Below are 45,699 nucleotides of genomic sequence, written 5' to 3' on the forward strand. Positions count from 1 at the left end.
GTTCACGTGGCGCAGCAGGTTCAGGTTGAAGGCCGCCGTCACGCCCAGGCCATCGTCGTAGGCCGCGTCGAGGACGGCGCTGTCCTTGATAAGGTCGACGCCGATCAGCAGGCCGCCGTCGGCGCCGGCGTTGACGCGCAGGCCGCGCAAGAAGGCGATGGCCTCATGCAGCTCGAAATTGCCGATCGAGGAGCCGGGATAGAAGAACAGGCGGCGCTTGCCGTGCACGCTGGCCGGCAGCTCGAAGCCGCTGGAAAAGTCCAGCCCCAGCGCCGTCATCTCGATGTGCGGGAAGCGCTGTTGCAGGCGGTTGACGGCATCGACCAGGAAGTCGCGCGAGATGTCGACCGGGACGTATTGGGCCGGTTGCAGCAGCGGGAACAGGCTGGCGGCCTTGGCGCAGTTGCCGGCGCCCAGGTCGACCATGACGCTGCCCGGCCCGATGTCGGCGGCGATGTCGGCGCCGTGGCGGGCGAAGATGGCGGCCTCGGTGCGGGTCGGATAATATTCGGGCAGCTCGCATATGGCCTCGAACAGTTTCGAGCCCAGGCTGTCGTACAGGTATTTGGGAGACGTTTGCGCGTCGGCCGCCAGCAAACCGGCGCTGATTTCAGCGATGACGGCGGCGCTGCCGTGGGCTTCGTGCGGCGCGCAGGCGGCCGGCGCGGGGGCTTCGGACGACACCACGCGGATGGCGGAGGAGCGGGACATATGCATAAAAAAACCCTGTCTTATCGGTGAAGAAAGGTAAAAAAAACGCCGGAATCAGCTGAAAACAGCAGCGCCGCAGCGCCGGCGCCCCGCTGCCAGCAGAGGGTCGCCCCGTCCTGCGGATAACAATTTTGTTATGATAGCTGAATATCCCATCTCAAGCGCCGCGCTGGAATTTCAACGCGGCGCCTGCCTTGGTCGCCGCAAACCACGCAAACTTACAAATAAATCCAATTTAAAGGTCAGGCCCACGATGAAAACTTCCCCTATGCGCACCCTGAAAACGCTGTTGACCGCCGCCGCCACCGCCGGCCTGCTGCTGGCCGCCCACGCGCCGGCCCAGGCCCAGCAGGTGTTCCGCGTGTCGGCCATACCCGACGAGGCGCCGACCGAATTGCAGCGCAAGTTCAAGCCGCTGGGCGAATACCTGGAAAAGAAAATCGGCATGAAGGTCGAATTCACGCCCGTCACCGACTACGCCGCCTCGGTCGAAGCGCTCATCAACCACAAGGTCGACATGGTGTGGTTCGGCGGCTTCACCTTCGTGCAGGCCAATGACCGCAGCCACAACCAGATCACGCCGCTGGTCCAGCGCACCGAGGACGCGGAATTCCACTCCGTCTTCATCACCACCCGCAAGGACATCAACAAGCTCGAAGACTTGAAGGGCAAGACCTTCAGCTTTGGCTCCGAGTCGTCGACCTCGGGCCACCTGATGCCGCGCTCCTTCCTGCTGGCGGCCCACGTCAATCCGGACGCCGACATGAAGCGCATCGCCTTCTCCGGCGCGCATGACGCCACCGTGGCCGCCGTCGCCGGCGGCAAGGTCGATGCCGGCGCGCTCAATATCTCGGTGTGGGACAAGCTGGTCGCCGAGCACAAGGTCGATCCGGCCGTGGTGCGCGTGTTCTACACCACGCCCGGCTACTTCGATTACAACTGGAGCGTGCGCACCGACATGAACGCGGACCTGAAGAAAAAAATCAGCGACGCCTTCCTCGCCCTCGATGCCAAGAACCCGCAGGACAAGGCCATCCTCGACCTGCAACGCACCGTCAAGTTCATCCCGACCAAGGCTGAAAACTATGTCGCCATCGAAGCCGCCGCGCAAAACGCGGGCCTGTTGAAAAAATAATCGATGTCCGTTAATCGCAATTCCATGCCGGCCGGCCAGGCCGCGCCGGCCGCCGCCAGCGCGCGCGCGGAAGCGAGCTACAGCCTGCGCGGCCTGACGGTGCGCCATCTGGCCGCCGCGGCCGACCATGCGCCGGCGTTGCATGACCTCGACCTGCGCATCGAGGCCGGCGAGCAGCTGGCCCTGATCGGCCCTTCCGGCGCCGGCAAGACCACCCTGCTGGCGACGCTGGCCTGCGCCCACCGCCCCGCTTCCGGCGAACTGCGCGTGTTCGGCGCCGATCCGTGGGCGCTGTCCGAAAACGCGCGCCACCACCTGCGCGCGCGCCTGTTCCTGGCGCCGCAAACGCCGCCGCTGCCGCCGCGCCAGCGCGTGGTGACGGCGGTGCTGGCGGCGCGGCTGCCGCACTGGAGCCTGTGGCGCGCCCTGGTGTCGCTGTTCAAACCGGCCGATCCGGCCGCCGCCTACCGGGCGCTGGAGCGCTTCAACCTCGGTGGCAAACTGTATGCGCGGGTCGACCGCCTGTCCGGCGGCGAGCGTCAGCGCTGCGGCCTGGCGCGGCTGATGCTGTCGTCGGCGCAGTCGCTGCTGGTCGACGAGCCGCTGTCGGCGCTCGATCCGGCGCTGTCCGAACTGACCCTGACGGCGCTGCGCGACGAGGCCCGCCAACGCGGCGCGACGCTGGTGTGCAGCCTGCACCAGGTCGATCTGGCGCTGGCCCATTTTCCGCGCATCGTCGCGCTCAAGGATGGGCGCGTGGTGTTCGACCTGCCGCGCGAACAGGTCACGCCGGCGATGATCGCCGCGCTGTACCAGGGCGAGCAGGCGGCGTCGCCGCCGCCGCCGGACGCCATCGCCGCAGCGGTCATCCATGTCGGCGTGTGCCACTGACATGCGCGCCACCCTTGCCGATTTGCCGCCCGCGCTGCGGGCCGATCCCGCCTGGCGCGGCCGCCTGACGCTGACGGCGCTGGCCGCGCTGGTGCTGTGGCCCATGCTGGTGGCCAGCGAATTCAAACCGTGGCTGCTGTTCGACCGGCAAAGCCTGGCCAGCACCGGCCAGTTTTTGGCCGGCTTCGTGCCGCCCGCGCATTCGTCCGATTTCCTCGCGCTGCTGCTGCGCGAAACGTGGCAGACCGTCGCCATCGCCACCGCCGGGCTGACGCTGGCCCTGATCGGCGCGATTCCCGCCACGCTGATCGTCACCGAGCGGCTGTCGATTTCGCGCCTCGGCACCGGCCGCATGCGCGCCGTCGCCGCCGCCGTGCGCCAGTGCGTGCGCTGGCTGCTGGTGCTGTTGCGCAGCGTGCCGGAACTGGTGTGGGCGCTGCTGCTGGTGCGTATCATCGGCCTCGGTCCGGCCGCCGGCGTGCTGGCCATCGCCCTCGCCTACTGCGGCATGCTGGGCAAGGTCTACGCCGAAATTCTCGAATCGTCCGACGCCCACGCCAGCGACACGCTGCTGGCCAACGGCGCCAGCCGCCTCACGGCGCTGCTCTACGGCGCGCTGCCGGAGGCGGCGTCGGAGCTGGTGTCGTACACGGCCTATCGCTGGGAGTGCGCGATCCGCGGCTCGGTGGTGATGGGCTTCGTCGGCGCCGGCGGCCTCGGTCAGCGCATGGATGAATCGCTGCGCAATATGGACGGCGGCGAAGTATCGAGCATGCTGATCGTGTTCGTGCTGCTGGTGCTGGTGGCCGATTTTGTATCGAAGATGCTGAGAAAGCGGCTCGCATGATGAGCACTACCATCATCCCTACCACCACCGCCGCCGGCATGCCGCCGCCCCCGGCCCGCTCGTGGGGCACGCTGGTGCTGTTCGCCCTGCTGCTGTTGCTGGTGGTCGCCAGTTTCGCCACGCTGCCGCTACCGTGGAGAGATTTCTTCACGCTCGAATCGATCAAGAACATGGCCGAATTCCTGGCCGGTTTCGCGCCGCCCGATTTGTCGACGCCCTTCCTCGTCAAGACCGGCATCGCCGCCGCCGAGACGCTGGCCATGTCGGCGCTCGGCACCATCATCGCCGTCGCCGTCGGCCTCGCGCTGGCCCTGCCGGGCGCCGGACGCTGGGGCCGCGCGCCGCGCGCCGTGGTGCGCGGCGTGCTCAATGTGCTGCGCTCGATCCCGGAGCTGGTGTGGGCGTCGGTGACGCTGATCGCCGTCGGCCTGGGACCGTTCGGCGGCACGCTGGCGCTGGCCGCGCACACCTCCGGCGTGCTGGGACGGCTGTTCTCGGACTCGCTGGAAAACGCCGCGCCGCTGCCCGAGCAAAGCCTGCGCACCAACGGCGCCCCGGCGCTGGCGGCCTTCTTTTACGCCACGCTGCCGCAAACGCTGCCGCAGATGATGTCGTACACGCTGTACCGCTGGGAGAACAATATCCGCGCCGCCGCCATCCTCGGCGTGGTCGGCGCCGGTGGACTGGGGCAGATGCTGAAATATCATCTGTCGCTGTTCCAGATGCAGCAGGCCGCCACCGTCATCGTCGCCATGCTGCTGATGGTGGCGCTGGTGGACGCGATCAGCTTCGGCCTGCGCCGCCTGCTGACGCGCTAAGCCGCCGGGCCGCCCACGGGCGCGGCGGCGATTACTTTATAAACGTTATAAACCATATAAACGTTATAAATCATAAATCATCACCGAAAGCCGCCATGCTCGAACTGCGCCACCTGTCCAAATCCTATGCCAGCGGCCATCCGGTGCTGGCCGGCCTGTCGTGGACCTTCAAGGCCGGCGAATTCGTCGCCGTCATGGGCGACTCGGGCGTCGGCAAGTCGACGCTGCTGAACCTGATCGCCGGCCTCGACACGCCGGACCCCGGCGCCGAGGCGCCCATCCTGGTCGACGGCGTGGCCATGTCCGGCCTCGACGACGACGCCGCCACCCGGCTGCGGCGCCAGCGCATGGGCTTCATCTTCCAGGCCTTCCACGTGCTGCCCCATCTGACGCTGCTGCAAAACGTGGCCTTGCCGCTGCTGCTGAACGGCCTGCCCCAGCACCGCGCCGGCGAGATGCTGGCCGCCGTCGGCCTGGGCGGCCGCGGCGCCGATTTCCCGCACCAGTTGTCCGGCGGCGAGATGCAGCGCGTGGCCATCGCCCGCGCGCTGGTGCACCGGCCGGCGCTGGTGCTGGCCGACGAACCGACCGGCAACCTCGACCCGGACACCGCGCACGACATCCTGACGCTGCTGCGCGCCGAGATCAAAGCCACGGGCGCCTGCGCCATTATGGTGACCCATTCGACGGCCTCTGCCGAAATGGCCGACAAGACCCTGATCTTAAGTAAGAGTGGGTTGAAAGAAACAACAATAGTCAACCCGTTTGCGCAAAGAACAAGGTAATTTTTTTATCAAACTCGCCTAAGATTTTGCCAAAGTAGTATTATTAAAAATAACTTGCTTGGTTATTAATAGTATTGATGTGCGCACCATAACAGTGCAATGCTGTATGGCAGCGCAGACCAGCCGGGAGACGCCACCCATCCACCGTTTTTGAGCAAAAAGGAGGAGCAAAATGAACGTCAGGCAAAAGAAGCTGGAACTGATTGAAGCCATGAATCGAGCTCGGGCTTTGGAACCATCCAGCTTTGTTCCCAATAAGCTGCTCGATACCCTCATCGAAAAGATGAACCTGAAAAATGATGCCGAATTGTGCCGCGTGCTGGAGGTACAACCGCCCATCATCAGCAAGATCCGACACCGCAAGCTGGCTGTCGGCGCGACGATTTTACTGAGGATGCATGAAAAATCCGACCTCAGCATCAAGGAATTGAAAGACTTGTCGACCGCTTCCATGCACTGAGCAGCACAGCTGACCTTGCCATGCCAGGCGCCGGGCATGCGGTATCCGGCGCCCCTTAGTCCCTTGTTTTGCCTGCCACGCCTTGCCGGCCACGCCGGCGCCCGGTGGTGCATTGTTGCAACAAAATAATTGCTTCATTTCCATCGATATTCACTATACTTGAAGCGCAGCCATCGCCGGCCGACTCCACACGCGCCGCCGCCTCATGCCAGCCCGCCCCGCAGCGGTCCGCAGTCAGCTGCGCCGCCCCGCTCTCTTTTGTCCCGCTACAGGCACGCAAAGGAACACATCATGAAATGGTTTTATGATCTGAAGATCGCCACCAAGCTGCTGCTGTCGTTTGTCATGGTGCTCGGTCTGATGCTCGCCATCGGCGTCGTCTCCATCTTCAACATGGGCACCATCAACGCCTCGACGGTCGACCTGGCCGACAACTGGCTGCCCAGCGTGCGCGCGGTGATGGTCGTCAAATACGATCTGCAGGCGCTGCGGCGCGCCGAGCTGGCGTATTACGTGGCCACCACGCCGGAGGAAAAGGCCGGCTACAACAAGCGCGTGGACGAGGCGCTGGCCCAGTTAAAGACCGACGATGCGACCTATATCACGCTGATCTCGGAGCCCGAGGAAAAGCGCGTCCACCCCGAATTCCTGCAAGTGTTCGAGCGCTATCTGGTGCTCCACAACAAATACATGGCGACCATCGCCCAGGACAACCGCGACGAGGCCAAGGCCCTGCTGCTGGGCGATTCGGCCGCGCTGGTCAATCAGATGAGCGCCCAGATCGACACGCTGGCCAAGGTCAACCTCGACGGCGCCGAACTGTCCAGCCACAGCGCCGCCGCCATCTACGGCAACTCGCGCATGTGGACCGTGATCCTGCTGGTGGCCGGCATCGTGGTCGGCCTGGCGCTGGCGATGGCGGTGGCGCGCATCATTTCGCAGCCGCTGCGCAGCGCCGTCAGCGTCGCCATGCAAGTGGCCAACGGCGACTTGACGGCCGACATCCGGGTCGACTCGAAAGATGAAACGGGCCAGCTGATGCAGGCGCTGCGCGAAATGAACGGCAACCTGCTGCGCATCGTCGGCCAGGTCCGCACCAGCACCGACGAAATCGCCACCGCCTGCGACGAAATCGCCACCGGCAACCTGGACCTGTCGGCCCGCACCGAACAGCAAGCGAGCTCGCTCGAAGAAACCGCGTCGTCGATGGAGGAACTGACGTCCACCGTCAAGCACAACGCCGACAACGCGCACCAGGCCAACCAGCTGGCGGCCACCGCGTCGGACGTGGCGGCCAAGGGCGGCGATGTGGTCAGCCAGGTGGTGACGACGATGGAATCGATCCACGATTCGTCGCGCAAGATCGCCGACATCATCGGCGTCATCGACGGCATCGCCTTCCAGACCAATATCCTGGCGCTGAACGCGGCGGTCGAAGCGGCGCGCGCCGGCGAGCAGGGACGCGGCTTCGCCGTCGTCGCCTCGGAAGTGCGCAACCTGGCGCAGCGCTCGGCCAGCGCGGCCAAGGAAATCAAGCTGTTGATCGACGACTCGGTCGGCCAGGTCAGCATCGGCAACAAGCTGGTGGGACAGGCCGGCAGCACCATGAGCGAGATCGTGGAAAGTGTGCGGCGGGTCAGCGACATCATGGCTGAAATCAGCTCGGCCACGCGCGAGCAGACCCAGGGCATCGAGCAAATCAACAACGCCGTTTCGCAGATGGACGCCGTCACGCAGCAGAACGCGGCGCTGGTGGAACAGGCGGCCGCCGCCGCCGGCAGCCTGCAACAGCAGGCCGCGCATTTGAGCGAAGCGGTGCAGGTGTTCAAGTTGAGCAACCAGCCGGCGCTGGCCGCGCCGCGCCGCGGCACGCAGCAGCAAGCGCGCCAGATGGCCCGCAGCCCCAGCCCGCGATTGCGGATTGAAGCTTGAGAAATCCGTGGCGGGGGACGGGGGACGGTGGACTTTGACGGCGGCGGACTTCGGGCCGCGAGCTTCATCGGCGCCATAAAAAATGCCGGCTTCAGGCCGGCATTGCCGCTTCACTACTGCGTCGCTACCGTCGCATCAAAGCTCACGTCTCGCTCCACTGCCGCATCAGATTGTGATAACAGCCCACCAGTTTGCGCCGCGCGAGGTCGTCGGCCTTGGTCTGGTTCAGGATCTGGATCGCGCTGTCCATATCGAACAGCATGCTGCGCTGCTGGTCATCGCGGATCAGACTCTGTATCCAGAAAAAGCAGGCCAACCGCACGCCGCGCGTCACCGGCGTCACCCGATGCAAACTGGTGGCCGGATACAGCACCATGTCGCCGGCCGCCAGCTTGACCGCGTGCGCGCCATAGGTGTCTTCCACCGTCAGCTCGCCGCCGTCGTACTCGTCCGGCTGCGCCAAAAACAGCGTGGCCGATAAATCGGTGCGCAGCTTGTTGCCGGTGTGCGGATGGATACGCACGCTGCCATCGACATGCGCGCCGAAGGCCATGCCCTCGCCGTAGCGGTTGAACATCGGCGGATACACCACGTTCGGCAGCGCCGCGCTGATGAACAGCGGGTGGCGTTCCAGCGCCGACAGAATAATATCCTGGCAGCGGTGCGCCACTTCCGAGCGCTCGTCGATCTGCTGGTTGAACTTGACCGGCGCGCCCTGGTAGCCGGCCGTGACGCGGCCGTCCACCCAGGCGTCGCGGCCCTGATCGAGCAGCGCGCGCACAGCGGCCAGTTGCTGTGCATCGAGCACATTCGGAACCTTCACCAGCATAAAACGCGCGCTCCTGATTACATATGGTAGTTGAACGACAGCATGGCCGAACGACCGATGCCGGGCACCGAACGGCCGCCGTCGGACGGGATCAGCGCATCGTAATACATCTTGTCGGCCAGGTTGAAGACGTTCAGGCGGATGTCGTACTTGGGCTGCTTGTAGGCGATGGTAGCGTCCCAGCGCGCATAACCGGAAACCTGCACCGCATTGGTGTTGGCCGCGTAGCGCTGCGACATCATCACCGGACCGCCGCCGATTTCCCAGTTGTGGCTCAGTTCATAGGTGGTCCAGGCGCTCAGCGTGTGCTTGGGCGTGTTGGCCGGGGTCTTGCCCTGGGTGCCGTCGGCCGCCGAGGCGCCGGTGATCTGCGCGTCCAGGTAGCTGTAGCTGATGGCCACTTGCAAAGCCTTGGTCACGTGGCCGGTGGCGCCGGCGCGGAAACCGTTCACGCGCACCGTGCCTTCGAGTTCGTAGATGCCGGGGCTAATCAGGCTGCGCGCATTCTCTTTCGTGATCTGGAACACGGCCGCGCTCAGGTCCAGCGTGTCGTGCGCCACGTCCCACTTGCCGCCCAATTCATACGAGCGGTTCTTTTCCGGATCGAGGTTCTGCTGGCCGGTGGTGCCGGTCAGCTGTTCCAGCGACGGATTGAACGAGGTGCCGTACGACAGGTAGTAAGACTGCTCGTAGTTCGGCTGCCAGATGCCGCCGAGGCGCACGCTGGTGAAGCCGAGCGACTGCTGGGCGTAAGGCAGCGCGGTGCTGCCGGCGATGGTCTTCGAGTTGAAGGTGTTGGTGATGCTGGCGTTGTAGCGGTCATAACGCAGGCCGCCGGCCAGTTTGAATTCCGGCGTCAGCGCCATCGTGTCGTTCAGGTAGACCGCCGCCGTGTTGGCCGAACCGCCCGCCAGATTCGCGGCCATGCTGGGCGCGTAGGTCGGCGCCAGGCCGTTGCGCGGATTGAGCACCGGCACGCAGGAGATGTAACCGGAGGTGGTGCCGGCCGCGTTCAAGGGCTTGCCGTTGCAGCTGCCGTTGCGGTAGTAAGCCTGGTTGCCGTAGCTGTCGTGGCCCAGTTCCAGGCCGGCCAGCAGTTCGTGCTTGATGCTGCCGGTGGTCAGCTTGTCGAGGAATTCGGTCTGGTTGTAGATCGAGGTGTCGCTGATGTTGCGGTCATGGCTCTGGATGCGTTCATACAGGCTGCTCAGCGGCAGGTTCGACACGCCGGCCACCGGCAGCGCCACGAAGGCGCCGGCGGCATTGATGGTGCCCAGCGTTTGCGGCGAGCTTTCAACGGCCTGGGTGCGCACGTGGTTGAACTGGATCTGGTCGCGCAGCGTCGCATCCGGCGTCAGCTTGTGGACGACAGTCGCGTTCAGCGCGCCGATATAGGATTCGGTCTGGTCGTTGGTGTAGCCGTAGGCCTGGTCGCGGCGCACGTTGACCGGGTGGCCGTTGAGCGGGCCGAGGCCGTAGTCGGGCTGGTCGCGGTTGCGCTGCAACAGCGCCGACAGGGTGATCTCGGTCGGCGTGCCGATGCCGAACTTGATCGACGGGGCGATGCCGAAATCTTCCAGGTTGGACTGGTCGCGGGTGGTGGCGGCGCCGTCCTGGAGCATCGCTTCGACGCGCACGGCCGAGGTGTCGGACAGGGCGCGGTTGACGTCGGTGGTGGCGCGCACCAGGCCGTTGCTGGTGACGGCGGTGCCGATTTCGGTGACGTCCTTCAGCTGCGGTTTCTTGGTGACCTGGTTGATGGCGCCGCCCGTTGAACCGCGGCCGAACAACATCGACGATGGGCCCATCAGCACTTCGACCGAGTCGAGCGCGAAGGTGTCGCGGTAGTATTGGGCGCGGTCGCGGAAGCCGTCGAGGTAGACGTCGGTGCGGGCCGAGAAGCCGTTCAGGTTGATGTTGTTGCCGATCTGACCGCCCTCGGCGCCACCCAGCGTGACGCCGGAGACGTTGCGCAGCGCGTCGGCCATCGAGATCGCGCCCTGCGACTGCATCAGCGCCTTGTTGACGACTGTGACCGACTGCGCCACGTCATGCAGGTCGGCCGGCAGCTTGCTCAGCGAAATCGCGCCCGGCGCGAAACTGTTGCGGTCGGCGTTGACGAGCACGGCCGGCAGCGTGGTCTGGTCGGCGGCGGTGGAGGCAGCGGCGACGGTGGTGGCCGGCGCGGCATCGACGGCATCGGCGGCGAAGGTGGTGAACGGAGCGGCAAAGATGGTCAACAGTGCGGCGGCAATCGGGGTACGACGATTCATGTTCAGTTCTTTCTGCTGGCGGGGGCTGGGCCATCACGGGGACAGGCGCGGCGATTGAGTAAAACGTAATTGTAATCTTAATGAGAATGATTTTCAATTAGATTTTCCATCAAAACAATATTTCCGCTGGCTGAAACAACACGCCGCGAGCGCCATAAGCCGCGATCCGCTACCGCCCCCATTCAGGCGCCCCCGTTTTACGCGCCGGCGGCATCGCGCAAGTCGTCGCGCAACCGCTGCAAACTATGCGTGAACAGCGCCGGCTTGTCGCAGGCGCGCGACAGCACCAGCGCGCCCTGTATGCCGCCGACCACCTGCTGCGCCAGCGCGGCGGCCGTCGCCGCATCGCGGCCGCCGCGTTCCAGCGCCGCCGCCAGCGCCTTCATCCACTCGACAAAATAGTGTTTGATGGCGACGGCGAAGCGATCGCGTTCGCCGCCCAGCGCGAACACGCCCAGCAAGCAGATCTTGCGGCCCGACTGAAAATAGCGGCCGACTACGCGGAACATCTGGTCCAGGCCGTGCTGCACGTCGTCGCCCTCGCCGTCCCGCAGCGGCGCATACACCTGCTCATGAAACCACAGGCTGATCTCGTCGAGCACGGCGGCGGCCATCTCCTCCTTCCCGCCGGGGAAAAAGTGGTAGATGCTGCCCTTGCCCAGCCCCGTGCCTACGCAGATGCGGGCCAGGCTGGCGCCCTCGTAACCGTGGGCGCGGAATACTTCGGCCAGCAGCGGCAGCACATCGGCGCGTTCGGCGATGGTTCTGGACATGGTTATCCTTGCTGGTGAAATTAAAAACCGAAATCGCTCAAGCCGGCATGATCGGCCGGACGCGGTGCGTTCATATCCCAGAAAAACTTGCGGTCGGCGGCGGCGATAGGCGCTTCGTTGATGCTGGCCAGGCGGCGCTGCATCAAACCGTCGGCGGCGAATTCCCAGTTCTCGTTGCCATAGGCGCGATACCACTGGCCCGAATCGTCGCGGTATTCGTAGGCGAAGCGCACGGCGATGCGATTGCCTTCATGCGCCCACAGCTCCTTGATTAGCCGGTATTCCAGTTCGCGCGTCCATTTGCGCGTCAGCAGGCCGACGATGGCCGCGCGGCCCTGCACGAATTCGGCGCGGTTGCGCCAGACGCAATCTTCGGTATAGGCCAGCGCGACCTTCTCGGGATTGCGCGTGTTCCAGCCATCTTCGGCCAGGCGGACTTTTTCGGTCGCGGTGGCGCGGGTGAACGGTGGCAGCGGCGGACGGCTCATGTTGATTCCTTGTTCGGCGGATTGGTGGATTGGTGGATTGGTGGCGACAGTCTGTACCGATTCGCATAGACTGTACCGATCGGTACAATCACTATAAGCCCTCCCGCCACTCGCCGCAAATTGAATTTTGCTATCACGAAGCACCGGCGCGCACGCTCGGTGATATCATCGGCCAAAAATACGATTGGAGACACGCTTGGATAAAACGGAACGAGGCCGGGGTCGGATCGCGCCCTATCAGCACGCGGCGGCCGGATGGGGCGCGCTGAAACAGGTGGCCATCAACCTGGTACGTGAAAAAGTCAGCGGCGGCAATTACAAAACGCTGCTGAAGCAAAACCAGCCGGACGGCTTCGATTGCCCCGGTTGCGCGTGGCCGGACCGCGAGCATGCGTCGACCTTTGAATTCTGCGAGAACGGCGTCAAGGCCGTCGCCGCCGAGGCGACCAGCAAGCGCGCCCGCCCCGAGCTGTTCGCGCAGCATACCGTGACCGCATTGATGGCGCAGTCGGACTACGAGCTGGAACAGCACGGCCGCCTGACCGACCCGATGGTCTACGACGCGGCCAGCGACAAGTATCTGCCCATCGCGTGGGACGAGGCCTTCGCGCTGATCGCGCGCCACCTGCACGCCTTGGCCGATCCGAACGAAGCGGCGTTCTACACGTCCGGCCGCACCAGCAACGAGGCGGCGTTTTTGTTCCAGCTGTTCGTGCGCGCCTACGGCACCAACAACTTCCCCGACTGCTCCAATATGTGCCACGAACCGACCAGCCGCGGCCTGCCGGGCACCGTCGGCGTCGGCAAGGGCACGGTCACGCTGGAAGATTTCGAGCATGCGGACGTGCTGCTGATCTTCGGCCAGAATCCGGCCACCAACCACCCGCGCATGCTGGGCGAACTGCGCGATTGCGCGCGGCGCGGCGCCACCATCGTCTCGATCAATCCGCTGCGCGAGCGCGGGCTGGAACGCTTCACCAGTCCCTCGCATCCGATTGAAATGCTGACCAATTCCAGCACCGCCATCAGCTCCGTGTTCGTGCAGCCGAAATTGAGCGGCGACTTCGCGCTGATCAAGGCGCTGGCCAAGCGCGTCGTCGAACTCGATGACGCGGCGATACTGGCCGGCGCGGCGCGCGTGCTCGATGTCGCCTTCATCGAAGACCACACCAGCGGCTATAAGGCCTTCGCCGCCGACTTGCGCGCGCAACCGTGGCCGGTGCTGGTGGAGGAATCGGGCGTGGCGCGCGAGGAAATCGAAAAGCTGACGCAAATTTACGTCAAGGGCGAACGCGTGATCTGCACCTGGGGCATGGGCCTGACGCAGCACAAGGGCGCGGTGCAAACGATACAGATGCTGTCGAATCTGATGATGATGCGCGGGAATATCGGCCGCCTCGGTGCGGGACTGTGCCCGGTGCGCGGCCACTCGAATGTGCAGGGCGACCGCACCGTCGGCATCGAGGAAAGGCCGACCAAGGCCTTCCTCGACCGGCTGCAAAAAGTGTTCGGTTTCACGCCGCCGCGCGCGCACGGCTACGACGTGGTCGACACGGTGAAGGCGATGCTGGAGCGGCGCGTGAAAGTCTTCTTCGGCATGGGCGGCAATTTTGCGATGGCCACGCCGGACACGCCGATCACCTTCGACGCGCTGCGCTCCTGCGATTTGACGGTGCACGTGGCGACCAAACTCAATCGCAGCCATCTGGTGCACGGCAAGGCCGCGCTGCTGCTGCCGACGCTGGGCCGCACCGAGATCGATGTGCAGGACGGCGGCGCGCAAGGGGTGACGGTGGAGGATTCCATGAGCATGGTCCATCTGTCGTACGGCAGGAACCAGCCGGCGTCGGCCAGCCTGCTGTCGGAGACGGCCATCGTCGCGCGCATGGCAGAAGCGACGCTGGGCCACGCGCTGATAGACTGGAACTGGTACGCGGCCGATTACGCGCGCATCCGCGATGCGATCGCCAAGGTGTTCGACGACTTTTACGACTTCAACGCACGGGTGGCCAAGCCGGGCGGCTTTCATCTGAGGGTGGCGGCGCGCGAGCGTGTATGGAAAACCGGCACCGGCAAGGCGCAATTCGTCGTCGGCGCCGTCGACACGGACACGCCCATCCATCGCGCCAGGGCGAAATACGGCGAGCGGCTGATGACGATGATGACGACCCGCTCGCACGACCAGTACAACACCACCATCTACGGCATGGACGACCGCTATCGCGGTGTGTTCGGCATGCGCCGCGTGGTGTTCGCGAACAGGGACGACCTGGCGATGCTGGGCATGCGGGCCGGCGAGTGGGTCGACATCGTCAGCGTGTGGGACGATGACGTCGAGCGCCGCGCCGATGGCTTCATGCTGGTCGAATACGACATCCCGCGCGGCTGCCTCGGCGCCTATTATCCGGAGACCAATCCGCTGGTGCCGCTGGCCAGCGTGGCCGACGGCGCCGGCACGCCGACGTCGAAGTCGATACCGGTGCTGCTGCGGCCCTCCGGAGTGTCCCGAAAAGAGCGCTGATCGTCCCCAAAGTGACGTAGCCAGGAATTCCCTTTATTGCTGAATAATCCGATACTCAATTATCGAAATCAGCAAGGGCCACGGCCCCAGGAGAATTCATCATGATGACGCAAAACCGGAAAACCTCTTTTCTGTTCGGGGATAACGTGCCCTACATCGAGCAGCTCTACGAGTCGTTCCTGGCCGATGCCGGCTCGGTATCCGAGGAGTGGCGCGGCTATTTCGAAGCGCTGCAATCGGCGCCGGCGGTCGACGGCAGCGCGCGCAGCGACGTCCCGCACGCGGCGGTCATCGATAAATTCGTCGCCATGGCAAAGCACGCGCGGCCGGCTGCGAACGAAGGCGCCGCGCTGGCGTTCGCAAAAAAACAGGTGGCGGTGCAAGCGCTCGTCGCCGCGTACCGCATGGTCGGAACGCGCCAGGCGCTGCTCGATCCGCTGCAATGGAGTCCCACCCCGCCGCTGCCCGAGCTGACGCCGGCCTACTATGGCCTGACGCAGAACGATCTGGCGACCCGCTTCAGCACGGCCGACACCTACTTCTGGGACGCCGACTCGGCGCCGCTGAAGGACATCGTCACCGCGCTGAAAGAGACATATTGCGGCACGCTGGGCGCGGAATATATGTATCTGGCCGACGCCGGCCAGCGTCAATGGTGGCAGATGCGGCTCGAATCGGCGCGCGCAAAACCGGCGCTGACGCCACCGCAACGCAAGCGCATCCTGGAGCGATTGACGGCTGCGGAAGGACTGGAAAAATATCTGCACACGCGCTACGTCGGCCAGAAGCGCTTCTCGCTTGAAGGCGGCGAAGCGCTGATCGTGCTGCTCGATGAAATGCTGCGCGCCGGGGCCGCCCACGGCATCAAGACCGCCATGCTGGGAATGGCACACCGGGGCCGCCTGAACGTGCTGGTGAACACCGTCGGCAAGCCGGCACGGATGCTGTTCGATGAATTCGAGGGCAAGACGGCCAGGCTGCTGCCGGCCGGCGACGTCAAGTACCACAAGGGTTACACCGGCACCATGGAGACCGACGACGGCGCGGTGGAAATCATCCTCGCCTTCAATGCCTCGCATCTGGAAATCGTCAATCCCGTCGTGCAGGGTATCGCGCGCGGCAAGGCGGAACAGATGGACGTGCTGGAAGAAGGCGCCGTGCTGCCCGTCGAAATCCACGGCGACGTGGCGATCTCCGGCCAGGGCATCGTGATGGAGACGATGAACCTCAGTTATACCAAGGGCCACGGCACCGGCGGCACCATCCACATCGTCATCAACAACCAGATCGGCTTCACGACCTCGGACCCGAGCGAGACCCGCTCCACCCACTACTGCACCGATATCGCGAAGCTGATCGAGGCGCCGGTCTTGCACGTCAATGCCGACGATCCGGAAGCCGTGGTCGAAGCGGTGCGGCTCGCCGTCGAATACCGCGCAACCTACAAGTGCAGCGTGGTCATTGACCTGGTCTGCTTCCGCCGCCACGGACATCAGGAGCAGGACACGCCGGGCATCACGCAGCCGATGATGTACCGCTCGATCGCAAGCCATCCCGGCGCCCGCAGCATCTACGCGCGCAGGCTGGCCGAAGCCGGCGTGGTGAGCGGCGAACAAGCCGACGACTACGTCAACGCCTACCGCGATGCGCTGGCCGGCGCAGGCGCGGCGGTGGAAAAGAGCGCCGCCGCGCTGCCATCGCAGGTGGCCGCAGCCAGCAAGGCCGGTCCGTACGCCGCCCCCGCCCTCGCCGTCATCGAGCAGCTGGCGCACCGCATTTCCGAAGTCCCGGACGGCTACGCGCTGCATCCGCTGGTGAGCAAAGTCGTCGCCGGCCGGCGCGAGATGGCGGACGGTTTGCGTCCGCTCGACTGGGGCATGGGCGAACACCTGGCTTTTGCGTCGCTGCTGGCGGCGGGCATTCACGTTCGCCTCAGCGGCCAGGACTCCGAGCGCGGCACCTTCAGCCACCGCCACGCGGTGCTGAATAATCAAGACCGCCAGGTGCGCGGCGAAGGCAAATATGTCCCGCTCAATCACGTCAGCGCCGATCAGGGCCGGTTCACCGTCAACAATTCGATCCTGTCCGAATCGGCCGTGCTGGCGTTCGAGTATGGCTACTCGGCGGTCCGCGACGATGCGCTGGTCATGTGGGAAGCGCAGTTTGGCGATTTCGCCAACGGTGCGCAGGTGATCGTCGATAACTTCATCGTCGCGGCGGCGGCCAAGTGGGGGCAGAGCAATGGCATCACCATGCTGCTGCCGCACGGCCAGGAAGGCACGGGGCCCGAGCATGCGTCGGCGCGGCTGGAGCGCTATCTGCAGCTCTGCGCGCAGGAAAATATCCAGGTCTGCCAACCGACCTTGCCCGCGCAGTTCTTCCATCTGCTGCGCCGGCAAGCGACGGCGGCCGACCGCAAACCGTTGATCGTGATGACGCCCAAATCGCTGCTGCGCCATCCCGAGGCCGGCAGCGCGCTGGCGGACCTGGCCGGCGGCCGGTTCCGGGAAGTGCTGGGCGACGAGACCATCGAACAATCCCGCACGCAGGAAGTGGAGCGCGCCATCGTCTGCTCCGGCAAGGTCTACTTCGATCTGGTGGAATATCGCCGCGCCCACGGCTTGCACAACGCCGCGCTGATACGCGTCGAGCAGCTCTATCCCTTCCCGGCCGCACAACTGGAGGCTGAACTGGCGCGCTATCGAAACGTGGAGAAAGTCGTGTGGTGCCAGGAGGAGCCGCGCAATCAGGGCGCCTGGAAAGTGCTGGAAGAAGACCTCGCGGCGGTCGTGCCGAAACTGGCGGTGCTGCGTGATTCGTCCCGCGATGCGTCGCCGTCAACCGCGCCGGGCTATCCGTCCCTGCATCTGGAGCAGCAGGCGAATCTGGTGAAGCGCGCCTTTGCCATCTAAGCCATCGCCACCAGGGAGATCGACATGAGCATGCAGAAACCGAACAACATCAACCAGCTACTCGGCCAGCTGTTGGACCTTCAGGAACGGTGGGAGGAATTCCCCGACGCGTTTAACTGGCCGGCCCTGAAAGCGCTGGCCGCCGCCGGCGCCGATGCGTACAACGAGGGCAACGGGCCGTCGTTCCAGATCCTGTCGCTGGACGGCATGCGGCACGACGAATTCCATCTGCGTTTTCTGGAGTATTCGCTGGCGGCCGGCTTCGATCCGTTCAAGCTGGTGCAGGCCAGTTCCGGCCACGGCCTGATGCCGGTGTTCGGCCACGAGTCGCTCGCCGAGGCGGCGACAGGCAATCCGTGGTCGGCGAAGATGCTGGCGCTTGTGAAGGCACGGGAACCCGCCCGATAAGGTCAGGTGTATTCGACGTAGCCGTCCTGGCGGCAGAAGCTGACCAGCTTCATGCCCGCCTGTGCGGCGATGTCGATCGCCAGCGAACTTGGCGCCGAGATCGTGGCCAGCATCGGGATGTTCATGCGCGCCGCCTTGCGCGCCAGCTCGTAGCTGCCCCGGCTCGACATGAACACGAAGCCGTCACGCATGTCGACGCCGCGCAGCGCCAGATGGCCGATCAGTTTATCGAGGCCGTTGTGGCGCCCCACATCCTCGAACACACTGACGATGGCGCCGTCGAGCGCGCACCACGCGGCCGCATGAACGCCACCGGTGGCGCGCATCAGCGCCTGATGCTGCGTCAGCTCGCGCGCCGCGCGGGCGATGGCCGACGCAAGGTCCGGCGGCAGCGCCGGCGCGACGATGGGCTCCGGGTCGAGATCGAGCAGCGCCAGGCTTTCGATGCCGCACACGCCGCAGCCGCTGCGGCCCGACAGCGTGCGCCGCTTGTCCTTCAACTTCAGGAACGCCGGCTGGGCGATGGTCAGCTCCACTTCGGCACTGGCGCGCGCCGGCCGCACGTCGATATCGTAGATGTCGGCGCGGCTTTGCACCACGCCCTCGGTCAGCGCGAAGCCGACCGCGAACGCTTCCAGATCGCGCGGCGTGGCCATCATCACCGCGTGCGAAATCCCGTTGAACACTAGCGCCACCGGCATCTCCTCGGCGACGCAATCGACCGCGCGCGCCTGCGTGCCGGCGCGGTGCCGCACCACCTCGCGCTGCTGATATCCGACTCGCTCGATGTCCGCTTCATCCTGCATGCCATGCCCCCATTCGTCCCGATATCGGATGATACATCGGAGCGGCGCAGAAGCGCGAACGGTGCGTGCCGATACCGTTCGCGCCCTGGCAGTGGCGGTTTTAAGCGCACGTGTCAGGCCGCGATCGCGTCCGGGCCGACGCCGTAATGGCGGGCGTAGCGCGTGTCGAGATTGGCCAGCGGCAGCAGCAGGAACAAGTCGGCGCTTTCAAAATCCGGGTCCCAGGCGGGATCGCCGCAGACCCACGCGCCCGAGCGCAGATAGCCTTTCACCAGCGGCGGAATCTGCGGCTTCTGCGCCGCTTCCAGCTGGTGGATAGGAAACGGCAAGTGCGGCGTGACGCGGTATTCGGACGGCGCCATGTGCTGGCTGATCGACTGGTACACGGCCACCGCGTTGTGGCCGCCGTCGGCCAGGCTGATGCTGGCGCAGCCGACCAGGTAGTCGCAACGCTCGCGGCGCATGTACTCGGCCAGGCCGGACCACAGCAGCATGATGACACTGCCGCCGCGATAATCGGGATGGATGCAGGCGCGGCCCGCTTCGGCCATGCGGCCGCGCAGATTGTTCAGGCGACTGAGGTCGAATTCGTTTTCGGAGTAGACGCGGCCGATCTTGCGGGCGCGTGTGGCGCTCAGCAGGCGATAGGTGCCCACCACTTTGAGGGTATCGGAGTCGCGCACGATCAGGTGGTCGCAGTGCTCGTCGAATTCATCGCTGTCCAAGCCGTCTTCGCGCACCAGCGACGACAGACCCATGGTTTCGATGAATACCTTGTAACGCAGGCGTTGCACCTCGCGCAATTCTTCCGGGGTGCTGGCCATGCTCAGCACCAGTTTCGCCTTGGCGGCGCGGACCTCAGCTTGTACGATCGAATGTTGCATGCTTCATCCTTTCAGTGGGGAGACGAAGCAGAGCGTAACGATCTAATACTTCAAGGAAATGACAACTTTGTGTCATTTCGATGACTTGTTGCTAATTTTTCACAGCCCGCGCGGGCCGCCGCGCAGCGCCCGGAACGGGCGGGCAATCGCGGGCGGGCGCGCGCGGGCGGCGCCGGTCAGCCCTTCTTCGGACGACCGGTTTTCAGTTGCGGCAGCGCGGCCAGCACGTTTTGCAACGTCGCCAGATCGATCTGGCTAATCAGCGCCACGCCGATGCGCAGCAATTCGCTTTTCTTGATTTCAAAGCCGGCTTTCAGGCAGGCTTTCTTGACCTGGCCCAGCACCGCGTATTCCTGCTCCGGCATCGTGAAGCTGTCGCGCACCAGCTTTTCGCTGCCCTTGTGCTTGACGGCGTCCGTTACTTTCTCGGCCGGCTTGGCGGCGACTTTCGCAACCGGCTTGGCGGCGGCTGGCTTGGCGGCGGTGGCTTTAGGCGCGGCCTTGCTTGCGGCCTTAGGTGCGGCCTTAGGTGCGGCCTTGCTTGCAACCTTAGGTGCCGCCTTCGCTGCGGTTTTAGGTTCCGCTTTGGCTTCCGTCTTGGACGTGGCCTTGCTTGCCGCTTTAGGCGCTGCGCCTGCCGGCTTGGCGGCGCTCTTCGCGACCGCCTTGGCGGCGACCGGCTCGGCTTTGGCCGCCTGCGCCTTCACCGCTTTAGCTGCGGCCGCCGGCTTGGCGGCGGCTTTCTTGACCGGGGTCTTGATGCTGGAAACCGGCAGCGCCGCTGCCTGGCCGTTGGCGATGGCCGGCGTTGCGGCGGCTTTGATCGGGGTCGTTTTGCTCATGCTTGCTCCATTAATTTTGAATAAGTATAAACAATATATACTATTTCCAAAAAATGCGCTTGAGCAATATCAGATGTCGTGCGAACTATCGGTGCAAACGATATAAACGATTTACAAAAACCGCCAAACCCGCCGTCCCGTCAGGCGTTGGCCCTGATGCTGAAGTCTATCCCCACCTCGTCCCACAGCTCCTGCTCCTTCTCCATCCAGTACGCCACGGTCGGATGATCGCTCACCCAGTCGCGCCGGATTTCGAGTTCGATGCGGCTCTTCATGCGCAGTTTCAGTTCGCTGAAATCGAGCTCTATGCGCGAGTGCATGAACAGGATCGCCAACCGCAGCGCCACCACCGCCTTCAGGAAGTCGGGATCGGCCAGCGCCTCGACCACCTTGCGCAGATTGCCCTTCTGCGCCAGGATCAAACGGCTCATGGCCTTTTGCTCGCGCGTGGTGAAGCCCGGCAGGTCGGCGTTTTCCACCATGTAGGCGGCGTGCTTGTGGTAGCCGGTCTGCGACACCGCCAGCCCCACTTCGTGCAGCAGCGCGCTCCAGTACAGCAGCCGCGTGTAGGTGTCGGAGCCCGGCTTCATCTGCGCGTACAGCGCCACCGCGTCGTCGGCCACGCGGCTGGCGCGCGCGGGGTCGACGTGGAATTTCTCCAGGCAGCCGCGCACCGACTGTTCGCGCCGGTCACGTTTGGTCGAGCGCAGGTACAGGTCCCACATCACGCCCATGCGCAGGCCGGCTTCGATCGGTTCGACCACCGCGATATCGAGTTCGTGCACCAGCGCGATCAGGATCGCCAGCCCGCCGATGATGGTGCCGGCGCGGTCGGGCCGCAGGCCGGCCATCTCGATGCGGCTGACGTGGCCAAAGTCGATGAAGCGCGCTTTCAGCGCGTCCAGGCTGGCGGCGTTCACTTCGCGCCCCAGGTTGTTCTTGACGATGATGTCGGCGATGGTGCGCGCCGTGCCCGACGAGCCGTAGCAGCGCTTCCAGTATTGCGGGTGATACGGCGGCGCGGCGTCCTCGAAGTGGCTGCGCGCCGACAGGATGGCCGCTTCGAACGAGGGCGCGTCGACGCGGCCGCCGACGAAGAACGACAGGCTTTGCTTGACGGTGCCGATGCTGAACGATTCGACCCGCTCGATTTCCGCGCCGCGCCCCAGTATCAATTCGGTCGAGCCGCCGCCGATGTCGATCACCAGCCGCCGTTCGACCGGCTGCGCGATGGCGTTGGCCACGCCCATGTAGATCAGGCGCCCCTCCTCCTCGCCGGAGATGATTTCGATCGGGTAGCCGATGGCTTGTTCGGCGGCCGGCAAGAAGGCCGCGCTGTTGCGCGCCACCCGCATGGCCGACGTGGCGACGACGCGCACGGCGTCGAGCTGGTAGCCGGCCAGCGCCACGCGAAAACTTTTCAGACAGGCCAGCGCGGTCTGCATGGCCGCCTCGCTCAGGTTGCCGGCGGCGTCGAGGCCGGCGGCCAGGCGGATCGGCTCGCGCATACTTTTGAGCACGCGGATCGCCTCGCCGTCATGCTTGCCGATGTGCAGGCGAAAACTGTTGGAGCCCAAATCTACCGCAGCGTACATACTAGCCTCTCTCTGTTAATGACCACGCAGGCTGTTAAATCTGAATGAGTAAAATCGACGGTAAGCGCCGTCGGTGACGCCTTGATGACATGCGCTATCGTGCGCGGCGCCTAGACTTCCAGCATGCTGGCGGCGCGCGCCTCGACCACCCGGTCGCGGCCGTCGCGCTTGGCCTGTTGCAGCGCCTCGTCGGCGCGCTTGAACAGGCTCACCGTGCTGTCCTCGGCCCGGATGGTCGTCACGCCCAGGCTGGCGGTCAGGTTGATGACGGCGCGCTCGGTCTTGACCGGCAGCGCGGCGACGGCGTTGCGGATACGTTCGGCCACCATCAGCGCGTCCTCCAGCGAGGTGCGCGGCAGCTGCACGGCGAATTCGGCCCCGCCCAGGCGGCCCATCATGTCGCTGTCGCGCAGCTGTTTTTTGCAGACGTCGACCATTTCCTTGAGCACGGCGTCGCCGACCGGATGGCCGTAGCTGTCGTTGACGCGCTTGAAGTGGTCGAGGTTCAGGATGATGAGCGAGGTCGGCATGCCGGGCCGGCGCGCCAGCGCCATCCACGGCGTCAGCGCCTGGTAAAAGCCGCGCCGGTTCGGCACGTCCGTCAGCGGGTCGACCACGGCCAGCCGCGCCAGTTCGGCCTGCAGCCGTTCGCGCGTCAGCAGCAGATAGCCGAAGCCGTTGGTCAACATCATCAGGTAGAGCGCGGCCAGCGCCGTGGCCCGCACCATGTCGGCGCTGATCCAGCTCCAGCCGTCGGGCAGCAGCACGGACAGCGCGCCGCGCCCGGCCACCAGCAGCGTCAGCGCCAGCAACGTCAGCACCAGGTAGCGCCGCAACATGCTGCCGCCGCGCCAGGCCAGCGCCAGCGCGACCACGCCGGCCGCGCCAAAGCCGGCCACGCTCAGCGACGACAGCGCCGCGCGCAGGCCGGCCGACATGTCGAGGCCATAGCCGGCCAGGAACAGCGCCACGGCCGCGGCCAGCGCCGGTGCCAGGTAGCGCCGCCAGACCGGGCGGCCGGCATCGTCCCACAGGGCCGAGGCGTCCAGCGCCATGCCGGCGAACAGCAGGCCGTTGGCCAGCGCGATGGTCAGCAAGTCCGACAGCGTGCCGCGGAAATACAGCAGCAGCCAGGCGGCCGCCTGCAACTGCTTGGCCAGCGCCCAGGTCGACTGGCTCAGCGACTTGCGGCTGTCGTACTCAAAAAAGAACAGCGCGGCGCACAGGCTCAGATGGCCCAGCGCCAGCGCCAGTATCAATGTTTTTATATCCATGACGATCGATGCGTGTCGTTGCCAGTCGTTGCGTAGAAAAAGCTACGGCGCAGCCGCGGCCGGGAAGCGCACGCGCCCGCGCCGACGTTCAGACTTCGTGTTCGACGTTGCTGCTGCCGTCGCCCATCTTGCTGGCCCAGGCCCGGGCGAAAAAGGCTTTTTCATCCTCTTCCGGCGCCTGGTGCCAGAACACGATCAGCGTGCCCTTGTGGTCGTGCAGCTGGGCGAATTTTTCGATGAAGCCCTGCTTGCCGGCGACGTCGGCCAGCGCCACCGCGTAACCGTAGACGCGGGTCAGCCGCTCCAGCCGGTCCGGTTCGGTGGAGCTGTTGGTGGCGGTCAGCGTCGGGTGGTCTAAGAACATCTTTCTCTCCAAGGTCTCGCCGCCAGCGGGCTGGGGCGCAATTAGTGTGGCCGGGCGCGCGCTTCGTGGTCGGCGCTGCTGCCCAATGTACCTACAAATTTTCGGTCTGTATACGTGTGTCGCGGCCGCTTTGCGCCATGCGCCACAAGGCGCTCCGCTGCGCTAGAATGGCTGCGGCGCGACGGCATTGCCTGAGCTTATCAGAAATTCTTACTTAGCAACAAGCAAGCTGAACCAACCATGCCCCCTGCCCGCGATCCCGCCCCGCCGCCGCTGGTCCACACCGAGGGCGACCGCCGCTCGCTGCAATTCAAGCCCGGCATGATACAGAGCGAAATGCGGCTGTCGCGCCCGGACCAGCTGGTGCTGACCTATGTGCGCGCGATGATGTGCTTCACCCTGTTCCAGCGGCGGCCCGAGCATATCGTCATGGTGGGACTGGGCGGCGGTTCGCTGGTCAAGTTCTGCCACCGCTACCTGCCGCACAGCCGCATCACGGTGCTCGAGTTGCGCGCCGACGTCATCGCGCTGCGCGAGCAGTTCGCCATCCCGCCCGACGACGGCCGCCTAGCCGTGATCCACGCCGACGCCACGCACTACCTGGCCGGGCTGACGGCCGCCGCCGACGTGCTGCTGGTCGACGGCTTCGACGCCGACGGCATGCCGCCGGCGCTGGGCAGCGCGCGCTTCTATACCGACTGCCGGCGCGCGCTGCGGCCCGGCGGCGTGCTGGTGGCCAATCTGTTCAGCTACGATCCGCACTACCGCGCCACCTTGCAGCGGCTGCGGCTGACGTTCCAGAACCGCCTGTGCTGCTTCCACGGCATCGCCGGCAACAACCGCATCCTGTTCGCCGTCAAGGGCGGCGCGCCGTCGCCGGCGCTGGCCATGCAGCGCCGCGTGGCACGCTGGCAGGGCCTGTGGCTGGCGCCGCTGAACCGGCTGCTGGCTTATTGGGTGGTGCGGCGGGTGCGGCGCGGCGGCTGAAAGAGAGCAATGCGACGGCGCGGATTTTATGGCAGCCGCGCCCATGCATCAACCCACCAACCCGTCCACGCATCATTTGGCGCGCTTGGCACCGTGCACCATCTGGCGCGACTGCTTGCGCAACTGCGCCTGCTCGAAGCGCAGCTTCTGCTCCTCGGTTTCCGGCACCAGCGTCGGCACTTCGACCGGCTTGCGGTTGGCGTCCACCGCCACCATCGTGAAGTAGCAGCTGTTGGCGTGGCGCACCAGGCGCTGCTGGATATTTTCCGTCACCACGCGTATCCCCACTTCCATCGACGTGCGGCCCGTGTAATTGATCGACGCCAGGAAGGTCACCAGTTCGCCGACGTGGATGGGCTGTAAAAACATCACCTGGTCGACCGACAGCGTCACCACGTAGGCGCCGGAATAGCGGCTGGCGCAGGCGTAGGCCACGCTGTCGAGATATTTGAGGATGGTGCCGCCGTGGACGTTGCCGGAAAAATTGGCCATGTCGGGTGTCATCAAGACCGTCATCGACAGTTCGTGGGCGGTCCAGTTCATCGGTGTTTCCATGGCGTTTCCAGTCAGGTGAGGTCGGTTCAAGAGGAACACATGCTATCCGCTCCGGACGATACGGGCAATAGCGCGGCGGCCGGGAAAACTGTTTATACTGTTTTCACCGCCAACGACCACGGAGAGAGCCATGAAAAGCCTACGCAAAATCACGCCCTGTCTGTGGTTCGACGGCCAGGGGCTGGAGGCGGCGCAGTTTTACGCCGGCATCTTCCCCGGCTCGAAGGTGGGCGCGGTCTCCCGCTACGGCGAGCAGGACGCGGCGCGCCATGGGCAGCGGCCCGGCAGCGTGCTGGCGGTGGCGTTCGAGCTCGACGGCCAGTCCTTCACGGCGCTCAACGGCGGGCCGCAGTTTCCCTTCACGCCCGCCATTTCCTTCCAGGTCAATTGCGAGACGCAGGATGAGATCGACCACTATTGGGAACGCTTGTCGGACGGCGGCGATCCCGAGGCGCAGCGCTGCGGCTGGCTCAAGGACCGTTACGGCGCGTCGTGGCAGGTGGTGCCGACGATATTGTCGGACATGTTGTGCGGCAGCGACCAGGTGGCGGCGCAGCGTGTCATGCACGCGCTGATGGAGATGGGCAAGCTCGACATCCAGCAGCTCAAGCGCGCCTACGCCGGATAGTTCGATGGGAGCCGACGTGATTCGGGGCCAAGACCGTGGTCCGACCCCGATGGCCGCCGCAGCTTGATCCGCCTTACATGCCCTGGGCGGTGATGTCGGCCAGCGATTCGCGGCCTTTTTCGGTGATGTCGTAGCCGCCGTCGTCGGGACGCGGCAAGACGTGGGCTTTTTTGCCGAGGAACATGGCGACGTCGGCGTCGAGCTTGACACCGGCGTCGGCGGCCACGGCGCGCAGGCCGAGGATGCAGCGGCGCAAAAAGATCGCCTGCTGGCCTTTGTCGGTCAGCGAGATGCGGCCATTGTGGGCGATGCTGAACAGCTTGAGCCCGGCCAGGCGCTTGGTGTTGCGGCCGATGCAAGCGCTGACGCGATCGCCCTTGATACCGCGCGCGACTTCGTTGAGCGCGTCATATTCGTCTTGCGTTAATTTCTCGTTCTTCATTACCTTTTTCCATAAGAGACAGCTTCGGCCCTCATGGTACGCGTCCGGCACGGCAACGGCAAGGTAATGCGTCCGCGCGCGCCGCTTACTTCAGCGCGCGGATCGCCATCCACACCAGCCCGATACTGGCAAACGCACACAGGCACAGCACCGCTTGCGCCCGCTTGCTGCGCAGCACCGCGCTGCGACGACCGAGGTAGATTTTGTCGTGTAAGGAACTGCCCATTTTGGCCTCCGTGAACATGCGTGAGATGTCATGGCTCAATTATAGGAAGTCTTCGATGACGGCCGTGTGACAGTCCTCACAAATATTAAAATTTGTATCTGTCGAGCAACGCGATTTGTTTCTTATCAATAGCCGGCTGCCAATATTTCCCGGCTCACGTTTGCAGCGGCGGCGCCGGCGGCGTCGGCTCCTCTATGGGCGCCTGCTCGGGCAGCGGCATTTCGTCGGGCGGCGGATCTTTTTCGGGCTGGGGCGGCGGGCTGTCGGGCTCCGGCGTCGTGTGAGTCCGTTTTACAACAGCACGGTCCAGCAGGATGGAATGGTCGGTCGCGGTCATGATGGCTCTCCTCTGTAAAAAAATGCAAAGATGCTAAACAGTTATCGTGACCGGATACACATCGGGCGCGTTCTTGAATTATCAAGGGCCGATTTCAAGGCGCGCGCCGGAGCCCTTATTTCAGGCGAAAAACGGCATCGACGGTCTGCGTCATCTTGACCGTATTGAGGCTCATGAAATCCTTGGGGTCGCTGTTCGGCGGCGGCGCGACATAGCGATAAGTGTCGGACGGCACCAGGCCGATCGCCGTGCTGAGATTGCGCAACTGGCCCGACGACACCGCCGTCACTCCTGAGAAAGTGGAGTTTGCAGTATCCGGTAATTTTTACAAATTAACAATTGTGAAAATTACACTTGGAAAAATATTGAGGGTCGCCATTTGTTTTTTTGCAATTCCGATTAGTCGCCCCTTCAGCCAAGGGATATCATGCTCGCCCCCAAAGCGCCGCGCTCCCCGCTCAGCACCAAGCCCAACGTCGTCCAAATCGTCAGCCAGAAACAGACCGGCGCCGTCGACCCGCATTTGTTGATCGTCGAGAAAAAACCGGCCAGGCCAAAACCGGTCGAGGCGGTCGCGCAGGCTGAAGTCCTGCCGTCGGACTCGCCGCGCGCTTTATAGCCGCGACTTGGCCGCGACCTAGCACCTGGCGGAAACTTGGCGCCATCGTAACGGCAACTGAACGGATGGCCGCCGCGAACTGGGCCGGGGAAACGGTTAAGGGCCTTTTAAGCGGACGCCTCAACAATGGCGGCTTTTCATTTTGGACACGCGCATGTACAACATCACTGTCGGCCCGCTGACGCTCCCCACCAGTTATGTGCTGATGCTGGCGGCGCTGCTGCTGGCGATTGCGGTCGCGCATCTGAGCGCGCGTCCGCGCAAGCTGCCGGTCGGCGCCGTGCTGACCGACGCCGCGCTGGCCGGCCTGCTGGTCGGCCGCGCCGCTTTCGTGCTCTTGTGGTGGAAGCAGTACAGCGCGGCGCCGTGGAGCATGATCGATATCCGCGACGGCGGCATCGCGCCATGGCCGGCGCTGGCGGCGGGACTGGCGCTGGTGGCGTGGCGTTGCCGGCGCCAGGCGCCGCTGCGCCGGCCGCTGGCGCTCGGCGTCGCGGCGGGGCTGCTGATGTGGCAATTCGCCGGCGGCGCGGCACTGTCGAGTTCAACGGCCTCGGCGCGGCGGCCCGACCTCGCGCTGACCGCACTGAGCGGCGAGAGCACCACGCTGGCCGCCGCCGCGCATGGCAAGCCGGCCGTGGTCAACCTGTGGGCCAGCTGGTGCCCGCCGTGCCGCCAGGAGATGCCGATGCTGGTCGATGCCCAGGCCGGTCAAGCCGACCTCGCCTTCATCTTCGTCAACCAGGGGGAAAGTTTGGCGGCCGCCCTGCCCTTCATCGCGCAACAGGCGGCCATGTCCAATGTGCTGCTCGATCCGCGCGCCGCCGTGGGCCGCGCGGTCGGGTCCAGCGCGATGCCGACCACCCTGTTCTACGACGCCGGCGGCAAACTGGTCGACATGCATATCGGCGTGCTGTCGGCGGCCACGCTGGCCAGCAAGCTGGAAAAGCTGCGCGCCGCCGGCCATTGATGTGGGCGCAAGGCGGCGCCGGCGACGGTGGCGGCCGCCTGATTCATCCGCTGTAAGCCGCTTAGATCCCCTAATCCGCGCCCGCCAGCGACAGGCTCAGCCAGCCGCCTTCCGCCTCGCCCACGTTCACGCTCAGGCCGGTGTAATCGACGATGCTGGCGTGCGGCGTCGCCATCGGCTGCGCATGGGTCGCGGTGACGACCACGACTTGCGCGCCGGCCGCCACGCCGGCCGCGATGCCGACGTGGGCATCCTCGAACACCAGGCAAGTGGCGGGCGCCACGCCCAGCCTGCTGGCCGCCAGCAGATAGCAGTCGGGCCGGGGCTTGCCGGCGCCGACATCGTCGGCGGTGACCATGGTGGCCGGAATCGGCAAGCCGGCCGCGTTCAGGCGCCCGATGGCCAGTTCGCGCGGCGCCGACGTGACGATGGTCCAGCGTCCCGGCGGCAGCGTGGCCAGGAAGCGGGCCGCGCCCGCCACTTCGACGATGCCGTCGGTGTCGACGATTTCGGCGCGGGTGATGGCATCGGCCTCGGCCTGCGCGTCGACGCCCGGCAGGCCCAGCCGGGTGACGGTGTCGACCGCGCGGGCGCCGTGCATGGTCGGCAAAAAGGCCGCCAGATCGAGGCCGTGGCTCAGTGCCCACCGGCCCCAGATCCGCTCGGCGGAGGCGATGGAGTTGAGGATGGTGCCATCCATGTCGAACAAAAAGGCCTGATAGCGGCCCGTTGGAATGTCCGCCACCGGCGATGGCCGGTCCGGCGCCGGTGCGCGGGGATGGCTGGAAGTCTGCATGGTCATGGTTCAATATCCCTGGAAGTGCCTTCGGCGCAGCACCTTGCTGCGCGGACATGCTACGCCTATTCTCCCGCCCTTGCCAAGCAGGCCGGCGCGCGGCAGGCCGGCGGGCCGGAACGGCGCCGCTCAGGCCACCGCCAGTTGCTGCGGCGCGCTCAGCGGTATGGTGATGGCGAACACCGTGCCGCGACCCTGCGTGCTCGACAGCGTGATGCCGCCGCCCAGTATCTGGTCGACGATGTTGTGGGCGATGTGCAGGCCCAGCCCGCTGCCGCCCTGCCCCAGCCGCGTCGTGAAGAAGGGCTCGAACACGCGCTCCTGCATGGCCGCCGGTATGCCCTGGCCGTCGTCCGTGACGCGGATGGCGACGCCGCGTCCCTGCCCGGCGAGGCCGGCGTTGAGGGTGATGGTGCCGGCCGCGCCGTCGGCGTAGCCATGGACGATGGCGTTCTCGATCAGGCTGGCGATGACTTGGCCCAGCGGCCCGGGAAAGCTGTCGAGCATGATCGCGGGGCCGGCCTCGCACACCAGCTTGCACCCGCTGCGCTTGAGCAGGGACTGCAAGGTCAGCTGCGTTTCATGGATCAGCTGGTCGAGCGCGAACAGCCGGCGCTGCGAACTGCTACGGTCGACCGCGACCTGTTTGAAGTTCTGCACCAGCTCGGCGGCCCGTTGCAGGTTGCGGGTCGCGATGTCGGCCCCCGTCTGTACCGACACCAGAAATTCATCGAGCGAGGAACGGCGCATGGGTCCGGCCAGCTTGCTGCGGAACAGCCCGATCTCGTCGCTGAGCGTGCTGACCGCCAGCAAGCCGTTGCCGACCGGCGTGTTGAGCTCGTGCGAAATGCCGGCCACCAGCGAGCCGAGCGCCGCCATCTTTTCCGCCTTGACCAGTTCGGCCCGCGTATTGCCGACGATGTCACGTACCGCCGCCAGCAACTGGTCGGACTCGCCGTCCGCGCTGGCGCGCGCGTGCTCGCTCCAGGTGCCGGCAGCGATCTTGCGCGTGATGCGGATGGCATCGTGCAGCGGCTCGGCGATGCTGCGCCGCACCGTGTTGAAGATGAACACGAAAATGAGGACGGTCAGCGCGAACACGCCGATCAGCTCGGCCGTCATCGCATCCATGCGTCCGTGGGCGAGCGCCTCGTCGCTGCGGTTGCGCCGCTGCGCCAGCGTGATCACCTGTTCGATGACGGCGCGCTGACTCTGGTACAACTGGCCCAGCGTGACCAGGGCGGCGGCGGCCGCCGCGCGGTCGTCGCGCTGCAAGGCCGGCACCAGCGCCGCGAACGCGGTGCGGTAGAATTCCTGCGCCAGCGCATGCGACTGGCCGAGGAATTTGAGCGCCAGCTCGCCGTCCAGATGCGCGTTCTGCCAGTAGCGGTAGCGCCGCGTGTAGGCCGCTTCAAGCTGGCGCAGCCGCGTCGTCAATTCCTGCCGGCGCGGCGCGGCGCCGGACTGCGCCATCTGCAAGGTCACCAGATACGATTCGAGCAGATACTGCGGCGGCGGCAAGATGTCCGCCACCAGATCCTCGCCCTGCATGATGCGGCTGTAAATCGGCCCGTTGACGCGGATTTCCGACAGCGTCGCATACACGATGGCGCCGCACAGCGCGAAGCACGCCAGTGAAAACACCAGCAAGATACGGAAACGCTGTTCGATGCTCAGTTGTTTCAGCACGAAACACTCCCGTTGTCGCCGCGCCCGGGCGCCACGCTCATGGTCGGCACGCCTTGCGCGCGCGGAGCAAATTCATGGGAAGCCCTATCGGTGGCGATGGCGTCGATACTGCTGCTGGCGGCGGAGGCGGGGCCGGGAAGGGAACCACATCGTGCATTGGGGCAGACGCATTGTTAGATCGCGCCAGCATGCCGTTCACATTGATTTTACGCCGCAACGGTAAATACCGAGGAAGGAATTGCTTCCCCATATGAGATCGTTGCAATTGAACAACCGGATGCACGGTTTTCCGCGCCGGGGGCAAGGCGGCATGACGTGGGAGGTATCGGAGCGCAGTCCGCTTGCCGATGAGCGAACTGAATGAATAAATTTGCCAGCAAAAAGCGGCGCTAAGGTCCCGGCGCTTTGATATTGATTGCTGCGCCGTCCACAACGTCATATGGAACGCGCACGGTTAATCCCTCGCCGCCGAAGTCGACAGGGTTGCGGGTGATGACAAGGCGGCCCTGGGATTCAGCTGTCGCGCGGATGATGCAGTCAAGCAGTTTGATCTTGGGCGGCGTCGTCAGGCTGTGGCCGCGTATTACCGCAGTGCGCTCCATGATGTCATCGTTCGGATGTACCACGCGGATGCCGGCGGCCGCCAGCAAAGCATTGAAGGATAGTTTGCTGGCCGAGTCCATCTTGCACGCTACTTCCATCCAGGTGATCGAGCTGATGATGGCGTCATCGTAGTTGCTCAACTCCACGACCGCTGCTGGCATGCCGGCGAAGTTGTCGATCAGGATATTGGTATCAAAGAGAACTATTGTCATTCCCCACGCACTTCGCGCTGGTACTCAACGCCATCCTGCGGCTTGGTCGGATCATCTTTCCAGATTCCATGCATGCCCATGATGGCGGCCAGGCGCTGTGCGTGCGCGGCGGCGCTGTTGATCGGGACGATATTGGCGTTAGCTACCGCCACGGCTATCTTTGCCGCCGCTGTTGGTTCTGCGTGTACAACGGTTTGATGCCGCCGCGGCGACACCTCGACGGCGCGATTGCCGGCATGCCCGATGATAAGCAGCTTGCATCCCTTCATGCGCATCATGCGCGCAGCGGCCCCCCTGATCCAAACCGGACGGGTTTTCACTTTCCTGGGCGGCTTTGTGGTGAGCACTTGCAGCAGTTGATTACTAGTCCAGTGATTCGGATCGATCTGCCGAGCTCGCACGGCAGCCCGCACCCGCGCCATTTCGTGATCGTCCAGTTCCACGGTAAGTTGCGCCATGACATACCTCATGTCAGCTATCGGTCTGGGTAGTGTATAACATTTAGGCAAGGGCGACGCCCGACAGGCGACGAATACGCGGTCGCCGCCAGTGCCCGCTTGCCGTGGATGATCGTCGCGGCGCGCAATGGCCGTGTCCGGACAACCGTGACATGATCCGCAGCCGGCCGCCCCCTGCCGCCCCGCCGCGCAGAGTAAAATACAGCACTCTTCAGACCAGCGCAGACCAGCGCGCACAGGCGTATCGCACACCGGAGCTTACATGGATCGATTGCAGGCGATGGAAGTGTTCATCCGCGTGGTGGACACGAACAGTTTTACGAAAGCGGCACACACGCTGAACCTGCCGCGCGCCTCGGTCACGAACATCATCCAGAATCTGGAGGCGTATCTGAAGGTGCGCCTGCTGCAGCGGACCACGCGGCGATTGAACCTGACGGCCGACGGCGCCAGCTACTACGAACGCTGCGTGCGGGTGCTGGCGGAGATCGATGAAATCGAAAGCGCGTTTTCCGCCACCAAGGTGATCCCGCGCGGCCGGCTGCGCATCGAAACGTCCAGCCCCATCGGCAAGATGATTATGTTGCCCGCGCTCGACGATTTCCACGCCCGCTATCCCGAGATCGAAATGACGCTGGGCATGAGCGACCGCCGCGTCGACATCATCGAGGATGGCGTCGACTGCGCCATCCGCGTCGGCTCGCTGATCGATTCGAACATGGTGGCGCGGCGCCTGGCCGGCTTCCATTTCCTGACCGCCGCCACGCCGGCCTATCTGGAGCGGCACGGGGTGCCGCGCACCTTGCAGGAACTCGACGGCCATGTCGCCGTCAAATACATCTCGGCGCGCACGTCGCGGCCGATGGAGCTGCGCTTCGTCGTCGACGGCAAGGAGGTCGAGGTCAAGATCCCCGGCACCTTCACCGTCAACGACGCCGAGGCGCATATCGCCATGGGCTTGAAGGGACTGGGCCTGTTTCAAATTGCCCGCATGTTGGCGCTGCCGTATCTGCAATCGGGACAACTGGTCGAGGTGCTGCCGCAGTGGAAGCCGGCGGCGATGGAAACCTCACTGATCTATCCGCAAGACCGCCACCAGTCGCTGGCGCTGCGCGCCTTCATCCAGTGGATGATGGAACTGTGCGCCCAACATCCGCTGCTCGCCGGCCCGGCGGAATAAACCGCGCCGCGGGTGTTGCGTAGACGTTGCGCAGGCGTTGCGCAACCATCCCGCAGCAATCACCCCGCACGGCCACCGGCTTCCCACGCACACCAAATCATCCTTGCTTTTCACCCGGCCTGAGAATTATACTGTATAAAAACACAGTATAAGGTGACTCCGACATGCTTGCCCCGCCCCTCACTATTACCGCCGCCGCGCAAGCGGGAGCGCCAGCATTGCGGGATGTATGGCGGGCGAGTGAGCTTGCCGTTTCGCGGTCGACCACTTGCAGCACCGGCCATGGCGCGCTGGACGCCGAGCTGCCCAATGGCGGCTGGCCCAGGTCGGCGCTGGTGGAACTGCTGGTCCAGCAGCATGGCATCGGTGAAATGCAGCTGCTCAAGCCCGTGCTCGCTTCGCTATCCGGTCAACAGCGGGTGGCGCTGATCGGGCCGCCCTACCTGCCACACGCCATGGCATGTCGAGCCTGGCGCGTCAACGAACGCAACGTCCTGTGGCTGCGCCCGGCCAGCTCCGCCGACGCGCTGTGGGCCGCGGAACAGATACTGAAAAACGGCAGTTGCGGCGCCGTGGTGCTGTGGCAATCGAACGTCCGCGCCGAGTCGCTGCGGCGGCTGAATTTGGCGGCCCAGTCGACGGACACCTGGCTGTGGCTGGTGCGTCCGCTGGCGGCCGCCGCCGATGCCTCGCCGTCATCGCTGCGCCTGGCGCTGCGGCCCGCCTTGCGCGGCGTTGCCGTGGACATTGTGAAACGCCGGGGCCCTCACTGCGAGTCCCCCATTTTCGTTGCGCTCGCCGATATGCCTGCCGGCCGCGTGTTGGACCAAGACCATCATGAAACTCTTATTCGTCGTCTACCTGCCATTGCTGCCGCTGGAAGCGTTGCGGCCGCGCTGGTCTGAACCCGGCCCCTACGCCGTCATCGACCAGGACCAGGTGATGACGATGTCGGCCGGGGCTGCCCTCGGCGGCGTGCGTGCGGGCATGCGCAGCGGTGGCGTGTCCGCCGTGGCGCCGAACACCGTCATGCTTGAGCGCGCGCCGGAAAAAGAAGAGCTGGCGCTCGATGCCATCGCCTCGGCCTTGATGCAATACACGCCGGAGCTTACCTTTCAAAGCGACTTCTCCATCCTGCTCGATGTCAGCGCCAGCCTGACCCTGTTCCGGGGAGCGCACGCGCTGTGCTCGCGCGTGATGCGCACTATCGCGACACTGGGCTTCACCGCGCAACTGGGCGCCGCGCCTAGCGCCGAGGGAGCGTGGCTGCTGGCCCGAAGCGGGCGCAGCAAGGGCTTGCCGCTGCGCCGCCGCGTGCTGTCGATGACGAGCATGCGGCGGCGGCTGGCCCTGCTGCCTTGCGGACTCATGCCTGCGGCCGCGCCATTTCACGGCTGGCTGAACGACATCGGCGCCAGACGCATCGGTGCGTTGCGGCAGTTGCCGCGCGCGGGGCTGTTGCGGCGCACCAGCAAGGAACTGCTAACCACGCTGGACCGCGCCTTTGGCGAGGCGCCTGAAATGTTCGAGTGGATCAAGCCGCCACGCCGGTTCTCGGCCCGCATGGAGACCTTCGACCGCGTCGAGCATGCCGACGCGCTGCTCCATGGCGCGACCCGGCTCATCCTCCAACTGGTGGGCTGGCTGACCTCCCTCCAGCAAGCGGTTCGTGTGTTCACCTTCTACCTGGAGCACGAGCGCGGCCATGCGGCGGTGGCGCCGACCGCGCTTGAAATCATGCTCGCGGAACCCGCATGGCACGAGGGCCATTTGATACGGCTGCTGAAAGAGCGCCTGGGCAAAGTGGCGCTGTCGGCGCCGGTCATCGCGCTGCGGCTTGAAGCCGTCAAAATCGAAGCGATGCTGCCGCCCAACGCATCGCTGTTTCCGCAGCCCGGCGGGTCACCGCAAGACTACCATCGCCTGCTCGAATTACTCACGGCCCGGCTGGGCCCTGAAAATGTACTGACACCGGCCGATGTGGACGATTGCCGTCCTGAAGTCTGTAATGCCTGGCTGCCCGCCACCGCCAAACGGCCCGCCACGCCAGTCGAGGAAATTCTGGGCGGCCGGCCGTTCTGGCTCTTGCCCAAGGCAATACCGCTGCTGATGCGCGACGAGCGCCCCTTCTATGGCAGCCCATTGAAAATCGTGAGCGGCCCGGAGCGGCTGGAAGCGGGCTGGTGGAACGACCAGACCGTGGCGCGGGATTACTACGTCGCCCAAGGTAGCGACGCCAGCTGCTATTGGATTTATCTTGAGCGCGTGAAAGACGCGCGCTGGTATCTGCATGGATTGTACGCCTGAGCATGGCCACCCTTCCCCCACCAGCGCCGGTGTTACCCGACTATGCGGAACTACAAACGTTCTCGCACTTCACGTTTCTGCGCGGCGCCTCGGCTCCCGAACAGCTGGTCCAGCGCGCCCACAGCCTGGGCTACAAGGCGCTCGCGATCACGGATGAGTGCTCCCTCGCCGGTGTGGTGAAAGCCCACATCGCGGCCAGGCAACTGGAGATCGACCTGATCATCGGGAGCCAGCTGACCATCACGCCCGAAGACGGCAGCGCGCCGTTCAAGCTGATAATTCTGGCGATGAACAAGAACGGCTACGGCAATCTCAGCGAGCTCATCACCGTGGCGCGCATGCGCGCCGACAAAGGCACTTACCTGCTGCGCCCGCGCGACATCGCGACACCGGTCGGCGACCTGGCGCACCTGCGCGGCCTGCCCGACTGCCAGTTCATACTGGCGCCCCGCTATTGCGCCTCCCATGAAGCCGTCGCGCGCCAGGCGGCGTGGCTGGTTCAGCTGGCGCCCGGCCGGGCCCGCATCGCGCTCACGCTGCACCACCGCGTGCGGGACGACAGCCACAGAACCCTGGTCAGCCGGATCGCCGATGAGTTCAGCCTGCCCGTGGTGGCCACCGGCGATGTGCGCATGCACCTGCGGTCCTGCAAACCCCTGCAGGACACGATGACGGCGATACGGCACGGCGTGCCGGTCGCGCAGTGCGGCTACAAGCTGGCCCCCAACGCGGAACAGCATTTGCGCTCGCGCGTCCGGCTCGGCAATCTGTATCCGCGCGAGGCGCTGGCTGAGTCGGTGCGGCTGGCGCGACTGTGCACCTTCTCGCTCGACGAGCTGAGCTACGAATACCCGCACGAGCTGGTGCCGGAGGGGGAAACGGCGACCACATATTTGCGCCAGCAAGTCTACATCGGCGCGCACTGGCGCTATCGGCTCGGCATCCCGGACCATGTGCAGGCGCTGCTCGAGCGCGAACTCGATCTCATCGCGGAACTGCGATATGAAGCCTATTTCCTGACCGTTTTTGACATCGTAAGGTTCGCCCGGTCGCAGCAGATCCTGTGTCAGGGACGCGGGTCGGCGGCCAACAGCGCGGTCTGCTATTGCCTCGGCGTCACGGAAGTCGACCCGGCGCGCGGCACCTTGCTGTTCGAGCGGTTTTTGTCGAAAGAGCGCAATGAGCCGCCCGACATCGACATCGATTTCGAGCACCAGCGCCGCGAGGAGGTGCTCCAGTACGTCTATCAAAAATACGGGCGCATGCGCGCGGCCCTGACGGCGGTGGTCATTTCATACCGGCCGAAAAGTGTGCTGCGCGACGTCGGCAAGGCGCTGGGCGTGGACCTCGGCATCGTCGACAAGGTCGCCAAGGTATCGCATGGCTGGGGCGGCAAGTCGGACCTCCGGGAACGCCTGCTCGCTTGCGGCTTCGACCCCGACTCGGCCATCGCTGAAAAATGGGCCGCGCTGGCGGACATGCTGATGAGCTTTCCGCGCCACCTGTCCCAGCACCCGGGCGGATTCGTCATCTCGCACACCAAACTTTCGCGCCTCGTTCCCATCGAAAACGCGGCCATGGCGGACCGTTCCATCGTGCAGTGGGACAAGGACGACCTCGATGCCGTGGGCTTGCTGAAAATCGACCTCCTCGCCCTGGGGATGCTGAGCTGCATCCGGCGCGCGCTGGACCTCGTTTCCGAGCAACGCGGGCAGCGCTTCGACCTTGGCGACGTCCCGGCCGAGGATGCGGCCACCTACGACATGATTTGCCAGGCCGATACCATCGGCGTTTTTCAGATTGAATCGCGGGCCCAGATGTCGATGCTGCCGCGCCTGCGTCCGCGCACGTTTTACGACCTCGTCATCGAAGTCGCCATCATCCGGCCCGGCCCCATCCAGGGCGGCATGATCCATCCCTACCTGCGCCGCCGCCAGGGCCTGGAGCCGGTGACCTATCCCAGTCCTGAAATTAAATCGGTCCTGGAGCGCACCCTGGGCATTCCGATTTTTCAGGAACAGGTCATGAGCATCGCGATGGTGGCGGCCGGATTCTCGGCCGGCAGGGCCGACGCCCTGCGCCGCGCGATGGCCGCATGGAAGCGCAAAGGCGGGCTCGGTCCGTTTGAGAGCGACCTGCTCGCGGGCATGACGGAGCGCGGCTACACCAGCGAATTTGCGACATCGATCATTGCGCAAATCAGGGGCTTCGCGGAATATGGGTTTCCCGAGTCGCATGCCGCCAGCTTCGCGCTGCTGGCCTATGCGTCGAGCTGGCTGAAATGCCACGAGCCAGCGGCGTTCCTGGCCGCGCTGCTGAACTCGCAGCCCATGGGCTTTTACTCGTGCTCCGCGCTGGTCCAGGACGCCCGCCGCCATGGCGTGGAGGTCAGGGCCGTCGATGTCGGCGTCAGCAATTGGGATGCATCGCTTGAACCTGTCGGTCCCGGCCTGCAAGCGGCGGTGCGGCTCGGCCTCAATACCGTCAAGGGCTTCGAGCAGGAGGCCGCGTGGCGCGTTGAAGAAGCGCGCGCCGTCCGGGCGTTCAGCGACACCACCGACCTGGCCGCCCGCGCCAGCCTGAACACCGCCCACCTGAACGCGCTGGCCAGCGCCAATGCCCTCGCATCGCTGTCGGGCAATCGCAGACAGGCATTGTGGCAAGCGGCGGTCTCCGTGCCGGAGCAGGGATTGCTGCGGGCCGCCACGGTGCTTGAAGATTTCGTGGAACTGGCCGCGCCCACCGAGGCCGAAAACACGGTGGCCGATTATCGCCACCTCGGACTCACCCTCGGCCGCCACCCGCTGACCTACCTGCGCGAGCGCCTGTCGGCAATGCGCTTCATTCCATCGGACGTGTTGCATGGCTTCGCGCACGGCCAGCTGGCCCGCGGCTGCGGCATCGTCACCGTGCGCCAGCGGCCGATGACGGCAAAAGGCGTGGTCTTCATCACCATCGAGGATGAGGCCGGCACCGTCAATGTCATCTGCTGGGCCAGCTTGGCGGAGCAGCAACGTCGCGAAGTGATGGGCGCCTCGCTGCTCGGCGTCTACGGCATCTGGCAGTCTGAAAACAATGTCCGGCATCTGATCGCAAAGCGGCTCGTGGACCTGAGCCATTTTCTGGGCGAGCTCGACACGCGCAGCCGGGATTTTCATTAAGGGCGTTCGCGGCCAGGAGCGGAGGACTTTTATCACCCGACGAAGGGCAATCCGCCCGGCCTTCAGCCGTTCCGGCGCGCCGGAGCGCAGTCGATAAAAACGACACCAACGAATTAAAGCGGAATTTATCTTGCTTGCGGGTAATTCATCCGATAATATCGATTTAATCAAATAATTTGATTAAATTGATTAAATCAATTATTTCAATTATTCAACTGCCGGCACCGGCAGCTGCGTATCACCGCCACCAGGGGAGCATTCCGTGAAAATTTTACCCATCGCTTTCGCCTTCGCCACTACGATGTGGGCCTCGACGCATACGGCGCTGGCCGCTGATGCCGGGTCGTCCTTACACGTCAACCTGAGCGCCAGCAAAGTCGTCGCACGGCCAACGGCACGGAGTTGCTGCAGCCGGCGCCCACCTTGCGCGCCGGCGACGTCATCGAATTCCGGCCTACGGCACCTCGGGCCCTTACCTGCTGGGCAAACCGGGATTGGTCTCCAATAGCGAGCAGGTCGAGATCATCACGCGCGATCGCAACGAGCCCGCGGTCGTTTTGCAGACGCTGCGGCAAACCCGGTTCACCGATTACCAGATCGATAGCCGGACCGGGCGCCTGTGGCCAGCGTCGATGCCGATCTCAACCCGGTCTCGATACGGGTGACCTATGAAATCGACGCCGCCGGCGCCCGCTTTTGGGTCGATGCGCGCCGCTTGCTGGCGGCCGGTGGCGAATATCAGTTCGGCACCGGTGGGCGACTGTATGGCCGGCACGAATTGGTCTCCAGCCTGGGTTCCGATTCCGCGCCCGACGGCCAGCAGCGCCGCGACGCCACCGTGATCGGCCTCGATGCCGAGTATATGAAAAACGGCCGCAGCTTCAGCGAATACCGCGCCAGCGGCGCCGCCCAAGGTCGCGGCGCCGAGGCCGCGATAGGCTTGCGCAACCGCTGGAATCTGGCCCAAGGCCTGCGCATGGACACCACATTCGAGCGCGTCGAAGTCTTTTCCGGAGCCCATCAAAATCCATCGGCCGCCGTCACCGCCGCCCTTGCCTATACCCGCGATCCGCGCTGGAAGGGCACGGCAAGGATGGAATGGCGTGGCGGCCAGACCAGCGACAGCGGGCTCGCCACGCTGGGACTGGGCGTCAAGCTGAGCGAGAGGTGGACCTTGCTGGGCCGCAATCGCTATGCGTACAGCCGCAACAAAGCCCCTGGCGGCGGCGACAAGACCGATGAATGGCTGCAGGCCGGCATGGCCGCCTGCGGCGCGGTGCCGTCGGAGCTGAGCTGTCAGGTGCGGGTGCGGCCGGCGCCCGGCGCCAGCGGAGCGATCATCTGGACCTTGAACGGCCGGTTGCCGCCGGGCGCTTCGGGCACCCTCAAATTCATGGCCGTGGTGCGATGACGACCCGCTTCCATCGCCGGTTTTTGGCGAACCGGGCATCGGAACCGCCTGTTGAGCGCCACCGATCGATTCGTCGTTTGTCCATCCTGACGCCGGCCCCGCTTCCCGCCGTGCGCACCCGAGCCCAGCCTCGCCATCGAACCATGCAAGGAAATTGCCATGTCTAATCGACTCATGAATGTATTGCTCGTCTGCTTGCTGCTCGCCGCGCCGGCGCGCGCGGCCGATGCCGGCGCGCCCGTGATCTTCCATGGCAGCGTGCTCTTCACGGTGCGCGTTCCCTTCGGTCCATTCAGCGCCGAGCAACGCGCTCAAACGCTTCTTGCCCGATTGCTCAGGCTGGCGGAACCGGCTGAGGCGGACCACCGTCTTGTCATCGCGGCGGGCGACACGAGCACCGAGATCCTCGCCGGCGATACGGTCCTGATGGTGGTCACCGACGCGGATGCCGCGGCGGAGCAACGCCAGCGCGACGAGCTGGCCGCGGCCCGCGTGGAGATGTTGAACGGCGCACTCTTGGCGGCCCGTCTGACGCGCGGCAAGGAACACGTGATACTGGCCACCGTCCATGCGGCCCTGGCGACCATCGCCGTGATCGCCGTCCTGCTCTCGCTGCGCTTGGGACGGCGCTACCTGAGACGTCGCGTCGAAGCGTGGCGCAGCAGCGGCCGTCTGGCGCTGCGCCTGCAAAACGCCGAGCTCGTTTCCGGCCCGCGGATGGCGCTGACGATGGAACGCGGCATCGCCATCGGCAACGCCATCCTATGGTCGCTCGCTTACTACGCCTATCTCCTGGCCGTCTTCAGCTTCTTTCCGTCGACACGACAGTATGGGGCGCTGCTGCTGAACGCGGTTCTGGTCCCGTTCTTTCCCGCGTGGCGCGCGCTCGTCGACTATCTGCCCAACGTCGGTGTGATCGCTGTCGTCGTCCTTGTCGCCACCCTGCTGATTCGTTTGCTCCGTTTCATTTTCGATGCGCTCGGCCAGGGTTCCATGCGATTCGAAGGTTTTCATCCGGATTGGTCGGACACGAGCTACAAGATCGCGCGCTTCCTCATTGTCGCGTTTGCGGCGGTGGTGATATTTCCCTACTTGCCGGGCGCCGGATCGCCGGCCTTCCAAGCCATCTCGATTTTTCTCGGCGTCCTGTTTTCCTTCGGTTCCGGCGCGGCCATCTCCAACATCATCGCCGGCGTGGTGCTGACCTACACCCGCGCCTTCAGCGTCGGCGACCGGTGCGCATCAATGACACCGAAGGCGATGTGCTCGCCAAGACGCTCATCGCGACCCACATCCGCACCATCAAGAACGTGGTGGTCACGGTGCCCAACGCCATCATGCTGGGCAACCACATGATCAACTACAGCACCGAGGCGGCCGAACGCGGATTGATCTTGCCGACCACGGTGACGATAGGGTACGACGTGCCGTGGCGCAAGGTGCACGCACTGCTGCCCGATGCCGCGCGCGACACCCGGCTGGTGCTGCCGGATCCCGCGCCCTATGTCTTCCAGTTGAGCCTGGACGATTTTTACGTGTCCTACCAATTGAACGTCGTCACCCGCCACGCGCAGCGCAAGAGCGCCATTTATTCCGATCTGCATCAACATATACAGGATCGCTTTCATGCCGCGGGGGTCGAAATCCTGTCGCCCCACTATACCGCTCTGCGCGACGGCAATGCGCTTGCCATACCGGCCGAGCACCTCGCCGCCGATTACACGGCACCGGCGTTCCGCGTGCGCGCCGGCGACTTCTCCGCCTAGTGCGCGCGGACGGCGCGGCGGCGGCGACGAGCTCGGCAGCGTCGAAGTTGCGCGCCTGGCCAAGGGCCCGGGCCGCGGCGAGCGCCGCCCGTCCGCCGCGCCGCATTTGGCGCAGCCCCGGTGGCGGGGTGGACGGCCGTCCCGCGCACCGTCCGGCGCGGCCGGCGTCACGATGTTGTTGTGAAAATGAAAATTTTGGCGCAATATCCTGTCGTATGCAATGCAAAGAGCGACAGCTCCTATCGATTTGCAAGCCTATACGGGAGAATAGATGCCGACCCATATGCATCGCCGCTGGCGCCACGGCCTGTGGCTGCTGTCGCTGGCCGCCGGCGCGGCGCTGGCCGCCGGCGCCTACGCGCGCCACGTCAACGGCGCGCAGCTGCGCCAGGTCACCGCCGCCGCGCTCGACGGGCAGCAGCGCGCCCTGGCGAGCCGCATGCAACGCTACGAATATGGCTTGCGCGGCGCGCGCGGCGCCGTGCTGACGGCCGTGCCGCAGCGGCTGTCGTTCCGCCGCTACATGGCCAGCCGCTCGCTGGCCGACGAATTCCCCGGCGCGCGCGGCTTCGGCTATATCCAGCGGCTGGCGCCCACCGAGGTCGACGCCTTCACGGCGGCGGCCCGCGCCGACGCCCAGCCCGACTTCGCCGTGCGCCAGCTGCGGCCCCACGCCGGCGAACTGGACGTCATACTGTACCTGGAGCCGGAGCCGCCTAACCGCGCCGCCATCGGCCTCGACATCGCTTCCGAACCGGTGCGGCTGGCGGCCGCCGAGGCGGCGCTGCGCGACGGCGCGGCGACGCTGACGGCGCCGCTGACGCTGGTCCAGGCCGGCGAGCGCGGCCAGCCGGGGCTGCTGCTCCTGCTGCCCGTCTACCGCGACGGCGCCACCCCGGCCGACGCCGGCCAGCGCCAGCGCCAGTGCCTGGGCTGGGCCTTCGCGCCGCTGCTGACGGACGAGGTGCTGGCCCAGCTCGGCGACCCGCCTGGGCGCTACCGCATCAGCATCGACGACGTCACCGACGCCGCCCGGCCGCGGCGCTTTTACAGCCGCCAACTGGCGCTGGCATCGGCCCAGACCACCCTGCAGGCCGGCATGATGCTGTACGGCCGCCGCCTGCGGTTGCGCATGCAGCCGGGCGACGCCTACGCCGCCAGCCTGGCGCCGCTGCCGCCGGCGCTGGCGATGGGCGGCGGCGCCGCCGCCGCCCTGCTGCTGGCGTGGTTGCTGGCCGAGGCGCGCCAGCGCCGCCAGCATTATCTGTCGCAGCAGCGGCTGGCGGCCATCGTCCACAGTTCGGTCGACGCCATCATCAGCAAGGACTTGCGGGGCGTGGTGTTGAGCTGGAACGGCGGCGCCGAGCAGATCTTCGGCTATCGCGCCGAGGAGGCCATCGGCCGCACCGTCGACAGCCTGCTGGTGCCGCCCCGGCTGCACGGCGAGGAGGTCGACATCCTGCGCCGGATCGCCGCCGGCCAGAGCGTGGACAATTTCGAGACCGTGCGCCTGCACAAGGATGGCACACCGGTGCCGGTGTCGGTCGCGATCTCGCCCATCAGCAACGCCTGGGGCCAGGTGGTGGGCGCCTCGAAGACGGTGCGCGACATCTCGCGCCTGAAGGCGGCCGAGGCCGCGCTGCACCAGCTCAACGCCACGCTCGAGCAGCGCATCGCCGAGCGCACGCGGGAACTGGACGCCGCCTCGCACGAAAAGCAAGCGCTGCTCGACGCCGTCAGCGCCCAGCTGTTGTACGCGCTGCTGGACGCCGAGGGCCGCCTGCTCGACGTCAACGCCCTGTTTTGCCTGGCCCACGGCATGCCGCGCGCCGCCTTGCTGGGGCGCGCCTTCGACAGCCTGCAGGCCGACGGCGCCGCCGCCGGCTGGTGGGCGCAGGACGCCGCCGCGCGCCAGCGCTGGCGCGGCGAACGCTGCCACCGGTCCGGCCCCGGCGGCCTGTGGCTGGACACCGCCATCACCGCCCAGCAGGCCCGGCACGGCACGCCGCCGCGCTACGTGGTGGCGGCCGTCGACGTCAGCGACCGCAAGGCCGGCGAACAGGCCTTGCGCCTGGCCAAGGAGCAGGCTGAACAGGCCAGCCTGGCCAAGAGCCAGTTCCTGGCCAACATCAGCCACGAAATCCGCACCCCCATGAACGCCGTGCTGGGCATGCAGGAACTGCTGCGCCGCACGGCGCTCGACGCGCGCCAGCGCGACTACCTGAACAAGGCCGACGGCGCCGCCAACACGCTGCTGGGGCTGCTCAACGACGTGCTCGACCTGTCCAAGATCGAGGCCGGCCAAATGCAGCTGGAACAACACCAATTCGCGCTCGAAGGCTTGTTGCGGGAACTGGCCGTGATGTTCGCCGGCACCGGCGGCCATCCCGACGTCGAATTCATCTACGCGCTCGACCCCGCCCTGCCGGCCATGCTGACGGGCGACCGCCTGCGGCTGCAGCAGGTGCTCATCAACCTGATCGGCAACGCCCTCAAATTCACCGAACGCGGCAGCGTCGTGCTGCGGCTGACGACGCTGGCCGCCGAAGGCCGCCAGCACTTGCGCGTGGCCGTCGAGGACAGCGGCATCGGCATCACGGCCGAGCAACAACTGCGCATCTTCGACAGCTTCGCCCAAGCCGAGACGTCGACCACGCGACGCTTCGGCGGCACCGGGCTGGGCCTGGCCATCTGCAAGCGCCTGGTCGAACTGATGGGCGGCCGCCTGCGGGTCGAGAGCGCGCCCGGCCTCGGCAGCCGCTTCTGGTTCGAGCTGGCGCTGGCGCCGTCGGCGCCGGCCGCCGCGCTGCCCGCCCTGCCGCTGCGGCGCCTGCTGGTGGTCGACGACCATCCTTTGACGCGCCAGGTGCTGGCGGCCACCCTCGCCGCCCAGTTCGGCTGGCAGGTCGACTGCGCCGACGGCGGCGCCGGCGCGCTGGCCCGCCTGCGCGACGGCGCCTATGACGCCGTGCTGCTGGACTGGCGCATGCCGGACATGGACGGCCTGGCCGTGGCCGAGGCCATCGGCGCCGGCGCCGCACCGTTGCCCGTGGTCATCATGGTGACCGCCTACGGCCGCGACATGCTGGCCGAGGTGATCGAGCCGGTGCCGCCCTTCGCGGCGCTGCTGACCAAGCCGGTGACGCCGCTGCAGGTGCGCGACGCCCTGCAGGCGGCGCTGGCGCTGGCGCCGGACGCCGTGGCCGTGGCCGCGCCGGCCGCCGCCCCGCTCGACGGTGTGCGCCTGTTGCTGGTCGAGGACAATGCGCTGAACCGCCAGGTGGCCGACGAGTTGCTGCGCCAACAGGGCGCCGACGTGATGCTGGCCGAGGGCGGCCTGCGCGGCGTGCAACTGGCGCTGGCCCACGCCAAGCTGCTCGACCTGGTGTTGATGGACATCCAGATGCCGGACCTGGACGGCCTCGAGGCGAGCCGGCGCATCCGCGCCACCGTGCCGTCGTCGCAGCTGCCCATCCTGGCCATGACGGCCAACGCCAGCGCCGCCGACCAGGCCGCCTGCCTGGAGGCCGGCATGGACGGCCATGTGGGCAAGCCCTTCCGGATCGCCGAGCTGAGCGCCGCCATCCTGGCGCGGCTGGGGCGCGCTGGCGGCGCCGCGCCGGCCGCCGACACCGCGCGCGAGCCGCTCGACACCGCGCTGTGCGAGCCGCTCGACGCCCTGCTGGCGCGCTTCGGCGGCCAGCTCGCGATCTACAGCGACGCCGTGCACAGCCTGCACGAGGCGGGCGCCAGACTGCTCGACGAGCTGACGCGCGCCCTGGCAGGGGGCGAACGCCAGGGCGC

Annotated in this window: 42 protein-coding genes; 22 read left to right on the top strand and 20 right to left on the bottom strand. The window is 65.7% G+C overall.

Annotation, left to right across the window (positions count from 1 at the left end):
- Nucleotides 1-717 (bottom strand): L-histidine N(alpha)-methyltransferase (locus Q0S71_RS25555; protein ID WP_296001986.1); only part of this gene is annotated, 717 nt, incomplete at its 3' end.
- A 247-nt stretch (nt 718-964) separates the two neighbouring features.
- On the opposite strand from Q0S71_RS25555, the gene Q0S71_RS25560 reads away from it, so the two are divergent.
- The 7 genes from Q0S71_RS25560 (at nt 965) to Q0S71_RS25590 (ending at nt 7,579) form a co-directional block, all read left to right on the top strand.
- Nucleotides 965-1,846, top strand: coding sequence for a putative selenate ABC transporter substrate-binding protein (locus Q0S71_RS25560; protein ID WP_296001989.1), 882 nt, complete (start codon nt 965-967; stop codon nt 1,844-1,846).
- A gap of 24 nt (nt 1,847-1,870) precedes the next feature.
- Nucleotides 1,871-2,737 (top strand): phosphonate ABC transporter ATP-binding protein, encoded by an 867-nt coding sequence (locus Q0S71_RS25565; protein ID WP_296002076.1) that lies wholly within the window; start codon nt 1,871-1,873, stop codon nt 2,735-2,737.
- 1 nt (nt 2,738) lies between these two features.
- On the top strand, nt 2,739-3,584 hold the full coding sequence (locus tag Q0S71_RS25570; protein ID WP_296001992.1) for an ABC transporter permease: 846 nt from the start codon (nt 2,739-2,741) through the stop codon (nt 3,582-3,584).
- 38 nt (nt 3,585-3,622) lie between these two features.
- Entirely contained in the window at nt 3,623-4,402 is a 780-nt protein-coding gene (gene phnE / locus Q0S71_RS25575) for a phosphonate ABC transporter, permease protein PhnE (RefSeq protein WP_296002077.1), read from the top strand.
- Between the two features lie 95 nt (nt 4,403-4,497).
- Nucleotides 4,498-5,187, top strand: a complete 690-nt coding sequence (locus Q0S71_RS25580) for an ABC transporter ATP-binding protein (RefSeq protein ID WP_296001994.1) — start codon at nt 4,498-4,500, stop codon at nt 5,185-5,187.
- Nucleotides 5,188-5,359: 172 nt separating this feature from the next.
- Nucleotides 5,360-5,647, top strand: coding sequence for a hypothetical protein (locus Q0S71_RS25585; RefSeq protein ID WP_093390804.1), 288 nt, complete (start codon nt 5,360-5,362; stop codon nt 5,645-5,647).
- Nucleotides 5,648-5,938: 291 nt separating this feature from the next.
- Nucleotides 5,939-7,579, top strand: coding sequence for a methyl-accepting chemotaxis protein (locus Q0S71_RS25590; protein WP_296002002.1), 1,641 nt, complete (start codon nt 5,939-5,941; stop codon nt 7,577-7,579).
- Between the two features lie 142 nt (nt 7,580-7,721).
- Here the strand turns inward: Q0S71_RS25590 and Q0S71_RS25595 are convergent, their stop codons facing one another.
- The 4 genes from Q0S71_RS25595 to Q0S71_RS25610 all read right to left on the bottom strand — a co-directional run bounded on the left by Q0S71_RS25595 (nt 7,722) and on the right by Q0S71_RS25610 (nt 11,942).
- On the bottom strand, nt 7,722-8,408 hold the full coding sequence (locus Q0S71_RS25595; protein ID WP_296002004.1) for a Fe2+-dependent dioxygenase: 687 nt from the start codon (nt 8,406-8,408) through the stop codon (nt 7,722-7,724).
- Between the two features lie 17 nt (nt 8,409-8,425).
- A complete protein-coding gene (locus tag Q0S71_RS25600) occupies nt 8,426-10,681 on the bottom strand; it encodes a TonB-dependent siderophore receptor (RefSeq protein ID WP_296002006.1) in 2,256 nt (751 codons plus the stop codon).
- A 197-nt stretch (nt 10,682-10,878) separates the two neighbouring features.
- Nucleotides 10,879-11,454: a TetR/AcrR family transcriptional regulator gene (locus tag Q0S71_RS25605; RefSeq protein WP_296002008.1), complete on the bottom strand. Its 576-nt coding sequence runs from the start codon at nt 11,452-11,454 to the stop codon at nt 10,879-10,881.
- 20 nt (nt 11,455-11,474) lie between these two features.
- On the bottom strand, nt 11,475-11,942 hold the full coding sequence (locus Q0S71_RS25610) for a nuclear transport factor 2 family protein (protein ID WP_296002010.1): 468 nt from the start codon (nt 11,940-11,942) through the stop codon (nt 11,475-11,477).
- A gap of 196 nt (nt 11,943-12,138) precedes the next feature.
- On the opposite strand from Q0S71_RS25610, the gene Q0S71_RS25615 reads away from it, so the two are divergent.
- From Q0S71_RS25615 to Q0S71_RS25625, 3 genes are all read left to right on the top strand, one after another.
- Complete coding sequence (locus Q0S71_RS25615) at nt 12,139-14,463, top strand: FdhF/YdeP family oxidoreductase (protein WP_296002011.1); 2,325 nt, start codon at nt 12,139-12,141, stop codon at nt 14,461-14,463.
- Between the two features lie 101 nt (nt 14,464-14,564).
- Nucleotides 14,565-17,375 (top strand): 2-oxoglutarate dehydrogenase E1 component, encoded by a 2,811-nt coding sequence (locus tag Q0S71_RS25620; protein WP_296002013.1) that lies wholly within the window; start codon nt 14,565-14,567, stop codon nt 17,373-17,375.
- A gap of 24 nt (nt 17,376-17,399) precedes the next feature.
- Nucleotides 17,400-17,783 carry a hypothetical protein gene (locus tag Q0S71_RS25625; protein ID WP_296002016.1) on the top strand — a complete coding sequence of 128 codons (384 nt, stop codon included), beginning with the start codon at nt 17,400-17,402 and terminating at the stop codon, nt 17,781-17,783.
- 2 nt (nt 17,784-17,785) lie between these two features.
- Here the strand turns inward: Q0S71_RS25625 and fdhD are convergent, their stop codons facing one another.
- From fdhD to Q0S71_RS25655, 6 genes are all read right to left on the bottom strand, one after another.
- Entirely contained in the window at nt 17,786-18,589 is an 804-nt protein-coding gene (fdhD, locus tag Q0S71_RS25630; RefSeq protein ID WP_296002019.1) for a formate dehydrogenase accessory sulfurtransferase FdhD, read from the bottom strand.
- 113 nt (nt 18,590-18,702) lie between these two features.
- A complete protein-coding gene (locus Q0S71_RS25635; RefSeq protein WP_296002022.1) occupies nt 18,703-19,473 on the bottom strand; it encodes a GNAT family N-acyltransferase in 771 nt (256 codons plus the stop codon).
- Nucleotides 19,474-19,649: 176 nt separating this feature from the next.
- Nucleotides 19,650-20,315, bottom strand: coding sequence for a hypothetical protein (locus Q0S71_RS25640; RefSeq protein ID WP_296002024.1), 666 nt, complete (start codon nt 20,313-20,315; stop codon nt 19,650-19,652).
- Between the two features lie 140 nt (nt 20,316-20,455).
- The gene (locus Q0S71_RS25645) at nt 20,456-21,910 is read right to left on the bottom strand and encodes a Ppx/GppA phosphatase family protein (protein ID WP_296002030.1); all 1,455 of its coding nucleotides are present in this window, start codon (nt 21,908-21,910) and stop codon (nt 20,456-20,458) included.
- 110 nt (nt 21,911-22,020) lie between these two features.
- Nucleotides 22,021-23,184 carry a GGDEF domain-containing protein gene (locus Q0S71_RS25650; RefSeq protein WP_296002033.1) on the bottom strand — a complete coding sequence of 388 codons (1,164 nt, stop codon included), beginning with the start codon at nt 23,182-23,184 and terminating at the stop codon, nt 22,021-22,023.
- A gap of 88 nt (nt 23,185-23,272) precedes the next feature.
- On the bottom strand, nt 23,273-23,548 hold the full coding sequence (locus Q0S71_RS25655; RefSeq protein WP_296002035.1) for a hypothetical protein: 276 nt from the start codon (nt 23,546-23,548) through the stop codon (nt 23,273-23,275).
- Between the two features lie 240 nt (nt 23,549-23,788).
- On the opposite strand from Q0S71_RS25655, the gene Q0S71_RS25660 reads away from it, so the two are divergent.
- Nucleotides 23,789-24,535, top strand: a complete 747-nt coding sequence (locus Q0S71_RS25660) for a transferase spermidine synthase (RefSeq protein ID WP_296002038.1) — start codon at nt 23,789-23,791, stop codon at nt 24,533-24,535.
- 72 nt (nt 24,536-24,607) lie between these two features.
- On the opposite strand, the gene Q0S71_RS25665 is transcribed toward Q0S71_RS25660, so the two are convergent.
- On the bottom strand, nt 24,608-25,078 hold the full coding sequence (locus tag Q0S71_RS25665; protein ID WP_296002081.1) for an acyl-CoA thioesterase: 471 nt from the start codon (nt 25,076-25,078) through the stop codon (nt 24,608-24,610).
- 142 nt (nt 25,079-25,220) lie between these two features.
- On the opposite strand from Q0S71_RS25665, the gene Q0S71_RS25670 reads away from it, so the two are divergent.
- On the top strand, nt 25,221-25,718 hold the full coding sequence (locus tag Q0S71_RS25670; protein ID WP_296002041.1) for a VOC family protein: 498 nt from the start codon (nt 25,221-25,223) through the stop codon (nt 25,716-25,718).
- Nucleotides 25,719-25,791: 73 nt separating this feature from the next.
- Here the strand turns inward: Q0S71_RS25670 and Q0S71_RS25675 are convergent, their stop codons facing one another.
- From Q0S71_RS25675 to Q0S71_RS25690, 4 genes are all read right to left on the bottom strand, one after another.
- A complete protein-coding gene (locus tag Q0S71_RS25675) occupies nt 25,792-26,160 on the bottom strand; it encodes a hypothetical protein (protein WP_296002042.1) in 369 nt (122 codons plus the stop codon).
- Between the two features lie 85 nt (nt 26,161-26,245).
- Complete coding sequence (locus Q0S71_RS25680; RefSeq protein WP_296002044.1) at nt 26,246-26,386, bottom strand: hypothetical protein; 141 nt, start codon at nt 26,384-26,386, stop codon at nt 26,246-26,248.
- Nucleotides 26,387-26,540: 154 nt separating this feature from the next.
- Nucleotides 26,541-26,723 carry a hypothetical protein gene (locus Q0S71_RS25685; RefSeq protein WP_296002047.1) on the bottom strand — a complete coding sequence of 61 codons (183 nt, stop codon included), beginning with the start codon at nt 26,721-26,723 and terminating at the stop codon, nt 26,541-26,543.
- A 115-nt stretch (nt 26,724-26,838) separates the two neighbouring features.
- Nucleotides 26,839-27,003 (bottom strand): hypothetical protein, encoded by a 165-nt coding sequence (locus tag Q0S71_RS25690; RefSeq protein WP_296002052.1) that lies wholly within the window; start codon nt 27,001-27,003, stop codon nt 26,839-26,841.
- Between the two features lie 147 nt (nt 27,004-27,150).
- Here Q0S71_RS25690 and Q0S71_RS25695 point away from each other — a divergent pair, with 147 nt between their 5' ends.
- Both Q0S71_RS25695 and Q0S71_RS25700 read left to right on the top strand, forming a co-directional pair.
- A complete protein-coding gene (locus Q0S71_RS25695; RefSeq protein ID WP_296002055.1) occupies nt 27,151-27,342 on the top strand; it encodes a hypothetical protein in 192 nt (63 codons plus the stop codon).
- Between the two features lie 154 nt (nt 27,343-27,496).
- The gene (locus tag Q0S71_RS25700) at nt 27,497-28,312 is read left to right on the top strand and encodes a TlpA disulfide reductase family protein (RefSeq protein ID WP_296002058.1); all 816 of its coding nucleotides are present in this window, start codon (nt 27,497-27,499) and stop codon (nt 28,310-28,312) included.
- Between the two features lie 70 nt (nt 28,313-28,382).
- On the opposite strand, the gene Q0S71_RS25705 is transcribed toward Q0S71_RS25700, so the two are convergent.
- From Q0S71_RS25705 to Q0S71_RS25720, 4 genes are all read right to left on the bottom strand, one after another.
- A complete protein-coding gene (locus Q0S71_RS25705) occupies nt 28,383-29,114 on the bottom strand; it encodes an HAD-IA family hydrolase (RefSeq protein WP_296002059.1) in 732 nt (243 codons plus the stop codon).
- Nucleotides 29,115-29,237: 123 nt separating this feature from the next.
- Nucleotides 29,238-30,797, bottom strand: a complete 1,560-nt coding sequence (locus Q0S71_RS25710; protein ID WP_296002061.1) for a HAMP domain-containing sensor histidine kinase — start codon at nt 30,795-30,797, stop codon at nt 29,238-29,240.
- 389 nt (nt 30,798-31,186) lie between these two features.
- Complete coding sequence (locus Q0S71_RS25715) at nt 31,187-31,612, bottom strand: PIN domain-containing protein (RefSeq protein ID WP_296002062.1); 426 nt, start codon at nt 31,610-31,612, stop codon at nt 31,187-31,189.
- A complete protein-coding gene (locus Q0S71_RS25720; protein ID WP_296002064.1) occupies nt 31,609-32,070 on the bottom strand; it encodes a hypothetical protein in 462 nt (153 codons plus the stop codon). Before Q0S71_RS25720 ends, Q0S71_RS25715 begins: the two co-directional genes overlap by 4 nt.
- A gap of 262 nt (nt 32,071-32,332) precedes the next feature.
- Here Q0S71_RS25720 and Q0S71_RS25725 point away from each other — a divergent pair, with 262 nt between their 5' ends.
- From Q0S71_RS25725 to Q0S71_RS25755, 8 genes are all read left to right on the top strand, one after another.
- Nucleotides 32,333-33,250: a LysR family transcriptional regulator gene (locus Q0S71_RS25725; RefSeq protein ID WP_296002066.1), complete on the top strand. Its 918-nt coding sequence runs from the start codon at nt 32,333-32,335 to the stop codon at nt 33,248-33,250.
- A gap of 164 nt (nt 33,251-33,414) precedes the next feature.
- Nucleotides 33,415-34,155, top strand: coding sequence for a translesion DNA synthesis-associated protein ImuA (imuA, locus tag Q0S71_RS25730; RefSeq protein WP_296002068.1), 741 nt, complete (start codon nt 33,415-33,417; stop codon nt 34,153-34,155).
- Entirely contained in the window at nt 34,118-35,557 is a 1,440-nt protein-coding gene (locus Q0S71_RS25735; protein ID WP_367185340.1) for a DNA polymerase Y family protein, read from the top strand. The genes imuA and Q0S71_RS25735 overlap by 38 nt, the downstream gene beginning before the upstream one ends.
- A 2-nt stretch (nt 35,558-35,559) precedes the next feature.
- Nucleotides 35,560-38,718 carry an error-prone DNA polymerase gene (locus Q0S71_RS25740; RefSeq protein ID WP_296002070.1) on the top strand — a complete coding sequence of 1,053 codons (3,159 nt, stop codon included), beginning with the start codon at nt 35,560-35,562 and terminating at the stop codon, nt 38,716-38,718.
- 619 nt (nt 38,719-39,337) lie between these two features.
- Nucleotides 39,338-40,129: a hypothetical protein gene (locus Q0S71_RS25745; RefSeq protein WP_296002072.1), complete on the top strand. Its 792-nt coding sequence runs from the start codon at nt 39,338-39,340 to the stop codon at nt 40,127-40,129.
- 159 nt (nt 40,130-40,288) lie between these two features.
- Entirely contained in the window at nt 40,289-41,485 is a 1,197-nt protein-coding gene (locus tag Q0S71_RS27490) for a hypothetical protein (protein WP_367185341.1), read from the top strand.
- Nucleotides 41,392-41,895, top strand: coding sequence for a mechanosensitive ion channel family protein (locus Q0S71_RS25750; protein ID WP_367185342.1), 504 nt, complete (start codon nt 41,392-41,394; stop codon nt 41,893-41,895). The genes Q0S71_RS27490 and Q0S71_RS25750 overlap by 94 nt, the downstream gene beginning before the upstream one ends.
- Nucleotides 41,896-42,166: 271 nt before the next feature.
- A partial coding sequence (locus Q0S71_RS25755) for a CHASE domain-containing protein (protein WP_296002074.1) occupies nt 42,167-45,699 on the top strand: 3,533 nt, incomplete at its 3' end.

This window comes from Rugamonas sp., assembly GCF_025354735.1.
Classification (GTDB): domain Bacteria; phylum Pseudomonadota; class Gammaproteobacteria; order Burkholderiales; family Burkholderiaceae_D; genus Rugamonas.

Bases quoted from the DNA above. Each gene is read 5' to 3' on its own strand.
- Q0S71_RS25725 (WP_296002066.1), top strand. From the start codon at position 32,333: ATGGATCGATTGCAGGCGATGGAAGTGTTCATCCGCGTGGTGGACACG.
- Q0S71_RS25560 (WP_296001989.1), top strand. From the start codon at position 965: ATGAAAACTTCCCCTATGCGCACCCTGAAAACGCTGTTGACCGCCGCC.
- Q0S71_RS25595 (WP_296002004.1), bottom strand. From the start codon at position 8,408: ATGCTGGTGAAGGTTCCGAATGTGCTCGATGCACAGCAACTGGCCGCT.
- Q0S71_RS25620 (WP_296002013.1), top strand. From the start codon at position 14,565: ATGATGACGCAAAACCGGAAAACCTCTTTTCTGTTCGGGGATAACGTG.
- Q0S71_RS25650 (WP_296002033.1), bottom strand. From the start codon at position 23,184: ATGGATATAAAAACATTGATACTGGCGCTGGCGCTGGGCCATCTGAGC.
- Q0S71_RS25665 (WP_296002081.1), bottom strand. From the start codon at position 25,078: ATGAACTGGACCGCCCACGAACTGTCGATGACGGTCTTGATGACACCC.
- fdhD (WP_296002019.1), bottom strand. From the start codon at position 18,589: ATGCAGGATGAAGCGGACATCGAGCGAGTCGGATATCAGCAGCGCGAG.
- Q0S71_RS25590 (WP_296002002.1), top strand. From the start codon at position 5,939: ATGAAATGGTTTTATGATCTGAAGATCGCCACCAAGCTGCTGCTGTCG.
- Q0S71_RS25600 (WP_296002006.1), bottom strand. From the start codon at position 10,681: ATGAATCGTCGTACCCCGATTGCCGCCGCACTGTTGACCATCTTTGCC.
- Q0S71_RS25570 (WP_296001992.1), top strand. From the start codon at position 2,739: ATGCGCGCCACCCTTGCCGATTTGCCGCCCGCGCTGCGGGCCGATCCC.
- Q0S71_RS25565 (WP_296002076.1), top strand. From the start codon at position 1,871: ATGCCGGCCGGCCAGGCCGCGCCGGCCGCCGCCAGCGCGCGCGCGGAA.
- Q0S71_RS25660 (WP_296002038.1), top strand. From the start codon at position 23,789: ATGCCCCCTGCCCGCGATCCCGCCCCGCCGCCGCTGGTCCACACCGAG.
- Q0S71_RS25645 (WP_296002030.1), bottom strand. From the start codon at position 21,910: ATGTACGCTGCGGTAGATTTGGGCTCCAACAGTTTTCGCCTGCACATC.
- Q0S71_RS25670 (WP_296002041.1), top strand. From the start codon at position 25,221: ATGAAAAGCCTACGCAAAATCACGCCCTGTCTGTGGTTCGACGGCCAG.
- Q0S71_RS25685 (WP_296002047.1), bottom strand. From the start codon at position 26,723: ATGACCGCGACCGACCATTCCATCCTGCTGGACCGTGCTGTTGTAAAA.
- Q0S71_RS25580 (WP_296001994.1), top strand. From the start codon at position 4,498: ATGCTCGAACTGCGCCACCTGTCCAAATCCTATGCCAGCGGCCATCCG.
- imuA (WP_296002068.1), top strand. From the start codon at position 33,415: ATGCTTGCCCCGCCCCTCACTATTACCGCCGCCGCGCAAGCGGGAGCG.
- Q0S71_RS25655 (WP_296002035.1), bottom strand. From the start codon at position 23,548: ATGTTCTTAGACCACCCGACGCTGACCGCCACCAACAGCTCCACCGAA.
- Q0S71_RS25720 (WP_296002064.1), bottom strand. From the start codon at position 32,070: ATGGCGCAACTTACCGTGGAACTGGACGATCACGAAATGGCGCGGGTG.
- Q0S71_RS25715 (WP_296002062.1), bottom strand. From the start codon at position 31,612: ATGACAATAGTTCTCTTTGATACCAATATCCTGATCGACAACTTCGCC.
- Q0S71_RS25605 (WP_296002008.1), bottom strand. From the start codon at position 11,454: ATGTCCAGAACCATCGCCGAACGCGCCGATGTGCTGCCGCTGCTGGCC.
- phnE (WP_296002077.1), top strand. From the start codon at position 3,623: ATGCCGCCGCCCCCGGCCCGCTCGTGGGGCACGCTGGTGCTGTTCGCC.
- Q0S71_RS25585 (WP_093390804.1), top strand. From the start codon at position 5,360: ATGAACGTCAGGCAAAAGAAGCTGGAACTGATTGAAGCCATGAATCGA.
- Q0S71_RS25625 (WP_296002016.1), top strand. From the start codon at position 17,400: ATGAGCATGCAGAAACCGAACAACATCAACCAGCTACTCGGCCAGCTG.
- Q0S71_RS25705 (WP_296002059.1), bottom strand. From the start codon at position 29,114: ATGACCATGCAGACTTCCAGCCATCCCCGCGCACCGGCGCCGGACCGG.
- Q0S71_RS25700 (WP_296002058.1), top strand. From the start codon at position 27,497: ATGTACAACATCACTGTCGGCCCGCTGACGCTCCCCACCAGTTATGTG.
- Q0S71_RS25740 (WP_296002070.1), top strand. From the start codon at position 35,560: ATGGCCACCCTTCCCCCACCAGCGCCGGTGTTACCCGACTATGCGGAA.
- Q0S71_RS25680 (WP_296002044.1), bottom strand. From the start codon at position 26,386: ATGGGCAGTTCCTTACACGACAAAATCTACCTCGGTCGTCGCAGCGCG.
- Q0S71_RS25640 (WP_296002024.1), bottom strand. From the start codon at position 20,315: ATGAGCAAAACGACCCCGATCAAAGCCGCCGCAACGCCGGCCATCGCC.
- Q0S71_RS25635 (WP_296002022.1), bottom strand. From the start codon at position 19,473: ATGCAACATTCGATCGTACAAGCTGAGGTCCGCGCCGCCAAGGCGAAA.
- Q0S71_RS25695 (WP_296002055.1), top strand. From the start codon at position 27,151: ATGCTCGCCCCCAAAGCGCCGCGCTCCCCGCTCAGCACCAAGCCCAAC.
- Q0S71_RS25610 (WP_296002010.1), bottom strand. From the start codon at position 11,942: ATGAGCCGTCCGCCGCTGCCACCGTTCACCCGCGCCACCGCGACCGAA.
- Q0S71_RS25675 (WP_296002042.1), bottom strand. From the start codon at position 26,160: ATGAAGAACGAGAAATTAACGCAAGACGAATATGACGCGCTCAACGAA.
- Q0S71_RS27490 (WP_367185341.1), top strand. From the start codon at position 40,289: ATGTCTAATCGACTCATGAATGTATTGCTCGTCTGCTTGCTGCTCGCC.